The organism is Parageobacillus sp. G301 (assembly GCF_030268025.1).
GTDB classification, from domain to species: Bacteria; Bacillota; Bacilli; order Bacillales; family Anoxybacillaceae; genus Parageobacillus_B; species Parageobacillus_B toebii.
Window position 1 is genome coordinate 940394 of sequence record NZ_BSDB01000002.1, and the last position, 57671, is coordinate 998064.

Annotated in this window: 59 protein-coding genes and 1 other annotated feature (2 of these 60 running past the window's edge); of the genes, 51 read left to right on the forward strand and 8 right to left on the reverse strand. The window is 43.1% G+C overall.

Annotated elements, in window-relative coordinates; genetic code table 11:
* Both QSJ37_RS13480 and QSJ37_RS13485 read left to right on the forward strand, forming a co-directional pair.
* On the forward strand, positions 1–626 hold the final stretch of the coding sequence (locus QSJ37_RS13480) for a bifunctional folylpolyglutamate synthase/dihydrofolate synthase (protein WP_285756139.1). It extends 667 nt beyond the left edge of the window; the window shows 626 of its 1293 coding nt (coding positions 668–1293); the start codon falls outside the window, past its left edge; its stop codon occupies positions 624–626.
* 83 nt (positions 627–709) lie between these two features.
* Entirely contained in the window at positions 710–3535 is a 2826-nt protein-coding gene (locus tag QSJ37_RS13485; RefSeq protein WP_285755603.1) for a VWA domain-containing protein, read from the forward strand.
* Positions 3536–3579: 44 nt separating this feature from the next.
* Here QSJ37_RS13485 and QSJ37_RS13490 read toward each other — a convergent pair whose 3' ends face one another.
* Genes QSJ37_RS13490 through QSJ37_RS13500 form a run of 3 tightly spaced genes read right to left on the reverse strand, consistent with a single transcriptional unit; the run spans position 3580 to position 6386 of the window.
* A complete protein-coding gene (locus tag QSJ37_RS13490; RefSeq protein ID WP_285755604.1) occupies positions 3580–5205 on the reverse strand; it encodes a hypothetical protein in 1626 nt (541 codons plus the stop codon).
* A gap of 13 nt (positions 5206–5218) precedes the next feature.
* A complete protein-coding gene (locus QSJ37_RS13495; protein WP_285755605.1) occupies positions 5219–5794 on the reverse strand; it encodes a PilW family protein in 576 nt (191 codons plus the stop codon).
* Positions 5778–6386 (reverse strand): type IV pilus modification PilV family protein, encoded by a 609-nt coding sequence (locus QSJ37_RS13500; RefSeq protein ID WP_285755606.1) that lies wholly within the window; start codon positions 6384–6386, stop codon positions 5778–5780. Before QSJ37_RS13500 ends, QSJ37_RS13495 begins: the two co-directional genes overlap by 17 nt.
* A gap of 116 nt (positions 6387–6502) precedes the next feature.
* Between QSJ37_RS13500 and QSJ37_RS13505 the strand changes: the two genes are divergently transcribed.
* The 29 genes from QSJ37_RS13505 to pheA all read left to right on the forward strand — a co-directional run bounded on the left by QSJ37_RS13505 (position 6503) and on the right by pheA (position 31330).
* Positions 6503–7936 carry a hypothetical protein gene (locus QSJ37_RS13505; RefSeq protein ID WP_285755607.1) on the forward strand — a complete coding sequence of 478 codons (1434 nt, stop codon included), beginning with the start codon at positions 6503–6505 and terminating at the stop codon, positions 7934–7936.
* A 20-nt stretch (positions 7937–7956) separates the two neighbouring features.
* The gene (locus QSJ37_RS13510; protein WP_062753078.1) at positions 7957–8781 is read left to right on the forward strand and encodes a PRC-barrel domain-containing protein; all 825 of its coding nucleotides are present in this window, start codon (positions 7957–7959) and stop codon (positions 8779–8781) included.
* Between the two features lie 20 nt (positions 8782–8801).
* Positions 8802–10163, forward strand: a complete 1362-nt coding sequence (locus QSJ37_RS13515) for a VanW family protein (RefSeq protein ID WP_285755609.1) — start codon at positions 8802–8804, stop codon at positions 10161–10163.
* Between the two features lie 8 nt (positions 10164–10171).
* Positions 10172–11839: a GspE/PulE family protein gene (locus tag QSJ37_RS13520; protein ID WP_285755611.1), complete on the forward strand. Its 1668-nt coding sequence runs from the start codon at positions 10172–10174 to the stop codon at positions 11837–11839.
* Positions 11840–11851: 12 nt separating this feature from the next.
* Positions 11852–12895: a type IV pilus twitching motility protein PilT gene (locus QSJ37_RS13525; protein ID WP_062753072.1), complete on the forward strand. Its 1044-nt coding sequence runs from the start codon at positions 11852–11854 to the stop codon at positions 12893–12895.
* Between the two features lies 1 nt (position 12896).
* Positions 12897–14108 carry a type II secretion system F family protein gene (locus QSJ37_RS13530; RefSeq protein WP_285755612.1) on the forward strand — a complete coding sequence of 404 codons (1212 nt, stop codon included), beginning with the start codon at positions 12897–12899 and terminating at the stop codon, positions 14106–14108.
* Positions 14109–14204: 96 nt separating this feature from the next.
* A complete protein-coding gene (locus QSJ37_RS13535; RefSeq protein WP_285755613.1) occupies positions 14205–14687 on the forward strand; it encodes a type II secretion system protein in 483 nt (160 codons plus the stop codon).
* Positions 14688–14691: 4 nt separating this feature from the next.
* A complete protein-coding gene (locus QSJ37_RS13540; RefSeq protein ID WP_285756140.1) occupies positions 14692–15441 on the forward strand; it encodes a prepilin peptidase in 750 nt (249 codons plus the stop codon).
* A gap of 14 nt (positions 15442–15455) precedes the next feature.
* A complete protein-coding gene (gene pilM, locus QSJ37_RS13545) occupies positions 15456–16409 on the forward strand; it encodes a type IV pilus biogenesis protein PilM (RefSeq protein WP_285755614.1) in 954 nt (317 codons plus the stop codon).
* Complete coding sequence (locus tag QSJ37_RS13550) at positions 16399–16995, forward strand: PilN domain-containing protein (RefSeq protein ID WP_285755615.1); 597 nt, start codon at positions 16399–16401, stop codon at positions 16993–16995. The genes pilM and QSJ37_RS13550 overlap by 11 nt, the downstream gene beginning before the upstream one ends.
* Complete coding sequence (gene pilO / locus QSJ37_RS13555; RefSeq protein ID WP_285755616.1) at positions 16992–17714, forward strand: type 4a pilus biogenesis protein PilO; 723 nt, start codon at positions 16992–16994, stop codon at positions 17712–17714. The genes QSJ37_RS13550 and pilO overlap by 4 nt, the downstream gene beginning before the upstream one ends.
* 19 nt (positions 17715–17733) lie before the next feature.
* On the forward strand, positions 17734–18192 hold the full coding sequence (locus QSJ37_RS13560; RefSeq protein WP_285755617.1) for a type II secretion system protein: 459 nt from the start codon (positions 17734–17736) through the stop codon (positions 18190–18192).
* Between the two features lie 108 nt (positions 18193–18300).
* Positions 18301–19239: a stage II sporulation protein B gene (locus QSJ37_RS13565; RefSeq protein WP_285755618.1), complete on the forward strand. Its 939-nt coding sequence runs from the start codon at positions 18301–18303 to the stop codon at positions 19237–19239.
* 118 nt (positions 19240–19357) lie between these two features.
* A complete protein-coding gene (locus tag QSJ37_RS13570; RefSeq protein WP_285755619.1) occupies positions 19358–19918 on the forward strand; it encodes a Maf family protein in 561 nt (186 codons plus the stop codon).
* A 47-nt stretch (positions 19919–19965) separates the two neighbouring features.
* Entirely contained in the window at positions 19966–20646 is a 681-nt protein-coding gene (radC, locus tag QSJ37_RS13575; protein WP_062677145.1) for a RadC family protein, read from the forward strand.
* Positions 20647–20807: 161 nt separating this feature from the next.
* Positions 20808–21827: a rod shape-determining protein gene (locus tag QSJ37_RS13580; protein ID WP_015864656.1), complete on the forward strand. Its 1020-nt coding sequence runs from the start codon at positions 20808–20810 to the stop codon at positions 21825–21827.
* 21 nt (positions 21828–21848) lie between these two features.
* Positions 21849–22715, forward strand: a complete 867-nt coding sequence (gene mreC / locus QSJ37_RS13585) for a rod shape-determining protein MreC (protein ID WP_062677146.1) — start codon at positions 21849–21851, stop codon at positions 22713–22715.
* Positions 22712–23230, forward strand: a complete 519-nt coding sequence (mreD, locus tag QSJ37_RS13590; protein ID WP_015864654.1) for a rod shape-determining protein MreD — start codon at positions 22712–22714, stop codon at positions 23228–23230. Before mreC ends, mreD begins: the two co-directional genes overlap by 4 nt.
* A gap of 13 nt (positions 23231–23243) precedes the next feature.
* Entirely contained in the window at positions 23244–23960 is a 717-nt protein-coding gene (gene minC / locus QSJ37_RS13595) for a septum site-determining protein MinC (protein ID WP_285755620.1), read from the forward strand.
* A 2-nt stretch (positions 23961–23962) separates the two neighbouring features.
* On the forward strand, positions 23963–24766 hold the full coding sequence (minD, locus tag QSJ37_RS13600; RefSeq protein ID WP_171699011.1) for a septum site-determining protein MinD: 804 nt from the start codon (positions 23963–23965) through the stop codon (positions 24764–24766).
* A gap of 101 nt (positions 24767–24867) precedes the next feature.
* Positions 24868–25629 (forward strand): M23 family metallopeptidase, encoded by a 762-nt coding sequence (locus QSJ37_RS13605; RefSeq protein WP_285755622.1) that lies wholly within the window; start codon positions 24868–24870, stop codon positions 25627–25629.
* Positions 25622–26485, forward strand: coding sequence for a M50 family metallopeptidase (locus QSJ37_RS13610; RefSeq protein ID WP_285755623.1), 864 nt, complete (start codon positions 25622–25624; stop codon positions 26483–26485). Before QSJ37_RS13605 ends, QSJ37_RS13610 begins: the two co-directional genes overlap by 8 nt.
* A 174-nt stretch (positions 26486–26659) precedes the next feature.
* Positions 26660–26742, forward strand: a sequence feature (ribosomal protein L21 leader region).
* A 15-nt stretch (positions 26743–26757) separates the two neighbouring features.
* A complete protein-coding gene (rplU, locus tag QSJ37_RS13615) occupies positions 26758–27066 on the forward strand; it encodes a 50S ribosomal protein L21 (protein WP_015864649.1) in 309 nt (102 codons plus the stop codon).
* An 11-nt stretch (positions 27067–27077) separates the two neighbouring features.
* The gene (locus tag QSJ37_RS13620; RefSeq protein ID WP_285755625.1) at positions 27078–27410 is read left to right on the forward strand and encodes a ribosomal-processing cysteine protease Prp; all 333 of its coding nucleotides are present in this window, start codon (positions 27078–27080) and stop codon (positions 27408–27410) included.
* Positions 27411–27425: 15 nt separating this feature from the next.
* The gene (rpmA, locus tag QSJ37_RS13625) at positions 27426–27716 is read left to right on the forward strand and encodes a 50S ribosomal protein L27 (RefSeq protein WP_015864647.1); all 291 of its coding nucleotides are present in this window, start codon (positions 27426–27428) and stop codon (positions 27714–27716) included.
* 192 nt (positions 27717–27908) lie between these two features.
* A complete protein-coding gene (locus QSJ37_RS13630; protein ID WP_285755627.1) occupies positions 27909–28448 on the forward strand; it encodes a sporulation initiation phosphotransferase B in 540 nt (179 codons plus the stop codon).
* Between the two features lie 253 nt (positions 28449–28701).
* Positions 28702–29988 carry a GTPase ObgE gene (gene obgE / locus QSJ37_RS13635; protein ID WP_285755628.1) on the forward strand — a complete coding sequence of 429 codons (1287 nt, stop codon included), beginning with the start codon at positions 28702–28704 and terminating at the stop codon, positions 29986–29988.
* Between the two features lie 29 nt (positions 29989–30017).
* Positions 30018–30461, forward strand: a complete 444-nt coding sequence (locus tag QSJ37_RS13640) for an ACT domain-containing protein (protein ID WP_062677152.1) — start codon at positions 30018–30020, stop codon at positions 30459–30461.
* A gap of 20 nt (positions 30462–30481) precedes the next feature.
* On the forward strand, positions 30482–31330 hold the full coding sequence (pheA, locus tag QSJ37_RS13645; protein WP_285755631.1) for a prephenate dehydratase: 849 nt from the start codon (positions 30482–30484) through the stop codon (positions 31328–31330).
* Positions 31331–31393: 63 nt separating this feature from the next.
* On the opposite strand, the gene QSJ37_RS13650 is transcribed toward pheA, so the two are convergent.
* The 3 genes from QSJ37_RS13650 to QSJ37_RS13660 are packed head-to-tail and all read right to left on the reverse strand — an operon-like array spanning position 31394 to position 33584.
* The gene (locus QSJ37_RS13650) at positions 31394–31855 is read right to left on the reverse strand and encodes an NUDIX hydrolase (RefSeq protein ID WP_285755632.1); all 462 of its coding nucleotides are present in this window, start codon (positions 31853–31855) and stop codon (positions 31394–31396) included.
* A gap of 48 nt (positions 31856–31903) precedes the next feature.
* Positions 31904–32443: a transcription repressor NadR gene (locus QSJ37_RS13655; protein WP_285755633.1), complete on the reverse strand. Its 540-nt coding sequence runs from the start codon at positions 32441–32443 to the stop codon at positions 31904–31906.
* 1 nt (position 32444) lies between these two features.
* Positions 32445–33584 (reverse strand): IscS subfamily cysteine desulfurase, encoded by a 1140-nt coding sequence (locus tag QSJ37_RS13660; protein WP_285755634.1) that lies wholly within the window; start codon positions 33582–33584, stop codon positions 32445–32447.
* 105 nt (positions 33585–33689) lie between these two features.
* On the opposite strand from QSJ37_RS13660, the gene nadB reads away from it, so the two are divergent.
* The 15 genes from nadB to yajC all read left to right on the forward strand — a co-directional run bounded on the left by nadB (position 33690) and on the right by yajC (position 47370).
* Entirely contained in the window at positions 33690–35240 is a 1551-nt protein-coding gene (nadB, locus tag QSJ37_RS13665; RefSeq protein ID WP_285755636.1) for an L-aspartate oxidase, read from the forward strand.
* 28 nt (positions 35241–35268) lie between these two features.
* The gene (gene nadC / locus QSJ37_RS13670) at positions 35269–36120 is read left to right on the forward strand and encodes a carboxylating nicotinate-nucleotide diphosphorylase (RefSeq protein ID WP_015864638.1); all 852 of its coding nucleotides are present in this window, start codon (positions 35269–35271) and stop codon (positions 36118–36120) included.
* A complete protein-coding gene (gene nadA / locus QSJ37_RS13675) occupies positions 36120–37223 on the forward strand; it encodes a quinolinate synthase NadA (protein WP_015864637.1) in 1104 nt (367 codons plus the stop codon). Before nadC ends, nadA begins: the two co-directional genes overlap by 1 nt.
* A 169-nt stretch (positions 37224–37392) precedes the next feature.
* On the forward strand, positions 37393–38748 hold the full coding sequence (safA, locus tag QSJ37_RS13680; RefSeq protein ID WP_285755637.1) for a SafA/ExsA family spore coat assembly protein: 1356 nt from the start codon (positions 37393–37395) through the stop codon (positions 38746–38748).
* Positions 38745–39686, forward strand: coding sequence for a phosphotransferase (locus tag QSJ37_RS13685; RefSeq protein WP_285755638.1), 942 nt, complete (start codon positions 38745–38747; stop codon positions 39684–39686). Before safA ends, QSJ37_RS13685 begins: the two co-directional genes overlap by 4 nt.
* 41 nt (positions 39687–39727) lie before the next feature.
* Positions 39728–40468 (forward strand): NAD(+) synthase, encoded by a 741-nt coding sequence (nadE, locus tag QSJ37_RS13690; protein ID WP_285755639.1) that lies wholly within the window; start codon positions 39728–39730, stop codon positions 40466–40468.
* Positions 40469–40581: 113 nt separating this feature from the next.
* Complete coding sequence (locus QSJ37_RS13695; protein WP_285755640.1) at positions 40582–41310, forward strand: YhcN/YlaJ family sporulation lipoprotein; 729 nt, start codon at positions 40582–40584, stop codon at positions 41308–41310.
* A gap of 188 nt (positions 41311–41498) precedes the next feature.
* The gene (locus tag QSJ37_RS13700) at positions 41499–42242 is read left to right on the forward strand and encodes a YebC/PmpR family DNA-binding transcriptional regulator (RefSeq protein WP_097354790.1); all 744 of its coding nucleotides are present in this window, start codon (positions 41499–41501) and stop codon (positions 42240–42242) included.
* 195 nt (positions 42243–42437) lie between these two features.
* Positions 42438–42923 (forward strand): intercompartmental signaling factor BofC, encoded by a 486-nt coding sequence (locus QSJ37_RS13705; protein ID WP_285755641.1) that lies wholly within the window; start codon positions 42438–42440, stop codon positions 42921–42923.
* A 122-nt stretch (positions 42924–43045) separates the two neighbouring features.
* Positions 43046–43651, forward strand: coding sequence for a Holliday junction branch migration protein RuvA (gene ruvA, locus QSJ37_RS13710; protein ID WP_285755642.1), 606 nt, complete (start codon positions 43046–43048; stop codon positions 43649–43651).
* A 13-nt stretch (positions 43652–43664) separates the two neighbouring features.
* Positions 43665–44666 (forward strand): Holliday junction branch migration DNA helicase RuvB, encoded by a 1002-nt coding sequence (ruvB, locus tag QSJ37_RS13715; RefSeq protein WP_285755644.1) that lies wholly within the window; start codon positions 43665–43667, stop codon positions 44664–44666.
* Complete coding sequence (locus QSJ37_RS13720) at positions 44663–44869, forward strand: DUF2905 domain-containing protein (RefSeq protein ID WP_285755646.1); 207 nt, start codon at positions 44663–44665, stop codon at positions 44867–44869. The genes ruvB and QSJ37_RS13720 overlap by 4 nt, the downstream gene beginning before the upstream one ends.
* Before the next feature lie 21 nt (positions 44870–44890).
* A complete protein-coding gene (queA, locus tag QSJ37_RS13725) occupies positions 44891–45919 on the forward strand; it encodes a tRNA preQ1(34) S-adenosylmethionine ribosyltransferase-isomerase QueA (RefSeq protein ID WP_285755647.1) in 1029 nt (342 codons plus the stop codon).
* Between the two features lie 17 nt (positions 45920–45936).
* The gene (tgt, locus tag QSJ37_RS13730; protein ID WP_285755648.1) at positions 45937–47079 is read left to right on the forward strand and encodes a tRNA guanosine(34) transglycosylase Tgt; all 1143 of its coding nucleotides are present in this window, start codon (positions 45937–45939) and stop codon (positions 47077–47079) included.
* 15 nt (positions 47080–47094) lie between these two features.
* Positions 47095–47370 carry a preprotein translocase subunit YajC gene (gene yajC / locus QSJ37_RS13735; RefSeq protein WP_285755649.1) on the forward strand — a complete coding sequence of 92 codons (276 nt, stop codon included), beginning with the start codon at positions 47095–47097 and terminating at the stop codon, positions 47368–47370.
* A 43-nt stretch (positions 47371–47413) separates the two neighbouring features.
* On the opposite strand, the gene QSJ37_RS13740 is transcribed toward yajC, so the two are convergent.
* Together QSJ37_RS13740 and spoVB are read right to left on the reverse strand one after the other, a co-directional pair.
* Entirely contained in the window at positions 47414–47788 is a 375-nt protein-coding gene (locus tag QSJ37_RS13740; RefSeq protein ID WP_285755650.1) for a TIGR04086 family membrane protein, read from the reverse strand.
* A gap of 70 nt (positions 47789–47858) precedes the next feature.
* A complete protein-coding gene (spoVB, locus tag QSJ37_RS13745) occupies positions 47859–49421 on the reverse strand; it encodes a stage V sporulation protein B (RefSeq protein WP_285755652.1) in 1563 nt (520 codons plus the stop codon).
* Positions 49422–49524: 103 nt separating this feature from the next.
* Here spoVB and QSJ37_RS13750 point away from each other — a divergent pair, with 103 nt between their 5' ends.
* From QSJ37_RS13750 to QSJ37_RS13770, 5 genes are all read left to right on the forward strand, one after another.
* On the forward strand, positions 49525–49821 hold the full coding sequence (locus tag QSJ37_RS13750) for a post-transcriptional regulator (protein ID WP_285755654.1): 297 nt from the start codon (positions 49525–49527) through the stop codon (positions 49819–49821).
* A 194-nt stretch (positions 49822–50015) separates the two neighbouring features.
* A complete protein-coding gene (gene secDF / locus QSJ37_RS13755; RefSeq protein ID WP_062753018.1) occupies positions 50016–52268 on the forward strand; it encodes a protein translocase subunit SecDF in 2253 nt (750 codons plus the stop codon).
* 175 nt (positions 52269–52443) lie between these two features.
* Positions 52444–54801, forward strand: coding sequence for a single-stranded-DNA-specific exonuclease RecJ (gene recJ, locus QSJ37_RS13760; protein ID WP_285755656.1), 2358 nt, complete (start codon positions 52444–52446; stop codon positions 54799–54801).
* On the forward strand, positions 54801–55313 hold the full coding sequence (locus tag QSJ37_RS13765; RefSeq protein WP_015864619.1) for an adenine phosphoribosyltransferase: 513 nt from the start codon (positions 54801–54803) through the stop codon (positions 55311–55313). The genes recJ and QSJ37_RS13765 overlap by 1 nt, the downstream gene beginning before the upstream one ends.
* Before the next feature lie 197 nt (positions 55314–55510).
* Positions 55511–57671, forward strand: the 5' portion of a protein-coding gene (locus tag QSJ37_RS13770) for a RelA/SpoT family protein (protein WP_285755657.1). 38 nt of this gene lie beyond the right edge of the window; the window shows 2161 of its 2199 coding nt (coding positions 1–2161); its start codon is at positions 55511–55513; the stop codon falls past the right edge of the window.

Here is a 57671-nt window from a genome sequence, read left to right on the forward strand (position 1 = left end):
GATTAGAAAAAGACTTTTTTATTGTTCATCATGAGCCAACAGATGATGGCGAACGTTTTTCAATGGAAACGATATTTTCGCAATATCCTGATTTAAAAATTACGATGTTTGGAGAACATCAGGTGCAAAACGCGGCGCTCGCGGTGATGGCAGCGGAGTATTTGCGGATGTTCTATTCGTTTTTGATTGAAAAAGAGCATATTTATGAGGGAATAGAGAAAGCGAAGTGGATCGGACGATTTGAGCGGGTAAGCAATAAGCCGCTGATCATTATTGACGGCGCTCATAACGCGGCAGGTATTCATAGTCTTGTTAATACGGTACGTTCGCACTATCCAAACAAAGATGTTCATGTGTTATTTGCCGCGTTATCCGATAAACCGCTTGATCAAATGATTCCACCGCTTGCCGAAATTGCCAAAACGATAACGTTTACTTCGTTCGATTTTCCGCGCGCAGCGTCGCCTGAGCAGCTTGCAGCCTTGTGCAACCACCCGCACAAAGCAACGACGGACGACTGGAAAGGCTGGATCAAAGAAAAGAAAAAACAAAAACGAAGCGATGCCCTCTTCTTGATTACCGGATCGCTTTACTTTATTGCGGAAGTAAGAAAGTTATTGATGTAAATGAAATTTTTGTATATTCCCGCTTAAAAGTCTTGCTATAATGAAAGTAATAGGACTTTGGTAAGGGATAGGGGGTGAGGAGTGTGGCGGAGAAGAGAAAAATTTGGTGGTTGTTTATTGCACTGTTTTTCAGTTTTTATTTAGGAGATGCCACTAATATCGTGTTTGGGGAAAGTAATGACTCCAATAACGCCACCTTAGATTTTACGATTACCTCTTCGCAACCAGAATATGCGAAACCGCCGAACGGGGATGCGCAAGGGAGATTGGATGTAACTTTAGTCCCAAAAGGCAGGGTGGACAACATTGTTCGCCCGCCAATTGATGTCGTGTTTGTGTTTGACGTGTCAGGGTCGATGACGCCTTTGAAGCTTCAAAGCGCAAAATATGCGCTTCAGTCTGCGGTAGATTATTTCAAAGCGAACGCTAACCCGAATGATCGATTTGCCCTTATTCCGTTTTCCAGCGATGTTCAATACAATAAAGTCGTGCCATTTCCTACCGGAGCATACGACGTCAAGCAGCATTTGGAGCGGATTGCGAACGTGGCTAATGACCTTCGCGCGTATGGCGGAACGAACTATACACAGTCATTGCAACAAGCTCAGTCGTTTTTTAATGACCCAACCCGGAAAAAATATATCATTTTTTTAACAGATGGGATGCCGACGGTTTCGAAGGTGAAAGAGCCGATTACGTATAAAGTTTGTGAAGGATTCATAATCAAAAAATGTAGACAAGTAACAGAAGATTTAGATGTTGAATATGTGCTGTACGCTGATGGAAGAAGCGTAGATCGAACAGTTTATTATCCAAGCGGGAAGGAAACAGAGTCATATTATGGCTCTAAAATTTATAAAGATTTCGAAGAAAAAGTCCGTACTCACGGAGTGAATGTGGCCAAAGCTCTCGGCATGAACAATATAACGCTCTATTCCATCGGCTTCGGTAATAATCAAGAAGTCGACATGGGCTATTTAGAAAAGATGTCATCGACAGCAGGCGGACAGGCGAAGCAAGGAACGCCACAAAACTTAACGGAAATTTTCCAGCAGTTTTCGAAGCTCGCTAATGATCCGGTGTTAAGCGGAACGATAAAAATTCCGCTAACCTCGTTTGGCGGAAACGTGGAAATTGTCGAGACGGATCACGTTTGGCTCGATGATAAGAAAGAAAACGCCTATATCACGCTTTCGATTCCATATAAAGTAGGACAGCCGGCACCACCGCCGATCAATATTCCGATTCCTGTGTTGTTTAAAGCAAAAGGGACATATACGTTTAACGCGGAATTGACGTATCGTGATGTATACGGTGTAGAACAGGCACCGATTACGAAATCGGTCACGGTCGTTGTGAAAGACGAAGTGCCGCCATCGTTTGACGGAACGGTGACGCTAGAAGGAATCACAAGGGACGTAGACGACTTAGTGAAATTCGGCAATGAAGATGATGATTCGAACCGATTCAAGGCACGTTATTCGCTAACTGCCGTTGGCTATGTTGGAAATGCATCTGGAAACATAAGCAACATTAAATTGATTCAGCCGCTTCCGGAAGGAGTTACGGCAACATCGAAAAACGTGACCGTATATACGGAAAATGGCGTTCAGTATGCCGAGATTGCGTTTCCAAATACGGTCATTGACTATAAGCAGCTAAATAACAACGAGATTACCGCTGAAATGACGCTTCAAGCAAATTGGGCGATGGAAGGGGTGCAGCTGCCGCCGGCTGTTGTTTCTTTCCAAGACAGCAAATACGGCGCGCGGACATCGTCATTAAAGGCTTCTTCCAAACGGATTGGAATGAAAGTCCGCTTGCGTGAATTTCCTGATATGTATTATGAAGGAGACAGCCGCGGCCTTATTACGAAATGGCAAGAGTTTGATTCAGCAACCAATTTGCTTGGAACGACGAAACATCCAAACAATTATGGATTGCTTATGCTTCCAGTAAAGGCGCTGCAATTTCAGGAAGGCGATGATTCTATTCTTCTTGTCACGTACAATAATGATAAGACGGTAGCACTATATTTAAAACCGCGCGTAACAATTATAGCTGAAGACGGCCAGCCAATCGCAAGCGGCGCGACTGTTACCAAGCCGGTAACCGTTAAAGTAACAGGACGCGTCGCAGGAGAAGGAGTCACGTATGAATATAAAGTTGAAAATCCAAAGCAAGATAGCGCTTGGAAGCCGCTCGATTCACCATATGAAATTCCGGTCACTTGGGATGGAACGTCGACCATATCCATTAAAGCGTCAGGAGGATTGACAAAAGGAGACGGCATTACCACTGTATCGCTTACGTATATTAAGCTCATTCGCCAATTAACATTGGGAAACTATAAACAAACGATGGAAATCGGCGAAACGCAGACAATTCCGGTAACGATCGAGCCAAGCGACGCGACAAACAAAACATTGGAGTGGATTTCAAGCAATCCGGATGTGGCTGCTGTCGATCAAGGTAAGGTAGTCGCTATTCGACCGGGAACGGTAGAGATTACGGTGAGGGCGATGGATGGAAGCAATGTTTCGGCGACGGCGACAATTACGGTGATCGATCCATTTGTTCCATTAGAAGCGATTCGTTTCCAACAGGAAGTTTTATATATGACGGTAGGAGAAGAGCTTGACATCGAATCGCAATTAACCTTTATTCCAAGCAATGCGACAGATAAACGCCTTGACTCTGTACAATCGTCCGCTCCGGAATATGTCGAAGTGCGCCCGCAGCAAGGGAAATGGTATATCGTAGCCAAAGATGTCGGATATTCAACGATTACCGCGATTGCCAAAGCGAAAACGAAGGATGGACAGGAAATTAAAGATTCAATCACGGTGATTGTCCAAGAGAAATCGTCTTCAGGAAGCGATGGAGAAAGCGGAAAGAATAGATGGTAAAATTAAAAGGATGCCTAAACATTCGCTTTAGGCATCCTTTCTTTTTACTTTACGATTAATTTGTCAACAATAAGAGACAGCTTTTTTACAAACGGCAATCCTTCCCCACGATTGATAAATACCGATTTATCATGGCGGATGACAAAGCGGGACTCCTCTTTTTGATCGAGTGACGGAGGAGGTGTAAAAGAGATAGAGCCGCCTTGTTTTACCGCCGCGCCGCGATAAGCGTTGATCACAAGTCCGGAAACGTCCGAATCGGGCGCGAATTCAAGCTCGTTGCCCCGTGCAAACAAGCCGCCTTGAATATTGATATACGATCCGACCGCATAGAGCACAGCGTTGCTGTCGGTATAAAAGTATCCTTTTAAGTTCGGCTGGCCAAAAGAAAAGTTGTTTTCAAACTCATTGATTCGCGCGATTTCCAACCGCCCTTTGGAAAGGAGTACGACTTCTTTGTCATCCCAGCCGGCTATGTTAGCGTTGTAAATCAACGTGCGCCCAGGGACGTTCGGCGAATCAAGCCGCCCAAAGACGTAAATCGTCGAATCAAGCTCAATATCCCCGCTGATTGTCAAATTGCCGAGCACGATGATATTTCCCCGAACTTTTGTTGGCGTGTTGACGCTGTTTCCCAAAAATAAATCACCATTGACAATCAGCCATTTGTCTTGTAAATCAAGCTCTCCCTGTTCAAGGAAAAATAGCGAAGAATCTTCTGATTGAAGAATAATAGATTGATTCGTTGAATCGATATTTTCTTGTAATGACGAAACACTGTCAAAGACAGCAAAGCGGTCCTGCAGCTTATGGAAAAGTTGGCTTATGCTTTTATCAATATAAGTTTCATATTCTTGGCTGAATGTTTCTATTCCCGCCGCGTTTAACAACTTATCTTTTACGGTCCATTCGAAATCAACATCAATAAATTCCTCTCGTTCTTTTTGAATGGAAGGGGATTGGGATTGAAAGTGCACGTTATTAGAATAGTTTGCCATCATGCGCTGAAAATAGTTGTCCGCAATGTTGTAACAAGTACGTGCCCCGTCTTCATGGTCGCAGGAATAATAACTTCCATTGACAAACAATACACTCGTTTTGCTTGTTGTTGGAAATGACGTTTGTTCCATATATTTTTTGGAGTTATCAATGTAATTTGCTACATTTGTAACGTAGGCATTTCCTCCAGCATAGATATTCCCATCAATATACGCCCCGCCGTTTAAAATAACGTCTTTTGTCGATCCGATCGCATATTTTAGAAAGCTAGGGGTATTTGTCAAAATCACCCGTCTTTCCACCGTTTTGCTGCTGTGGGATTTCGAAATAAGATAAACACGGGTAAATAATTTTTCACGATTGATATTATAATCGCCTGTCACATCTTTAACTTCCACGCTGTAGCGCTGTTGCAAGGTAGGAATTAATGTACCTAACTGCATATCTAATTTTCCGGGCGTAGATAACTCAAAATCATCTATCCTTACTTTCATTTCCGCGATCGTTTCTTCAATCGCTTGCGTTGCTTCATGAAACGATTCCACATCTTCCACGCGCACTTCCGTAAATCGCGCTTGGTAAATTGCAACAGATAAAATCGTTAAGCCAAGAATGAAAAAAATAGTGATAATCAGAAGCGTGACTACCAAACTATATCCTTTTTCGTTCATGTGCCCACTTCCTTTAAAAGCCGAATTCGGTCTTTAATGTAAATGGTTTGATATACAGCAAGTCATCCGGATCATCATGGTCGCGGTCTTGGACGGCAAGCTTAATGGTAACGACGCCGCTGCGGCAAATCTTTTCTTCTTGTTTGGCGCAGGTGTAGGAAAACCCGGATTCTTCCGCAACAATTTTTAAACGATCCGAATGCAGCCGTTCGCCATCGATGGCAATCGAACCATCCTGCAAGGCAACGGTAAGCGTTTCAGGAGTTGGTTCTGGTTCTTCTTTAACAAAGCCGAGATAAGGATCGATATCTTTTCGTTTATCGTTTACAAATATGATTTGTGCATTTGTCGTTTGGCCTTGATCCATCTCGATCCCGTCCGGCGCAAACGCGTAAAGTTTATTCATAATGGTAGCGACAATATAATCGGCTTCGCTGCGCAGTTGATTTTCGATATGGATTCGTTTGTACGCGTTAAGTCCGCTGAAGAACACTCCATAGATGGAAGCGAGTATAAGCGAGGAGATTGTAATTGCCGCCAACAGTTCCACAAGCGATAATCCTTTCGTGTTATTAACGTATCGTTTCATTGGCAATCACACCTTCTAGCCATTCCGAATCATCGACACGATCTCCCCAGCGGACAATCACATAAATTTTCAGCAAATAGTCTTGTAATTTTGGATCTGGATTTTTTATCCTCTCTTCGCTAATTTGTTTTTTTAAAGATGCCGGAAATTCTTCCGGAGGAGATTTTTGCAATTTGTCCCACACTTCACTGTCATTATAAGGAATGAGGAACACATGGATGCGTGTTTCATCATACGTAACGTTATTGATGGTCGGCCGAAGAATCGCCTCACAAACTTGTTTGTCGCCAAACAGCGGCAAATTGCAATGGGAAGCATCCATTTGGGCAAACGGTTTGTCCGTATTATGTATTTCGTTGTCAACGTATTGTTTTAATGCTGTAAAATCAAGACGCTCCATATACGCCAATACGCCGCGGGCAATGTTGATGGCGACCGTTTTTCCTTGGTTGTAGGTTGTATATTTCATGGCGTTCGTAAAAAAGGAAAACATTCCTATTGCAACAGCGGACAAAATGGTGATGGACAATAGCACTTCAATTAAGGTAAACCCTTTTGAATGATGGATCACAAAAAATTTCTTTTGCTCCATTTGACATGCCCTTCTTTCAAAATATGTAACTTTATTATACAATATGTTAGAGTCGATATTGCGTTATTTTTAGGAAAATTGTCTTATATAATGGTGCGGGGAAACGGGGTGAAACATTGAAGCACGTTATATTTACCATCATTGCTTTTATCCTTGCCATTCCGATTTTACTTATTCTTCCTGTTGGATTAAGTTGGAGTGGGAAAATCGTAGCACTAATCATTGCTTTGTTGCTTTCACTTCTTGCCTTAGTAGCAAAGTCCTTCTTTCCGATGTGGAAGCTTGCTCTATTATTAGGGTTGCTTATGGCTGCGGTGACATATTTGCTTCATCGCCAATTTGCACATGTTTTTTATGCAGCAAACAAAATGGACGAGGATGAATTCGAAGACCAAGATGAACTTAGCGAAAATACGGACGTGTTGCATGATGAAGAAGCAGTGCGAGTCAATGAAGAAATAGTGCCGCAAAATGTTTCACAAAAAAGCACGGAAGTAGAGCAAGATGAAATCATTACGGTCGATGAGCTTCCATTAGAGATCGCTGCCGATATAGAGCAAATCGAACAAATCGAAACAACGGCAAAACAGGAATTTCCATGGGAAAATGAAAAGAACCCTGAACAAAGCGAAATGGTGGAAATAAGCGAGCTGCCGCCTACTGTGGCCACAGATGAAAAGCAGGACGAGGATATGTCCGAAAGTGATCTCCCATGGGAGACAGTGGAAAATGACAATATAAATGAGACGGACAATTTCAATGAATGGCCGTTGGAAATGGAAATAAATATCGAACGAAATACGGATATGCCGTTTGATGAGTTGCCTCCTACCATAACGCCAGAAATGGAAGAAAATTTGGTTGTTGTGTCCGATGGCACACAAGTGATGGCAGCGCGCGATGGCGAAGAGAATCGATTACATATTTCACCAGAAGATTGGAGCATGCTGACGCAGCCTTCAGCAATGGAAGAGAATGAACAGGCGGCAGAAATAGAACCGGATAGTTTCGAATGGGACGATATTCTTTCCGAGAAAACGGAATCAAAGGAAGCTATTTCTTCACAGGCAAAACAATCATTCTCTTTGGAAAACGAAAAGATGCTGCAGGAAAAATTAGATGGAAAAGCACAAGAGGCGCAAATAGCGGGATGGAATGACAATGAACGGCCACAAGAGAATGAGAGTGATTTGGGCGCTAAAGAGCAAGCCATTTCTACCAAGGAAAACGATGCTAGTCTATTGGAAAGTCTCATTGCTACTAGGCCGGTTCAGTCCGAAATTTTGCAAACCATAGTTACTGAGCTTCAGTTAAACCGCAAGCATATAGATCCATTAGAATATGAACAACGTATTATTCAATGTTTGCAAACCCCGTTACCCGATTATGACTATTACGTGTTTGCGTGTTTGTTAATGGAACATTATTTATTAGAGAAACAATACGGTAAACTTGCATCGTTGCTTGCCGAGCTGAAAGAAAAATTTCGCTCCTATCCAATCATACAAGAGGAAATTCAATTTCTTACACATACATTACAGAAATTATAAAGAACAGGTGTGGTGAAAATATGAAAAATAGTGCACAAATCATCAGTCTTCCAATTATTAGTATTTCTGATGGCACGCAAATAGGAACCGTAAAAACGTTAGTCATTAATCCAGAGAAAGGATCCGTTGATTTTCTCACGGTTGAACAAGAAGATGTTCAGTTAAGCTTAAAAGCGATCCCGTTTAAAAAAGTGGTCGGTATCGGCGAATTTGCCGTAACGGTGGAAAGCTCTCACGATATTATTGATTTATCGGAAATTCCGATTGCCAATCAGCTTGTCAATAAACAAATTCGCATCAAAAACACGAAAGCGATGACGAGAAAAGGACAGCTGCTAGGTGAGGTAACCGAATTTTTTGTCGATGAAGAAACGGGAGAAATTATTGGCATTGAATTGCACGTCGGTGACCGTCAGGCAGTGTTATCATCGGAATTTATATTAACATATGGAAAAGATATTTTAGTTGTCCATGACAATGCGCCATCTTCTTTGCTTGATGAGGCACATTTGCTCGTTTCTGCAAAAGATCAAAAAGACGAGGAAATGGCGGAAAATGTTTCGCGAAATGAACAAACATCGACTGAATTGGCCCATGATGTGCATGATTGGCATGCCAATATCGAAACAATGGTGGAAGAAGCGGAAAACAGAGAAGCGCTTCAAGCGCTACGCGAAAAGCAAGTGGAGCTTTTGAAGGGCAAACGTGTGACAAAAGATATTTTTGATAAAAACGGGAATAAATTCATTGAAGCTGGTACCATTTTGACAGAAGAACATATTCAAAAAGCACAGGAAGAAGGACCAAGCGTGATCGTCGATATATCGATGAACGTCGAGGCATAAGCAAAAGGGGGAGGTAGGCGGTGAGACAGGTTGTTGCGGTAAAATTGTTTTTCGTTATTGCGATTTGTACGATTTATTTGATCAGCTTTTCGCAAATTGGCGCTTTAGCCTACGAAACGTTTTTTAAAGAGACAGACCGCCTGCCCGCAGGAACGATGGTTGGGCCTATTTCTGTAGCGAATAAAACAAAACTAGAAGCGCTGCAAGCAATCGAAAAAAGAGTGAATGAATGGAAGGCGAATGCAACGATTCCTGTGGCGTATCAAGAAAAAAAAGGAGAGATTCCTGCATCATTGTTTACGTTCCAAATCGAACAAAGCGAAAGGCAAATGGTTGCGGGACGGCCGTCCCCACTTCTTGTTCAATTCGACGTGCAGGCATTTTCCAAAACAATAAAAAAATTGCTTCCCCCTTCGCTCGCATCTTCTATTAATCTCGAAAAATTACAAAATGATGTAACGAATATCGCAGCCAGTTTACAGATACCGTCCCAGCCGGTTGATCTTGCAGCATATGTTTCCCGTTCCAATGAAACGATGCAGCCGGTTAGCGCGGCAACACTGAAATTTTGGAAAAGACCAGCACCATTGCTAGAATGGATTTCTGCCAATCCGACCATTGAAATTAAAGGAAAAAGCATTTTTTCGCTTGCTGAATATGTCAAGGAGACGAGCGGGTCGCTTTCTTCCGAAGAGATGAGCATGATTGCTTCAGCGATTTATCAAACGATTTTGCCGACGAATTTTACGGTATTGGAGCGGCATACAAGCCGCGAACTTCCGGATGGAATAACGATTGGCTATGAAGCAAAAGTAGACGGCGGCAATCGTGATTTGCAGTTTTATAATCCGAATACCACTGCTTATACGCTAAAGTTCCGGGTAGAAAAAAACCGTTTGCATGTCACGCTTTTCGGACTGCCATTTGCCTATAAGTATGTGGTGAAAGTTGGAGATATCGAATATTTCAAACCGAGGACGGTTGTTCAATATAGCCCTCTCCTTCGTCCTGGGGAACGTCAATTAAAGCAAAGTGGAAAAAGAGGAATGCTTGTCAAAGTGAAAAGGGAAACGTATGATGAAAACCATCTTGTACATGTGGAAACGATTGCCGAGGACTTTTATCCGCCATCGTACAACATTGAACTTCGTGGATTAGAACTTGGGGACAGCAATTCTGATGCAAATGAAACTCCATCTTCATCAGAACAGTCAACAGAGGATGAAAAACAAACAGATAATGAAAGTAAAAATGATGTGCAACCGAAAGAAAAGCAAAACGAAAATAACGGTCAATCTGAAGAAAAGCAATCCGAAAAAGAAACACCTTCCACAACGAATGACTCTAGCGGCCAGCAAAAAGACCATGATCACGAAAAGTAGGGATGAAGATGAAGAAAAAACAGGAGCGGAAACGTTTAGGAGATTTGTTAGTGGAAGCTGGTTTAATTACGGAGGCGCAGCTGGAGGAAGCGTTAAAAGAAAAAGCTCCCGGTCAAAAGCTGGGCGATGCGCTCTTACAACGTGGGTATATTACGGAACAGCAATTAATTGAAGTGCTTGAATTTCAGTTAGGCATCCCGCATGTCAGTTTATATCGCTATCCGATCGATCCAAAGTTGACAAACCTTATTCCAAAAGAATTTGCCAAGCGGCATATGGTGATGCCTTTAAAAATTGAGGGAGAACGCTTGCTTGTGGCAATGGCTGATCCGATGGACTTTTTTGTCATTGATGATTTGCGCCTTTCGACAGGGTTCCATATTGAAACGGCGATTGCCTCGAAAGATGATATTTTGCGCGCCATTAATAAGTATTACGACATTGATGAATCGGTAGAAGATTTTTTGCAAATGGCTCCCGCAACGGAAACGGTCGAAGAGGAACGAATAACAGAAGACGATTCGCCGATTGTCCGGCTTGTTAACCAAATTTTGCAGCTGGCTGTTGAGCAGCGGGCAAGCGATATTCATATTGATCCACAGGAAACGAAAGTGCTTGTCCGTTATCGCATCGACGGTATATTGCGGACAGACCGCGCGCTTCCAAAACATATGCAAAGCATGCTGACAGCTAGAATTAAAATTTTAGCGAATATGGATATTACCGAACATCGCATTCCGCAAGATGGACGGATTAAGATGAATATCGATTTTCATCCGGTGGATTTGCGCGTTTCCACATTGCCGACGGTTTACGGTGAAAAAATTGTGATGCGCGTCCTTGATTTAGGGGCGGCATTAAATGATATTCATAAGCTCGGATTTAATCAATTGAATTTACAGCGGTTTATTGAACTGATTGAGAGACCAACCGGAATTGTGCTGATCACTGGCCCGACTGGGGCGGGGAAATCATCGACGCTATATGCGGCGCTAAACCATTTAAACAGCGAAGAAGTAAATATTATTACGATCGAAGACCCGGTCGAATATCAAATTGAAGGCGTCAATCAAATTCAAGTCAATCCAAATGTCGGATTGACGTTTGCGCAAGGATTGCGCTCCATTTTGCGGCAAGATCCAAACATTATTATGGTCGGAGAAATTCGCGACCGCGAAACGGCAGAAGTTGCGATTCGCGCGTCATTAACTGGTCATTTGGTGTTAAGCACCCTTCATACAAACGACGCGCTAAGCACGATCACGCGCTTGATTGATATGGGAATTGAGCCGTTTCTTGTGGCCGCCTCTTTAGCCGGCGTTGTTTCTCAGCGGCTCGTTCGCCGCGTCTGCCGCGATTGTCAAGAAGAGCAGGAACCGACAAAGAGGGAAATCGAAATTTTTGCCAGCCGCGGCATGAAAATCGATAAGCTCGTTCGCGGACGCGGCTGTCCAACCTGCAATATGACAGGTTATAAAGGACGAATCGCCATTCATGAACTGCTTGTGATGACCGATGAAATGCGCCGCGTGATTTTAAATAAAGAGCCATTTTCGAAATTGCGCGAGCTTGCCATTAAAAACCGAATGATTTTTTTGATTGATGACGGATTATTAAAAGTAAAACAAGGACTAACGACGCTAGAAGAAGTATTGAAAGTGGCGATTTTAAGTTAAAGGTGAGAAAAAATGAAGCAAAGATTGGACGCTCTTTTACGTGCCGCGTTTGAACTAAAAGCTTCTGATGTTCATTTAACGGTCGGGGTGCCGCCGATTTTTCGCATCAATGGCGAATTAAAAAGGTATGGCCAAGACATTTTGCGGCCGGAAGATACGGAAGGAATGGCAAAAGCGATCATTCCGTCTAGCCTATGGCCGCAATTTCAAGAAAAAGGAGAATTGGATTTTTCGTACGGGATTCCAGGCGTTTCCCGCTTCCGCATCAATACGTATAAACAGCGGTCATGTGTGTCGCTCGCTATCCGCATTATACCGACAAAAATTCCAACAATTGATGAACTGCGTCTTCCTGAAGTATTAAAACAGATTGCACAAAAACCGCACGGGCTTGTGTTAGTAACAGGTCCGACGGGAAGCGGAAAATCAACGACGCTTGCGGCGATGATCGACTATATGAACAAAACGATGCGGAAACATATTATTACGCTTGAGGATCCTATCGAATATTTGCACAAGCATGGTAGCTGCATTATTGACCAGCGTGAAGTCGGCTTTGACACGAACAATTTTGCCAACGGTTTGCGCGCGGCGCTTCGTCAAGATCCCGATGTTATTTTAGTCGGGGAAATGCGCGATTTGGAAACGATTCATACCGCCATTACGGCGGCGGAAACGGGGCATCTTGTTCTTGGCACATTACATACATCGAGCGCGCCGGCGACAATCGATCGGATTATTGACGTGTTTCCGCCCGCCCAACAATCGCAAATTCGCATTCAGCTCGCGTCCGTTCTTGTCGCGATTATTTCTCAGCGTCTTTTTCCAACACCGCAAAAAACAGGACGGGTCGCTGCCACGGAAATTTTAATTAATAACACGGCAGTCGCCAATTTAATTCGCAATGAAAAAGTCCATCAAATCATTAACGTTATGCAAACAAGCCGCTCCCTTGGCATGCATACGCTGGCGATGAGTATTAAAGAGTTAATGCAAGCCGGGCTGATCCTTCGCGATGCGGCTGAACCTTATCTTGTACAGGAGCGTGGCGGCTAATATGCCTCAGTTTAAATATGAAGGCCGAAATATAAAGGGGAGAAAGCAAACAGGTACGATTGTCAGCGCGTCAAAGCGGGACGCGATCCTAAAATTGCGTCAAAAGGGGATTAAAGTCATCGAAATTGCCGAAGTGCCGCAAACGTTGTTAAACAAAGAAATTACATTTGGAAAAGCGGTAAAGCTGCAAGATTTCGTCATTTATTTGCGCCAGTTTGCGACATTGCTAAAAGCGGGAGTATCGGTCGTGGACTCCACGCGCATTTTAGCGAGCCAAACAGAAAGCAAGGCATTGAAAAATGCGCTGATGGAAGTGGAAGAATCGCTTCGTGCCGGGAACCCGCTCTCTGCTGCCGCGGCGAAGCATCCGCGTATATTTCCGTCGATGTTTGTCAACATGGTAAAAGCGGGAGAAGCGGGCGGAAATATGGATGAAACGTTAGAGAGGCTTGCCGATCACTTTGAAAAGATCCACCGCACAAGACAAAAAATAGTCTCAGCGCTTGCCTATCCAATAGCGGTAGCCATTATTGCCGTTGCGGTCGTCATCTTTTTATTAGTTACTGTTGTCCCGACATTTGTCGCCATGTTTGCTGACTTTCATGCCGAACTGCCGACGATCACCAAGTTCGTGTTGCGCGCGAGCGAAGTGATGCAAACGTATTGGTGGCTCGTTGTCATTGTGTTCATAGCGATATATGTTTTGTTTTTATTCATGAAAAAACAAAAGAAAACAAAATATTACCTTGACTATGCCGCAATGCGCATCCCTATTTTTGGAAAGCTCGTGCAAAAGGCGGCATTAGCGCGCATGACGCGGACGTTAAGTTCGCTGTTTTCCAGCTCTGTTCCGATTTTGCAAGCATTGTCGATTGTAGAAAACGTCGTCGAAAATGAAGTCATTGCCAAAGTAATGAGGCAGGCGCGCGATTCGCTTGAACGAGGACAATCGCTTGCCGAACCGATGAAAAAGCATTGGGCGTTTCCGCCGCTTGTGACGCAAATGATTACGATCGGCGAAGAAACGGGATCACTCGATGCGATGCTTTCCAAAGTCGCCGACTTTTACGAAGCAGAAGTGGACGCGGGAGTCGATCGGCTGAAGTCGCTGATCGAACCAATCATGATCGTGCTTTTAGCAGGAGTCGTCGGGACGATTGTCACATCGATTATCGTGCCGATGTACGATATTTTTAACCATATTCAACAATAAATTACAAGGAATATATTCTCATAGATTCATCAATCGTGGTAAAATAATTAGGAAAAAAGTGTGATAAACACAAAAAATAGGGAGAGGGGTATTACAATGATAAAACGATTAGTGAAAAACGAACGAGGACTCACGTTGATTGAATTGCTTGCCGTTATCGTCATTTTAGGGATTATTGTAGCGATTGCCATCCCGGCAATTGGCGCCATTATCGACAATTCGAAAAAAGATGCGCATATCGCAAACGCCAAACAAATGGCAAGCGCGGCGAGACTGGCATTATCTTCTGGAGCATTTGATACGACAAAAACTTCATTTACAATGCAAGAATTATATGAAGCTGGATATCTAGAAAAAATCCCAAAATCACCAGGAAATAAAACAACAGCATACGATACCAGTGAAAGTATAGTAACCATTGATAAACAAAAACTTACTAATGATGGTGATGGAAGTGATAAGGGAGGAGAAAGTGTAACTTATAAGGTAACGCTAGTCGGTAATGATTCAGGAAAATTTAAATATATCAATAATAAAGATGTTGATAGCTTAACAAGAAAAGATGTAAAACTTGAATAGCAATATGCACGCTATCATAGTATTTTTATACTCCCTCCTCCTCGGCTCGTTTTTTAACGTTGTTGGTCTTCGCGTGCCGGTGGGAGAGTCGATTGTGTTTCCTCGTTCGCATTGCCCGCGCTGCAAGCGGCAGCTTACGGCGCGGGAACTTATTCCTGTTGTGTCATACGTGTGGCAAGGCGGAAAGTGCCGGGGATGCGGGGAGCGAATTTCTTTGCTTTATCCGTTTGTTGAGCTGTCGACAGCGATTCTTTTTACGATTTCGCCGCTTTTGGTGGGATGGTCAAAAGAATTGATCGTATGCTGGACGCTCATTTCGTTATTGATGATTATCTTGGTTTCCGATATTCGCTATATGATTATTCCCGATAAAGTGCTGCTTGTATTTGCGGCGATATTTCTTTTAGAGCGGCTGTGGATTCCGTTCATACCATGGCGGGATGCGCTTGTTGGCGCGGCGGCTGGCTTTTTGCTGCTTTTCCTCATTGCCGTCATCAGCAAAGGCGGCATGGGCGGCGGCGATATTAAATTGTTTGCGCTGCTTGGATTTGTGCTTGGATGGAAAACGGTGTTGCTTGCGTTCTTTTTTTCCACGTTTTATGGAACCGTAATTGGGCTTATTGGCATGGCGCTTGGCAAAGTCCGGCGCCGGGAGCCGATGCCGTTCGGTCCGGCGATCGTTCTTGGGTCATTAACGGCCTATTTTTTTGGACAAGACATCGTCGAATGGTATAAGCAAATGATTTTCTTTTGATATGAGGGGAAAACATGAATATGTTTACGCTGTTTCAGCCAAGGCATAAAGTTGCGAATCTAGTAATAAAAGACCATGTCATTCGATATGTAGAGACAAAGCCAAACGACCCATTATCCGTTCATAAATGGGGAGAGCACCATCTTCCAAAAGGAATTATTCATGACGGAAAAATCATAGATCGCGAGACATTAGAAATGATTTTAGAAGAATGTGTTGATGAATGGAAATTAAAAAAACGCCGCGTTCGTTTCATTGTGCCAGATCCCTTCGTTATTATTCGTCGAATTCCGCTTCCTGCTGATTTGGAAGAAGATGAAATTCGCAGTTATTTGTTTATGGAATTAGGAACAACGATTCCCTTGCCGTTTGATAATCCGGTGTTTGACTACGTTGTTTTGGAAAAGACGCAGGAAGCGACCGCTGTTTTATTATTCGCTGCTCCAGAAGATTCGGTGTTAAGTTATGCGCAGCTTTTAGAAGATGTAAAACTTCGCCCGATAGCTGCTGATGTTTCTCCACTATGCGCATATCGTCTTTTTTATATAGCCGATCAAGTGAAGAAAGACGATCATATTTTGCTTATTCAATTTGATCAATCTTCTGTCAATGTTAGCGCATTTGATGAACATAAACCTGTTTTTATGCGCCATCTTTTGCTGGAGCAGTATGAAGAAATAAATATGGAGAAAGATCAACAGCTCGTTGATCCGTTTGAAGATATATATAAAGAAATGGAACGGATGATGAGTTTCTATTCCTTTTCCATCCATCAAGGAAAACAGCAAATTACCCGTGTATTTCTAATGGGGGATCATCCGCGTTTGTCCCATATTTATCAAGCGCTGCAAGAACGGCTGGACGTTCCTGTAGAACAGCTTTCGGCTGCGATGGCAAGTACGGTGGATGCGCGCTATCATCTCGCATGGGGACTTGGATTAAAAGAGGGAAATGACGATGATCGTTGAGATAAATTTACTGCCAAAAAAAGAACCGAAAAATGTTGTCTTTCTTTTTATCACAGTGATCATAACTGCGATTGTCGTGATTGCCGCGGCTGTTTTTTATGTTCTTATCGACAGAGCGGAGACGCAAATCGACTCACTAGAAAAAGAGCTGAAACAGACGCAGGCGCTTCAAGCGATCGAACAGCAAAAGCTTGCGGATATGCAATCTGTAAAAGAAATAGAAGAATTAGATAAAACAGTGCAATGGGCGAAAGATTACCCGCTTAAAATGGTGCCTCTTTTGCGCAACATGACGAAATTGCTCCCAGAACGCGGATTTATCATGAACTTTTCCTATGCTGAGGATGGAACGGTAACGGTTTCGGTGCAATTTGATACAAGCGAGCAAGCGGCCTATTATTTAAAACGACTGTCGGACGCAAAATTTATTGCCGATGTGCAACTGAAAAGTCTTACTGCGGTGAATGCAAACGAAAAAAGCGATGAACAAGGGACAACCGAAGAACAAGTAGTACCGCGCTATCTTGCGCAATATGAAATGCATATTCGCAAACAAGCGCTAGAAGAAAAGGAGAAACAATCATGACCGTACGTTTCTCAAAACGACAGCTTTTCGTTTTTGTTCTTTTGCTTATTGTTCTTGGCGCCGCGTTTTCAGGCCTTTATTTTTATATGCTTTATCCGCGTTACCAACAAATTGAAGAGTTAAACAATACGGTGGCAAGTGAGAAAAAAATATTGGCTGCTACAAGAGCAGAGATTGCCAAACAAAAGTCCAGTTTGCCGGAAAGTGTCGTGGAGCTTCAAAAAAAGATACCGGTCAAGCCGCTTACAGAACAGCTATTACTTGATCTGGAAAAAGCGGAAGTAGTTTCGGACAGCACGATTTCTAGCATGACTTTTAATGAAGAGGAAAATGCAACAGGAGAGCAGCAAAAAACGGATGCATCATCAAAGACAGAACTATCTTCTTCTAGGCTGTCGGACGGATTAAAAAAAGTGACGGTGCAATTGACGGTGCAATCCCCGTCATACTATCAGCTTGAACGTTTTTTACAGACGCTTGAAAATCTTAACCGCATTGTGTCGATTGAATCGCTGTCTTTTACTGGAAATCCGGAATTGACATCGGTCGATACAGAAGTGAATCCGTTAACCTATTCGGTAACGGTCAGCGCATTTTATTATCCGAAATTAGCAAAATTGCAAAATATGCTGCCGCAAATAGACGTTCCCCCTCCGAGCAAAAAGCGGAATCCACTAACAGAAATCATTCCTGAGGGGCAACCGTCATCGCAGCAGTAATGGATGGCGGAGTGGTCATATGTTGCTGCGTTCAAAACGTGGAATGACACTAATCGAACTGTTGGCTGTGATTGTCATTTTGGGAATTGTATCTTCTATTGTTGTTATTGCTGTGCTTCATATCATTGAAAAGTCAAAAGAGAGAGCGTTTGTTTCTGATGCCTATACACTTTACGAAGCGGCACGGCTTTATGTCGGGGCAGAAAAAGTGGAATTTTTGCCATCGCGCTCTTCCGTAATAACATACAAGCAGCTTGTTGAAGAAGGAATGCTTCACCCGATTCAAGACCCGTTTACCGGAAACGTGCTGCCATTGGAAACGAATCCATCTTATATACTCGTAAAAAAAGACGAAGATGGATCGCTCCATTATTCTATTTGTTTAAAAGGAGAAACGAAACAGCTGTGCACTTATTCGGAGCAATCGCCGGAAGTTCCTGTCGAAGCATTGTCTGTTCAGCAAATACGTGACCGATAATAGCAAAATTTGCCGAAATTATCCGAGAACAAGACGACAAATGTCTTGTTCTTTTTTTCTTTGTTTATGATAAGATAGGCGAGAAAAAAGAATAAGGATGGTGACATAATGGACAAGCATGGGCAAGAAATTACGGTGAAAATTAACGGAAAAGAGCAGCCGTTTACTACGGATAAGCCGAAACATATAGAGAGTGTTTTGGAAAAAGAAAAGGAGGCGGAGTCAGGGGCATTTGTTTCTTTCCAACCACAAAAGAAAAAGAAACGTAAACAGCGCTCACCAATTACTGGCGCGTTCAACGCACAGGTCAAATCTGCTATTTTTTCAATCGTGATGGCGATCATTGTTGGAACAAGTTTTGGATTCATCGTATTAAATGTGATTCCAAAGCAAAAAACTCATTCACCGCAGACGATGGAAACGGCGCTGCCGATTCCGATAGAGTCCAAAACTTCGACAAATCCAGCCACGAAATCTGTTAATGAGACTGCTATTTCTCCATTTACGGTCAGCGTGATTCAAGCAGGAGTATTTACGGATCGAGAAGCGGCGGCTGCCTATGCCAAACAACTCCAATCTTCCTCCATTCCTGTTGTAGCTGTTGGAGAAAAACCAGTTGCTTTGTTTATTGGTGTTGCAAATGATAAGCAACAATTGCAAGCGGTAAATGAATTGTATAAACAGAAGGCACAAAGTACATACGTAAAATCGCTATCGTTTGTAAATAACAGCGACCAGCGCAAGCCAGTAATAAAAGCAGGCGAAACGTTATACGCGCAAATGGCTGCTATTTCCGCTATTTTGTTAGGAAAAGGAGATGTAAACACAGATGATTGGAAAAAGCTAGAGAATGATTATCAACAATTTATATCCCAAACGGTTCCTAACGATGATCATATAAAGCAATACGTTTCTCACATGAAAAAAGCATATTATTCATTAACAGTTTATAAAACAAGTAAACGAGAGGCGATGCTGCAGAAAACGCAACAAGAATTGTTAAAAGCGTTAAAATCGTATATTGCCATTTTCCCATTGCGAAGCTAGCGGGCTTCTTTTTTTTTTTTCGCGTTTTTTCGACTTTGAGAAATTGTGTTGAATCGCAAAATTTGGTACGATACATGTGTATCTTCCGATTTGAAACGAATGCAAAAGGGTGATATGGATGAAACAGTTGATTTTAGCTTCAAGTTCCCCTCGTCGAAAACAGCTGCTTGAATTAGCTAACCTCCGCTTTCAAATCCTCGCTAGCCACATTGATGAACAAATTCATGAAGCCAAGTCCCCGGAACAAGCCGTACAGTTGCTTGCCTATCGTAAAGCAAAAGCTGTTGCCGATCACTATCCTCATTCGTACGTCATCGGGGCGGATACGGTCGTCGCTTATCAAGATAACATTTTAGGAAAGCCGAAAACAGAAGAAGAAGCAGCGGCCATGCTGCGCATGTTGTCAGGCAATGAACACGATGTACTAACAGGAGTAGCCATTCTTTCCCCAAACGGTCAATCATTGTTTGTGGAAAAGACAAAGGTGTTTTTTTGGGATTTAACAGAAGAAGAAATTTTTGATTACATTGCAACGGGGGAACCGATGGACAAAGCGGGAGCGTACGGTATTCAGGGACGCGCTGCTTTATTTGTCAAACGTATTGAGGGAGATTATTTTAACGTTGTCGGGCTGCCGTTGTCACGGACAGTGCGTGAGCTGAAGCGCCTTGGTTGGTAACTTTTTTCGGTTGATAAAAAGAAAAAAAGGAGTGAATATAAAATACGATGACGTTTATGATTCGCGATGTGCCAAAGGATGCCCGCCCGCGTGAACGGCTTCTTTCTTCTGGTCCGGAAAGTTTAGCTGATCACGAGCTGCTTGCCATTTTGCTTCGGACAGGAACAAAGGAAGAATCGGTATTGCAGCTTGCTCATCGCTTGCTTAAGCATTTTGAAGGACTTCGGCTGTTAAAAGATGCTACGATTGAAGAAATAACAAGCATTAAAGGAATTGGGACAACGAAGGCGGTTCAAATTTTGGCGGCAATCGAGCTCGGCAGACGAATTAGCCGACTTAGTTACAATGAGAGATATGTGATTCGTTCCCCAGAAGATGGAGCGAAATATGTCATGGAAGATATGCGTTTTTTGTCCCAAGAACATTTTGTCGCTATTTATTTAAATACAAAAAATCAAGTGATTCATCGAAAAACAATATTTATTGGCAGTTTAAACGCCTCTATCGTTCATCCGCGTGAAGTGTTTAAAGAAGCGATTAAGCGATCTGCTGCCTCGATTATTTGTGTGCATAATCATCCCTCCGGCGATCCAACTCCAAGTCGAGAAGATATTGATGTGACGAAACGCCTTGCCGAATGCGGTCGGATTATTGGGATTGAATTGTTAGACCACCTCATTATTGGTGATCAAAAATTCGTTAGTCTGAAAGAAAAAGGATATGTGTAGTAGTTCTCATTTTTTGTCGAATAAGTTATAATAACAACTATGAGTTTTTATCATGTTTTGGGCGGTGTCGTACAAAACATTGAAACAAAAACATGAGTAAATTCGACAAATTTAGCGGATTGTTATAAAAGCATTTCGTTTCAGAAAGGAAGATATAGAGTATGTTTGGATTTGGGACAAGAGACCTTGGCATCGATTTAGGAACAGCAAATACGCTCGTGTATGTAAAAGGAAAAGGAATTGTTGTTAGAGAACCATCTGTTGTTGCGTTGCAAAAAGATACGAAACAAATTGTCGCTGTCGGTAATGAAGCGAAAAATATGATTGGTCGGACTCCTGGAAATGTCGTTGCACTTCGTCCGATGAAAGACGGGGTGATCGCCGACTATGAGACAACGGCGACGATGATGAAATATTACATTAAACAAGCGACAAATAAAGGATTTTTTGCAGGGAAACCGTACGTGATGGTATGTGTACCGTATGGGATTACCGCTGTAGAAGAGCGCGCTGTCATCGATGCGACGCGTCAGGCGGGAGCTCGTGATGCCTATACGATTGAAGAGCCGTTTGCTGCAGCGATCGGTGCAAACCTTCCAGTATGGGAACCGACGGGAAGCATGGTCGTTGACATCGGCGGTGGTACGACAGAAGTTGCGGTTATTTCTCTCGGCGGCATCGTCACGAGCCAATCGATTCGCATCGCTGGTGACGAGATGGATGAGGCAATTATTCACTATATCCGCAAAACGTATAATTTAATGATTGGCGAACGGACAGCGGAGGCGATTAAAGTCGAAATCGGCTCGGCAGGGGATGCAGAAGGAATTGGAAAAATGGAAATCCGTGGCCGTGACTTATTGACAGGACTTCCGAAGACCATTGAAATTAGCGCAGAGGAAATTGCAGAAGCATTGCACGATACGGTTTATGCGATTGTTGATTCCGTAAAAAATACGTTAGAAAAGACACCGCCGGAATTAGCTGCCGATATTATGGACCGCGGCATCGTGCTTACAGGCGGAGGCGCATTATTGCGCAATCTCGATAAAGTCATCAGCAAAGAAACGGATATGCCTGTTATTGTTGCTGAAAATCCGCTTGATTGTGTAGCAATTGGAACAGGAAAAGCGTTAGATCATATCGATTTATTTAAAAACAAAGCGAGAAGCCATCGCTGACGGTAAGAGGGTGTCAACATCATGCCACAGTTCTTTTTAAACAAACGGCTCATTTTATTGCTTGTCAGTATTATTATCCTCGTGGCATTGATTGGTTTTTCCTTAAAAGATCGCAATGAACTGACATGGTCTGAGCAGTTTTTAAAAGATACAACCGGTTTTGTCCAGCTAATTTTCCATAAGCCCGCACAACTCGTTGCGGGCTTCTTTGAGAATGTGAATGATATAAGGAATACATATAAAGAAAACAAGCTGTTAAAAGAACGCCTCGAGGAATATGTATCCTTAGAAGCGCAAGTGCAAACATTGAAAAAAGAAAATGAAAGACTTCGTGCTCTTTTAAATAAAAAAGAAAGCTTGCGTGATTTTGTTCCAATTCAGGCGACTGTTATTGGAAGAAACCCAGACCGTTGGCAAGAAACGGTCATCGTCAATAAAGGCCAGCAGCATGGTGTAAAGAAAGATATGGCGGTGATTACACCAGAAGGGCTAGTAGGAAAAGTGCAGCATGCCGCCCAATTTACTTCCACGATTCAATTGTTGAGTGCATCGGATCAAAAAAATCGAATTTCTGCATATGTACAAGGAAAGGAAAATGTCTTTGGATTAATCGAAGGATATGATGAAAAACGAAGAGCGTTGTTGTTAAAAGAAATTCCTTTTGATGCAAAAATCAAGAAAAAACAAAAAGTGTTAACATCCGGCCTTGGCGGAATTTTCCCAAAAGGCCTTGTCATTGGCGAAGTGATGGAAGTAGTGCCAGATCAATACGGGTTGACAAAAATGGTTTACGTGAAACCAGCAGCTAATTTTTATGACATTGATGACGTGATTATTGTAAAAAGAAAAATTGATGAGACATTTGAGGAGAGGGAGGAAGCAAAATGAAAAAATGGGCGCTTCCTTTCCTTGCCGTTTTATGTTTTGTTAGTGAAAGCATTTTTGTTGATTTGTGGCCAAAGAACGAGCTGTATATGCATTATTTTTTTGTACCGCGCTTTTTTCTTGTTTTTCTTGTTTTTACCACTATTTATATAGGAAAAACGCGTGCGATGGTTTACGGGTTTATTTTTGGCGTGCTTTATGATTGTGTATATACGGAATTGCTTGGGGTTTATGCATTTGCATTTACTTTAATCGCTTACATAGTATCGAAAGCGATTAAAGTGTTTTATCAACATTGGTTAATCGCTTGTTTTCTTAGTCTTCTTTCTATCACCATTCTTGAATTATATGTATATGGAATTCAACTGCTCATTGGAAGAACCGATATGCCTTTTGAAGCATTTTGTTCTGAAAGATTATGGCCAACGTTGTTGTTAAATGCCGTGTTTCTTATTTTACTTTCATACCCATTGAAACAATGGTTAGTAAAAATCAAACGTTTTGAGCGGGAAGAGTAAAAAAGGAAAATGAATGTTTTTTGTAGAATTATTCGTTGAGGTGAACGTTGTGACGAAACCAAAACAATATATAACGATTAAAGGGACGAAAGATGGACTAACGTTGCATCTCGATGACACGTGTTCCTATGACGATCTATTAAAAGAACTGGAAGAAAAACTAACGGTAAGCGAAAAGGCAGAATCGGACGGTCCGCTCGTTTCTGTTCATCTCAAAGTTGGAAATCGTTATTTAACTCCGGAACAAGAAGAAGAATTGCGCACATTAATTCGTCGCAAAAAAAATTTGGTCGTCGAATCGATTGAAAGCAATGTGATAACAAAGAAAGAAGCGCTAGAGTGGAAGCGGAAAACGGAAATTGTGTCAGTTTCAAAAATTGTTCGCTCGGGTCAAGTGTTGCACGTAGAAGGAGATCTTTTATTAATTGGCGATGTAAATCCAGGAGGAACCGTTATTGCTGGCGGAAATATTTTTATTCTCGGAGCATTGCGGGGAATTGCTCATGCCGGATATTACGGAAATAAAGAAGCGGTCATTGCCGCATCCATTATGAAACCAACACAGCTGCGAATCAGCGATGTGATGAATCGGGCTCCCGATTACAAAGCGGATGAGCGGAATGAAATGGAATGCGCATATATCGATGATCATAATCAAATTGTTGTGGATCGCTTGCAGCTTCTTATGCATTTGAGGCCGAACTTGACGCGGTTAGAAGGGAGAGTGTAACAGTGGGAGAAGCTATCGTCATTACATCAGGCAAGGGTGGCGTCGGAAAAACGACAACAACTGCAAACGTTGGAACAGCGCTGGCCATACTTGGAAAGCGAGTTTGTCTTGTGGATACAGATATCGGGTTGCGTAACCTCGATGTTGTAATGGGGTTAGAAAACCGCATTATTTATGACCTGGTTGACGTTGTGGAAGGCCGTTGCACCGTGCAAAAAGCGCTAGTAAAAGATAAACGATTTGATGATCATCTCTATTTATTGCCTGCCGCGCAAACAAGCGATAAATCCGCGGTCGCTCCAGAGCAGATGAAACAGTTGGTGGATGAGTTAAAGCAAGACTATGATTATGTGTTAATCGATTGCCCAGCAGGTATTGAGCGAGGTTATAGAAATGCCGTGGCGGGGGCGGATGAAGCAATTGTTGTAACAACGCCGGAAGTATCGGCAGTGCGTGATGCTGACCGGATTATTGGTTTACTAGAAAACGAGGAACATATAAAGCCACCAAGGCTTATCATTAACCGCATTCGCAGCCATATGGTAAAAAACGGAGACATGCTTGATGTCGACGAAATCGTCATGCACTTATCCATTGATTTATTAGGAATTATCGCCGATGATGAAAACGTCATCAAAGCTTCCAATAAAGGGGAGCCAATCGTTCTTGATCCGAACAGCAAAGCATCGATTGCGTATCGTAATATTGCGCGAAGAATTCTCGGAGAGTCCATCCCGCTGCAGCCGCTGGAAGATGAGCAAAAGGGAATTTTCTCGAAAATTAAAAAATTATTTGGCGTACGTTAATCCCTGCTGATCAAATAGCAGGGATTTTTTTATTTATCATATCTTCCAAGGTTGTCTAATAAACTAGTACAAACTATGTTTGGAAGGGATGGTGAGGAATAATGAATCGACGTGCTCAAGAAATTCGTAAGCGAATTGAAAAACGGAGAAAAGAAAGGCAGCATTTTGGGACATCACATCAGGAATTGTGGGCGATCACAGATGAAGAACGGTACGGTCAGCCAGTAGTGACGTATGATCGCTATCCATTTGATGAAGAGAAACATCCAATCTTTAACAAAGAAACGTTTATTTTGAAAATGTTTCTTTCCGCCTGTCTTGTTTTAGTAACAGCCATTTTATTTAAAAATCCATCTGATTCGTTAGAACCAGCCCGTCAGTTTGTGAAAAATACGATGGAGAAAGAATTTCAATTTGCTGCCGTTTCAAAATGGTATGAAAAGCAGTTTGGCGAGCCGCTTGCGCTAATTCCTACAGAAAAACAAACAAAAACAATGCCAAAACAATATGCCGTTCCTGCATCAGGACGAGTTCTGGAAAGTTTTAAGAAAAACGGTCAAGGGGTTATGGTAGAGACAGCTAGCAATGCGAAAGTGGAAGCGGTGAATGAAGGAATCGTTATATTTGCTGGCACCAAGGAGAAGCTTGGGAAAACCGTAATCATTCAACATGCAGATGGAAGCGAGTCATGGTATGGCAACTTAGGTACGATTGCCGTAAAACTGTACGATTTTGTAGAAACGGGCAAGGAAGTCGGAACAGCGATGACGAACAGCCATGATCAAACAAAGGCGGTATTTTATTTTGCCATTAAACAAGGAGATCATTTTATTGATCCGATTCAGGTGATTTCCTTTGAGTAAGTATGTCGCATTGTTTACAAAAGTTCATATACATCCGCTATTATGGCTGTTTGGCGGTATTGCGGTGATCACCGCGCATTTTAAGCAATTGTTTCTTTTATTTCTTATCGTGTTGATTCATGAGCTTGGACACGCTGTTGCTGCTGCTTTTTTTTCATGGCGCATCAAACAAATTTTATTGCTTCCGTTTGGGGGGGTAGCCGAAGTAGAGGAACACGGAAATCGTCCGTTTCATGAAGAACTTATTGTAACGCTAGCTGGACCAGTGCAACACCTTTGGCTGATGGGTATTGCGTTTTTTTTATGGAAAGCAGGTTTTATGACGGACGAAGGATGGAGTTTATTTGCTCATTACAATGTCGCGCTTCTTTTTATTAATCTATTGCCTATTTGGCCGTTGGATGGGGGAAAGCTGCTATTCCTTGCATTGACCCGCTACTTTCCTTTTAGTGAGGCGCATAAAAAAATGATCATTCTGTCATTTGTAGCACTTATGTTGTTTTTCAGCAGTATTCTATTGTTGCAGCCGCAGCAATTTGATTTGTGGATCATGATGATATTTCTCTTTATTTCGTTATGGAAAGAGTGGAGACATCGCCATTATGTGATGATGCGGTTTTTACTCGAGCGCTATTACGGAAAACGAGGAAGCTATGAGAAATTACGGACTATTCATGTTTCTGAGGAAGAGACGATCATTCAAGTGCTGCAAAACTTTTACCGTGGCCAGAAACATTCTATTGTTGTTACAAAGAGCAATCATGAGCGAGTAACATTGGATGAAAACGAGTTGCTCCATGTATTTTTCTCTGAAAAACAAGCAAACGAGAAACTGGGAAATCTTGTTTATATATGAATGAATCTGATGAACTTCTCCCACCTCCATTCCATTTAGAGGTGGGAGACTTCTTGGGAAAAATGTTAAATGTATTGACAGTTCTAGTTGTATTATGATACTATTTCTCATGTTGTAGACAATTTTGTACCGTTCGCGAAAACGGACAAAAGACGGTGCAACGCATTTTTAGCACCCGTACTACAACCGCTCAGCGCGGGTTTATAAAGCGTTCGGCATCCCGAACCGCCTTGTCGCTGGCGAGTCTGAGTCTATATAGGGAGGTGCAATTCATGTACGCAATTATCGAAACTGGCGGTAAACAAATCAAAGTAGAAGAAGGACAAGAAATCTACATCGAAAAAATCGATGCCCAAGAAGGCGAAACGGTAACGTTTGACAAAGTATTATTCGTAGGCGGCGAAACAGTAAAAATCGGCAACCCTACAGTAGAAGGGGCAACGGTAACGGCGAAAGTACAAAAACACGGCCGTCAAAAGAAAATTATCGTTTTCAAATATAAGGCGAAAAAGAACTATCGTCGCAAACAAGGCCACCGTCAGCCTTACACAAAAGTAGTAATTGAAAAAATTAATGCATAAAGGCATTTGGGATGATTAAAGTAGAAATTGAGCGCACAATGGAAGGCAAAATTCGCGCATTTACGATAAAAGGACATGCGAATTTTGCAAACCATGGACAAGATATCGTTTGTGCTGGAGTATCTGCAGTGTCGTTTGGCGCGGTCAATTCAATCATCGCGTTAACGAACGTTCAACCGCATATTACGCAAGGAGAAAATGGCGGCTATCTCCGCTGTGAGCTTCCTGTTATTGAAAATGAAGCAACGGCAGAGAAAGTTCAGCTCCTCCTTGAAGCGATGCTCGTTTCTTTACAAACGATAGAACGTGATTACGGAGAATATATTCGCGTTATTCAACGATAGCGGGAGGTGACATAGATGCTAAGACTAGATCTCCAATTTTTCGCATCGAAAAAAGGGGTAGGTTCGACAAAAAACGGACGTGACTCCATCGCGAAACGCCTTGGCGCAAAACGCGCTGACGGCCAATTCGTCACTGGCGGTTCGATTCTTTACCGTCAACGCGGTACGAAAATCCATCCAGGATTGAACGTTGGCCGCGGCGGCGATGATACGCTTTATGCGAAAATTGACGGCATCGTTCGTTTCGAACGTCTCGGCCGTGACCGCAAAAGAGTAAGCGTATATCCTGTTAGCAAAGAAGCATAAGCAAATGGGAAGGAAACTCTAACCTTGTCTTGGTTAGAGTTTTCTTTTTGTTTTTTCAGAAAAGCGTGAAAAAGCATTCACGTTTCTCGTAGAAAAATGCTATAGTAAAGATAAATGGACGATCGATCAAGTTGCGTGATTGATAAATAGAACGCTACGGATGGAAAAATAGTGGAGGATAGTGGAACACGAATGGAAAAGCAATGGAGAATAGTGGATGTATTGCGTCATTCCCGCCACGACTGGCTGAATAAAATTCAGCTTATTAAAGGGAATTTGACGCTAAATAAAATAGAGCGAGTTTACGAAATTATTGATGAAATTATTGGCGAGATGCAGCAGGAAACGAAGCTTACCAATTTAAAAGCGGTACAATTTGCGGAATGGATGATGACTTATAATTGGCAAACACGGCTTATTTCATTAGAATATGAAGTGCTTGGGGATGAATGTGATTTATCCTCTTATGACGAAGATTTAACAACATGGAGCAGCAATTTTTTAAATTTAATGGAACAACAAGCGGATGCGCATGACGAAAATCATATGAGCATTTCCATTGAAGTGTTAAGCGAGGAAGTAAAGTTGTTTTTTGATTACAACGGGACGATAAAAGATAAGGATATCATCGTTCAATGGCTTCATGAGCATCGACAGCAAGCGGCGATCCATCTCGAATCTTTTGATATACATAATAATGAAATGACCGTACTTATAAAAATTATCCTTTGACGGCATTCGTGATGGAACGGGTGGCCGCGGTTTACTGAACAGATATGTTGATGAACAATAAAAGCTACTTATTTTTATTAGTGGATGGATGCAACGTTTTTACTGAGGGCATCAAGCGTTTGCTTGCCGACATTGTGCACTATCTTACATGAACAGAAACGACCGTGTTCTTATGTAAGACACTATTTATTTCTGGTTTTTGTGCAAAATAATAAACAGTCATGGCATCAAGAATAGATCGGAGGAAAACAAGATGTTTGTCGACCAAGTGAAAATTTACGTAAAAGGCGGCGACGGCGGCAACGGAATGGTTGCGTTTCGCCGTGAAAAATATGTTCCAAAAGGCGGACCTGCCGGCGGTGATGGCGGAAAAGGCGGAGACGTTGTCTTCGTCGTTGACGAAGGATTAAGGACGCTCATGGATTTTCGTTATCAGCGTCATTTTAAGGCGCCAAGAGGCGGAAATGGCATGTCGAAAAATCAGCACGGAAAAAACGGTGAAGATTTGATCGTCAAAGTACCGCCGGGGACGGTTGTCATCGATGCGGACACCAATCAAGTATTAGCGGATTTAACGGAAAACGGTCAACGATTTGTCGTCGCAAAAGGCGGACGCGGCGGACGAGGAAATACACGTTTTGCCACGCCGGCAAACCCTGCTCCGGAAATCGCGGAAAACGGGGAGCCGGGAGAAGAACGCAATGTCATTCTCGAATTAAAACTGCTCGCTGATGTCGGCTTAGTCGGTTTTCCTAGCGTTGGAAAATCGACGCTTCTGTCCGTCGTTTCTGCGGCGAAGCCAAAAATTGCCGAATATCATTTCACTACGCTCGTTCCTAATTTAGGCGTGGTCGAAACGGATGATGGCAGAAGCTTTGTCATGGCCGATTTGCCTGGGCTGATTGAAGGCGCCCATCAAGGCGTCGGATTAGGCCATCAATTTTTGCGCCATATCGAACGGACGCGCGTCATCGTCCATGTCATTGATATGGCGGCGACGGAAGGGCGGGATCCGTACGAAGATTATTTAGTGATCAACGAGGAGTTAAAACAATACAATTTGCGGTTAACGGAACGCCCGCAAATTATCGCTGCCAATAAAATGGATATGCCGAATGCCGAAGAAAACTTGCAAAAGTTTAGAGAAAAAATTGGGGACGATGTGCCGATCTTTCCGATTTCCGCGGTGACTAAACAAGGGGTGCGCGAACTGCTATTTGCAATCGCCGACCTTTTAGAAACGACGCCGGAATTCCCGCTTCACGAAGTGGAAGAGCCAGCGGTTCAGCGCGTCGTCTACAAGTATGAAAAAGAGGAGCCGCCATTTACGATTACAAGAGGCAGTGATGGAGCGTTTATTCTATCTGGAGAAAAGGTCGAAAAGTTATTTAAAATGACTGATTTTTCAAGAGAGGAATCCGTTCGCCGTTTCGCCCGACAGTTGCGGGCAATGGGGGTCGATGATGCGCTGCGTGAGCGCGGTGCGAAAGATGGAGACATTGTAAGGCTTTTGGATTATGAATTTGAATTTGTTGATTAATGTTTAAAGGGGCAGGGGAGGGAGGCACGATGGATAAAAAATTTTACTTAGTTCGTGAAGACGTATTGCCAGAAGCGATGCGAAAAGTGCTTTTAGCAAAAGAATTGCTAGAGCGAAAAAAAGTTGATTCTGTCGCGGAAGCAGTGCGGTTAGTGGATGTCAGCCGGAGCATATTTTATAAGTATCGTGACGCGGTATTTCCGTTTCAAGCGGTAGTGAAAGAAAGTATTGTTACATTATTTTTTCATTTAGAAGACCGCTCCGGCACCCTTTCCCAACTGCTTAGCGTTGTTGCGGCAGCAGGTTGCAACGTGCTGACGATTCATCAGACGATTCCGCTCCAAGGTCGTGCGAATGTTACTCTATCTATTAGCACAAACGAGATGAAAGAAGATATTGAGGAGCTGCTTGCGAAATTGCGGCGGCTTGAATTTGTCGAAAAAGTTGAAATTGTTGGCTCGGGAGCGTATTAAAGTAAGGGAGAGGCAATAAAATGAAAATTGGCTATTTAGGACCAAAAGCAACATTTACCGATTTAGCGGTAACAACGATGTTTCCTCGCGCGGAAAAAATTCCATACCATACCATTCCAGAATGCATTGATGCGGTAAGCAATGAAGAGATTGATGCTGGGGTAGTACCGCTTGAAAATGCGTTAGAAGGCTCGGTTAATTTAACGCTCGATTATTTAATTCATGAACAATTGCTTCCAATCGTTGGGGAAATTATCGCACCCATTCAGCAGCATTTAATGGTCCACCCATACCATGCGCATCATTGGACGGAAGTGAAAGAAATTTATTCCCACTCGCATGCGATTGCGCAATGTCACAAATTTTTGCACGCTAATTTAAAAAAAGCAAAGCACGTATATATGACATCGACAAGTGCGGCTGCGAAATTCGTCAGCGAACGCCCGCACCTTCCGATTGCGGCGATTGCCAACCGGCTGGCGGCCGAAGAATATGGGCTTACGATCGTGCAAGAAAACATTCACGATTATGATTATAATCATACCCGTTTTATTATCGTCCGCAAGCAAAACGAACCGCTGAAAATCGATTCGCCGCTGTATGCTGGGGATAAAACGACATTGATGGTGATGCTTCCGAAAGATCAGCCCGGCGCCCTCCATCAGGTGCTTTCCGCGTTTGCGTGGCGCAAATTAAACTTGACGAAAATTGAATCCCGCCCTGCGAAAACGGGATTAGGAAACTACTTTTTTATCATCGATATTGATCAAAAGATGGATGAAGTGTTAATTCCAGGTGCGATCGCTGAGCTTGAAGCGCTCGATTGCATCGTGCAAGTATTAGGGAGTTATCCGTATTATATTATATAAACCTCTCTCCCTATATTTTCGCTTAGCGGAGGAGGCTGCGATAAAAAATAAGCCATCCCTAACCTATAGTGGCGGGGATGGCTTTATATGTTTCTCTATGACGCGGCAATGGCTTTGGATCATTTGTTCTGGAAGCTCGTTAATTGGAAAAAACCTCACATCTAATGATTCCTCAGGATTTGCGCGGATTTCTCCGGAAAATTCATTCGTTTCATAAACGATTGTAACGGCATAAAATTCATCTCCATTAGGAACTTTCACGTACGTGCCTGGTCCGGAAAGGACATCGAGGAGTCGACAACTTCCGATGGTGAGTCCTGTTTCTTCCCATACTTCCCGTCTTGCTGTTTCCTCAGCCGATTCCCCAAGCTCCATTAATCCACCTGGGAGCCCCCAATATCCTTTAGGTTGTCTGCGCTTTTGCAGCAATACTTCGTTTTTTTCATTTTTGATGATCGCCAGTGCGCCAACTAAAATGACGGGGCGATGGCCGATAAGGGCGCGCAGTTCTTCAATGTAACCCATACCATTCTTCCTTTCAGTTGTTTCGAAATTATTGTAAGGGGTGAATTTCTACGACTCAATGAGAAACCCGGCTTTTTGGAGAGCATGACAGGCAGCGTCGAGCTTGGCAATCGAATCCGCTTCAATCGTATGAAGGTGGGTGCCATCTGTCAGCTGCAGCAAATAAGATGATTTCGTTTCTTCAATTTTTTGAATGAATTGATCGACTTCCAGCCGATTGCTGACCATCACGGAAGCGGTTAAATCCCCATATACGGGATGCTCGATTTTCACATCTTTGACAGTGACGCCGTGGTCAACGAGAATATATAATTCTTCTTTTGTTTGTTCAGGCGTATGAAAGCACGCGATGGTGCGCGTATATGTTTGTGCCGGAATGTTTGGCGGCAAGTATAAATATCCTTGGCTCGTGGCGATAATCGGTTCATTGCGCGCTTTTAATAGTGAAATATCTTGCACGATTACTTGGCGGCTGACGTTTGTTTTTGCGGCGAGCTCGGCGCCAGTGATCGGCCTTTTGCTTTCTTTTAGCCACTGCAAAATGAGCGTGCGCCGTTGTTCCCCGAGAATTTTTTTCTCTTCTTTCAATTCATTCAAACTCCTTTCTTTGCTGACTGATTCGCTCAAGGGAAGACACAAGTTGGTCAATGTCTTTTTCCGTCGTCCATTTCCCGAATGAAACACGTATAAACTGTTTTGCTTCCTCTACAGATTTTCCAACTGCCAACATCGTCCGCGAAGGAGCTTGTTTTCCAATTTGACACGCACTTCCAGTGGAAATGGCGATGTTATCACGGTTACATTCCAGCATGACATATTGGCCTTCGATTCCATGAACAGAAAGACCGATAATATTTGGCAGGCGAACGTCAGGATGTCCCTCTGCCGTGACAGGCAAGCCTTTTTCACGAATAAGCGCCAGCAAGTAACGGCGAAGTTGTTCGAAGCGTGTATGTTCGGAATCCATATTCTCGAAAATGTGCTGTGCCGCGGTGATAAAAGAAGCGATTCCAGGCACATTGACTGTCCCTGGACGAAATCCATCTTCATGGGTGGCGTTAGGAAAACATGGCTGCCAATGGATGCGTGGGTCAATATATACCGCACCGACCCCTTTTGGTCCGTAAATTTTATGGGCAGAAATCGAAAGGCTGTCGATAAACATCTTTTTCACATCAATTCGTATTTTACCAAAAGTTTGGACACAATCGCTATGAAAGATTACCCCATGACGCCGAAGCAGCCGTCCAATTTCGGCAATTGGCTGTATTGTTCCGATTTCTGAATTAGCGTGTTGAATGGAGGCGAGAATCGTTTTTGGTGTAATCGCCCGTTGTAAATCACTGATATCAATTTGTCCAAAGCGGTTAACCGGTAAATAAGTGACCTCAAATCCTTCTTTTTCTAATTGTTGGAATAGATGATAAAGAGAAGCATGTTCAATCTCGGTTGTTATGAGATGATTTCCGCGGTGGCGATGCGCGTTAATAAGCGAACGAATAGCAAGAATATTGGATTCTGTTCCCCCGCTTGTAAAATAAATACCCCGTTCCTCGCCGCCAATAAGCGTGGCAAGTTCTTTTCGGCAAATAGTTAACAGTCGTTCGGCATTGCTTCCGATATCGTGTAAACTGCTTGCATTTCCAAAGTAAGCGTCAGCTGCTTCTACATAGGCATTTAGCGCTTCTTTGCTCATCGGTGTTGTAGCGGCATAGTCAAGATAAATCATCAAAATCATTCCTTTTGTTCACAAAATGTTAACAAAACTCTTGTCATTAGTTTAAATATATGTAAATATAGGTGTCAAGACAGTATGAAATTAGGAGGCAATTTTATGCCAGAAAATGGAGTTATTATCATCGGAAGCGGCATTGCGGCGTTAACCACTGCCTATTATTTGCATGAACATAAAAATGTGACGATTTTCACAAAAACAAAAAAAGAAGAAAGCAATTCATGGCTGGCACAAGGTGGTGTCGCTGCGTCCGTTTCACAGGAGGATGATTGGCGTTGTCATTTTGATGATACGATGACTGCTGGCTGTCATCATAATGACGAAAAGGCGGTTGAACTGCTCGTTCGTGAGGGGCCAAAACGAATTCGCGAATTAATAAATGCAGGATTATCATTCGATGTCAATCAGGATGGCAGTCTACATCTTGGACAGGAAGGGGCGCATAGTAAACGGCGGATTTTGCATGCAGGAGGAGACCAAACAGGGAGAACCATCGTCTCGTTTTTGTTAGAAAAGTTAATGGGACGCGTGACGATCGTGGAGGGCGAGTATGTCATCGAACTGCTTGTTGAAAATGGCCGCTGCGTCGGAATTAAGACGAAAAATCAATTAGGAGAGATTTCGTGCTATTATGCAAGCGCTGTCGTGCTCGCAGCGGGAGGATGCGCGGGGATGTATGCTTTTTCTTCGAATGCTTCAACGGTTACAGGGGATGGGATTGCATTAGCTTATCGCGCCGGCGCGGTTATTGCCGACGTCGAATTTATCCAATTCCATCCAACGATGTTGTTTGTCGATGGGAAAGCGGTTGGCTTAATTTCAGAAGCAGTACGTGGCGAAGGTGCGGTGTTAGTGACAGAAGACGGGCGGAGAATGATGGAACATGTCCATCCACTAAAAGACTTGGCTCCCCGCGATATTGTAGCCCGTGCTATTCATGACGAAATGAGCAAGGGACATCGTGTCTATTTAGATATTTCAGCGATTCCGAGTTACCGCGAACGATTTCCGACGATGGCAAATCTATGCGCGGAACATGGTATTGATATGGAAACAGGCAGGCTTCCGATTGTGCCAGGCGCTCATTTTTTGATGGGCGGTGTTTTGGTTAATGATTGCGGACAGACTTCCATACAAGAGTTATATGCCGTCGGAGAGGTGGCATGTACAGGTGTTCACGGGGCAAATCGGTTGGCGAGCAATTCGCTGCTGGAGGGAATTGTGTTCGGAGCGCGCGCTGCAAAGGCGATCCGAAGAGAAACAGCGCCGCCGACACCATTACGTAAAAAAACAAATAATATACACAGTATCAAAAGGGGCGTGAACGATTTACCAGAAATACCAACCATTCAAACCATCATGTCAATATATGCGGGCATCGTTCGTCATGAACAAGGCCTGCAACGTGCAAAACAGTGGTTTGAACAATTTCCGTTGTCTGACTTTGTGAATGGTTCGCTTGATGATTTTTCCATCGAGGAAATTACGGTTATTCATATGCTGTTAACCGGCTGGCTTATAACAACATCGGCGCTAGAGCGTACAGAAAGCCGGGGCGGGCATTATCGCACCGATTATCCGTTTGAGAGAGAACAATGGAGACAACGGCGTATTCGGCGGACAAAAAAAGAGCTGACCGTAACGGTATAACAATTTGCTGGAAGAGCGGAGGGACACGATGAATACACTCAAATTGCAACAGCTATTGCAGCAATTTTTCATTGAAGATATTGGTGAACACGATATTACGAGCGAAATGATTTTTCCAGAGAATGAATGGGCAACAGGAACGTTTACGGCGAAGGAAGATGGGGTGTTAGCGGGGACAGATATTATTACGATAGGATATCGTCTATTGCATCCAGGCATCGATGTAACGCTTTATAAACGTGATGGCGAACAAGTAAAAAAAGAGGAGACGATTGCCGTTGTATCTGGGCCGGTTATTCCGCTATTGACAGGGGAGCGCGTTATATTAAATTTGCTGCAGCGAATGAGCGGCATCGCTACGTTAACACATCAAGCGGTAATGATACTAAACAGCAGTCATACGCGCATTTGTGACACGCGAAAAACAACGCCGGGCTTACGGATGTTAGAAAAGTACGCCGTTGTATGCGGAGGAGGCTATAATCATCGTTTTGGTTTGTACGACGGTGTCATGATTAAAGATAATCATATCGCTTTTTGCGGTTCGATTACGAAAGCGGTACGGGCGGTGCGCGCAAAGCTTGGTCATATGGTCAAAATCGAAGTGGAAACGGAAACGAAAGAGCAAGTGTTAGAAGCGGTGGAGGCGGGGGCTGATGTCATTATGTTTGATAATCGTACTCCAGAGGAAGTGCGCGAGTTTGTCTCGCTAGTGCCAAAGCCGATTGTCACCGAGGCGTCTGGCGGGATTACATTAGAAAACCTCGCTGCGTACGGAACAACTGGCGTAGATTATATTTCGCTCGGTATGTTGACACATTCTGCTAAAGCGCTAGATATTAGTTTTCATTTGCAAGGATGGAATAGGGGGAGAAAATAATGAACGTGCTAGAAGTAATGAAGCGGCTTGACGATATGCCGGAAAGTTATAAAACGATGAGCATGGAAGAGATGGAAGTACGTGTTCGGGCAATAAAAGAGCGATTTGGAAAAAGATTGTTTATCCCGGGACATCATTATCAAAAAGACGAAGTGATTCAATTTGCCGATGCGACAGGCGATTCGCTGCAGCTTGCGCAAGTAGCGGCGCAAAATAGTGAAGCGGAATACATTGTATTTTGTGGTGTACATTTTATGGCAGAAACGGCAGACATTTTAACGGGTGACCATCAAAAAGTCATTTTGCCGGATATGCGGGCCGGATGCTCGATGGCTGATATGGCGGACATTACACAAGTGGAGCGAGCGTGGCCGATATTGCAAGAGCTGTTTGGTGACACGATTTTGCCGTTAACATACGTGAATTCAACGGCGGCGATTAAAGCGTTCGTTGGACGCCGCGGCGGCGCGACCGTTACTTCCTCGAACGCGAAAAAGATGGTCGAATGGGCGTTTACGCAAAAAGAGAGAATTTTCTTTTTGCCAGATCAGCATTTAGGCAGAAATACAGCCTATGAGCTTGGAATTTCGTTAGACGAGATGGCGGTATGGGATCCGCATACGGATCGTTTAGAATACAAAGGCGATATAAAGAAAGTAAAAGTGATTCTTTGGAAAGGACATTGTTCCGTTCACGAAAACTTTACTGTCCGTCATATTGAATATATTCGTCGGACAAAGCCGGATATGAACATTATCGTTCATCCGGAGTGCAGCTGGGATGTTGTACAGCAAGCCGACTATGCTGGTTCCACGAAATACATTATTGAAACGATCCGAAACGCTCCTTCCGGAAGCAAATGGGCGATTGGCACGGAAATGAATTTGGTGAACCGCCTGATGCACGAACATCCAGATAAAGAAATTATTTCGCTAAATCCGTATATGTGCCCATGTCTCACGATGAACCGCATTGACTTGCCACATTTACTATGGGCGCTTGAATCGCTTGAAAGAGGGGAAATTGTTAACCAAATTACCGTTCCCCCGCTAATTGCAAAAGATGCGGCGCAGGCGCTTGCGCGGATGCTGGCGCTGGCGTAAAGGAAAAAGTGAACTAATCATCCTGTCAGACAGTGATATTCCGCTGGGCAGGATGATTTTTTTATCATAAAACAACGGCTTTTATCATAAATTGTGTTGAAGGATGATGGTGACAACAAGCGGAAGCTGAGATACAACGTTAATAGTTTCGGGTTAGGAGGGGAACGGAGTGAAAATCCATATTGTCCAAAAGGGCGATACGCTTTGGAAAATTGCGCAAAAGTATGGGGTCGATTTTGAGCAGCTAAAGAAAATGAACGGTCATTTGAGCAATCCAGATATGATTATGCCAGGAATGAAAATTAAAGTACCGACTGCGGGGGTTCCGGTAAAAAAAGAAGCGCCGAAAAAAGAAACAAAAATAAATATGTCTCCAAAAAAGGAAACGAAAATAAATGTGGCTCCAAAAAAAGAAATGGAAAATATGGAACACCCGTATGCCAATACAAAACCATTTGTGTCTGTGAACATTGAGGCGGAGTTTTCGGAGCCTATAAAAGAAGAAAAGGTAAACAAGGCTCCCGAGGCAGTGGTGAACGAAGCGCCGAAAGCACCGATCAAGGAAGCACCGAAAGCACCGATCAAGGAAGCGCCAAAAACACCGATCGAGGAAGCACCGAAAGCGCCGATCAAGGAAGCGCCAAAGGCACCGATCAAGGAAGCGCCAAAAGCGCCGGTGAACGAAGGGCCGAAATCAGATAATGCCGCACTAGGTTCTAAGGAAAAGCAGTTCAACATTCCACCGTTATCGCATACGATTCCACCAGTAACGCCAAACGTAAATATTAACTTTTCTAATGCGATTTCTAATGTTCCGCCGATTCCGCCAAAACCAGAAAATATTTTACCAGGAATCATGAAACAAGAATTAGAAAGCCCGGCTGAGGCGGTAGAAGAAAAAGAATTAGCAGCGGATGATGATACACCACCAGAACTTCCAAAAGCTCCATATGTTCCGATGATGCAGCAGCCATATGCGATGGGAGGAGCGCCTGTTGCCCCAATGCCACCACAGCCGTGTGGCCCGGTAACTCCTATTTTACCAGGTGCAGGGCATTATTTTCCACCTATGCCAACCATGCCAGTTAACTATCCAACATATCTACAACCATCAACATACGGGGATGCGGAAAGTGGTTATCATCCATTTCCTGGTATTGAAGAAAGCGGCAGCGAATCAGGTGAAGTGCCACTAATGCCAGGGCATACATCACCAACAGTAAATCCGGCATCGGCAAATATGCCACCATTTCCTTCATATTCACCTGCTTCTTCTTATCCGATTATGCCATGTGCACCGATTTTACCAGTAATGCAAGGATATGGATGGCATCCAGCGTTTTATCCATACATGCCGCCGGCGTCGTACGGCTACTATCCGCCAGCTGCACCTGCTCCTTATCCATATCCGGTGGCGGGACCGGCATATCCATTCACACAAGCACCAACCACTTCAGCGTTTCCTCGTACGGAAGAACAATTATTTACAGAACCGCATGACGAGGAGAGTAACGATTATTGGTGAACAATAAGCAAAAAAGAGACGATGTAGCAGGTCGTCTCTTTTTTCTTCTGCGAAACGAATACGGCTTACGTGTGAAAAATATAAAAACAGTCAAACATAACGTATGGGTAGTTACAGCATGCGAAGGATATTGGGTGATCAAACGGTATCGAACCCTTTTCGAAGCGATGAGACAAGCGCTATTTATGCAATCGTTAAGAAAGGCGGGTTTTGTTCATGTTCCTGCCATATATACCACTTTGGGGAAAAATGGTGTATTTTTCTTTGAAGGCGTCTTTTGGACGATGCAAACATATATTTCTGATGCAGAAAGATTATCATTCGCTCGTCAACAAGATATCGCCGATGGACTGGAATTGTTACAAACATATCATTCCATCGCCAGGCTGTTAATAAAAATTCCGTTGTTTCAAACGATTGTTCCGTACTACCATTTATATGGCATGTGGCAGCGCCGCTATTATGATTTTTATGCCCATTTATCATTAATTGAACGAATAATGGATAAAGAAGATATCGCTTGGACGATTCGACATGCGGAATATTGCCTCTCCACATTTGCAAGCTATATGCCGTCGTTAGCAGCGGAGCCTGTTACGATTATTCACGGCGATGTCGCTTCCCATAATTTTTTGCGGACAAAAGAAGGAATGATCTATTTAATCGACTATGATACGGTTGCCATTGCTTCGCCAGGCATCGATTATTTGCAGTATGCGAGCCGTATTTTGCCACATTTGCAATGGTCTTTTTCACAGTTATATCAATTTCCTGTCTTTTCATTTTGGCTTACAAAACCATGGTTTTTGCATGCTCTTTTATTTCCGGCAGATATTATGCGTGAATGGCGCTTTGCGTTACAACATAACAAGCCTCTTTCGATTGCGCGGAAAGAACGTAATCAGTTTGTCCGTAAAATTATCGATATGATAAAATAAAACATATATAGGATTTTTCGTGAAAGGAAGTCGAAAAACAAATGGAAGAAAAAATTGAAAAACTTATTCAATGGCTGCGCGACCAAGTAGCGAATGCCGGATTGAACGGAGCGATTGTTGGAATTAGCGGCGGCATTGACTCAGCAGTTGTCGCTCACTTAATTAAACGTGCGTTTCCGAAAAACTCGCTCGGATTGATTATGCCATGTAAAAGCAATCCGAAAGATATGGAAGATGCATTAAAAGTGGTGGAAAGCTGCGGCATTAAACACTTGATCATTGATTTAACCGAAACGCATAACCTGTTATTTGGAGAAGTGGAAAAACAACTGAAAGAAAAAGGAGAATGGAATGAAGAAACAGCGCGTTTAGGTGATGCGAACACAAGAGCGCGCCTTCGCATGACAACATTATACGCGGTTGCCAATAATTATGGATATATGGTAGTCGGCACCGATAATGCAGCGGAATGGTATACGGGGTACTTTACCAAATATGGGGACGGCGGAGTCGATTTAGTGCCGCTCGTTCATTTTACGAAAGGAGAAGTGCGGGAGATGGCGCGCATTCTTGGCGTTCCAAACGAAATTATTACAAAAGCGCCAAGCGCAGGATTATGGGAAGGGCAAACAGATGAAAATGAAATGGGGACAACCTACGAGATGATTGATAAATATTTAAAAGGAGAAGAAATTCCGGAAAAAGACCGGCAAATTATTGAGCGTTTGCACAAGCGTTCACAACATAAACGCCAGTTGGCCATTGCACCGCCAAAATTCTAATTCTACCGTTAACTGACACCGATAAAACCCCCTTTTCTTCGCCAAGCTAATAATAAGGCCGGAATATGTTTTTTGGCCTGGTGCGAGCGAAGGAAAACAAGGGGGTTTTTCGATTGAAAAACGCAATGAAAATCATCGGGGCTATTTCTGTCTTAAGCATGATGACTGCATGCGCCAATTACGCCGACAACGATGATAGACGCTACAATGATGCAGCGCGTCCGATCGGGTATTATTCCACGGAGCGTTATGCTGATGACTTCCGTTACGGACAATATGGAACAAATGCGACTAATTATGATAACAGCTATATATTAAGCCGTCGCGGACCAGCGGCCGATTTTTTCGATACAGACAATAACCGTGCACGTATTCCGGGAATTACCCGTTTTGATACGGATACGCCTGCGCTTCCGCTCGATGCTGATTTCAGTGATGCGGACCGCAACTACCATGGGCATTTAAATTCGATGGAAAGTAAAACAACTCCTTCTTACTATAGGAAGTATGACGGACGATTGGCGGAAACGATCTCCCGCCGCGCCGCTGCGGTAAGAGGAGTAAACGATGCCCGGACGCTTGTTTACCGTGATCATGTGCTTGTTGCGATTTCGACCAATTCCAAATACGCAGATCACGTGAAGCGTCTTGTTGCCCAAGCGGTTGCACCGCATACGAAAGGCAAACATGTGCGCATCGTTTCCAATCCTAGCATGTACAACCGCGTCCGTACGATCGACAACGACATCCGCCGCGGCCGGCCAATGGAAGAAATCGAACGTGATTTAAAAACGATTTTTATTGATGGAAAAATTAACGAACGTCCTGCAAATACACGTTAATGTGAAAAAGTGGGGACACCTAAAAAGGTGTTCCCATTTTTGTGGAACATAGCCGAGAAGGCTTCTTCTTCAACGAAGAAAATCGGCTGTGTAGGAGAAGAATCCGCCTATTTTTGTTATATGACATTTTCCTGTTTTTTTGGTATAGTAATATCGGAAATTTCGTTGCGATGAGAGGAGAAATTTCGATGGCTGGACATTCGAAGTGGAAGAACATTCAACGCCGTAAAAATGCGCAAGATGCAAAGCGCGGCAAATTGTTTATGAAATTGGCGAAAGAAATTTATGTAGCGGCTAAAACGGGCGGAGGCGATCCAGCATCCAATCCAGCCTTGCGCCTTGTTATTGAAAAAGCAAAGGCTGCGAACATGCCAAACGAAAATATTGAGCGTGCAATAAAAAAGGCGACAGGAACACAAGAACATACGAATTACGAAGAAGTTCGCTATGAAGGATACGGACCTGGCGGCGTTGCCGTGATGGTCGTCTGCTTAACCGATAATAAAAACCGTACCGCTTCGAACGTGCGGGTAGCCTTTTCAAAAAATGGCGGCAATTTAGGGGAAACCGGCTGCGTTTCTTATTTGTTTGACCGAAAAGGACTTCTTGTCATTGCCCGCGAAGGACTTGACATCGATGAAGATGACATGCTTCTTCAAGCGATTGAAGCGGGAGCGGAAGAAATGGAAACAACCGAAGATTCGTTTGAAATTTATACAACACCGGAAGCATTTGAAGAAGTAAAAGAACAATTAGAGAAAAACGGCTTTACGTTTGCTAGCGCTGAAATTACAATGATTCCACAAACATATACCACGCTTGCTGGCGATGATCTAAAGAAAATGCTAAAACTGATCGATACCCTTGAAGATGACGACGACGTCCAAGAAGTGTACCACAATTTGGACGAATCGGTGTTGGAAGAGCAATAATTGAAATAATGCCCTATGCTGGCTGCATAGGGCATTATTTTTTGGCGTTTGTCGCAATAATAACAACGGAAAAGAAGAAAAAGAAAATTGCTTTGATAAGAAACGCGGAATCGGTGCAAAGGATAAAACTTCTCACATTGGTGAAAATAGAAATAAGCATATTGTTTATTTTACCTGGAAAGAGAGGAAAAGGAGATGCGAATTCTTGCCACTTTCTTCATTACGATCGCTTCCTATGCACTGTTCATACAGGTTGCTTTTGCTGCGCCATCTTCCGTAAAAATGACGATTATTTTAGAGCAGCAATATTTAGACGGAGAAGTGAGCCAAGAAACAAAAGAAGAAACCGTTGTTTCCATGAAAGATATATGGAAAAAATATAAAGACTGGCAGCTTGTGAATATGGATGATCAAACAATAGTATTTCGCAAAACAGTGAATGATATTTCCCCATTATTAAAGGCGAACGGTTATTTTGGAATTACCGAAGATGGAACATTATCTATTTTTGAAGGCAAACCTGCTCATTCTACACGGGTTATTCAATCATTTTTTCAAATTGATGTAAAAAAACTCGAAAGCCGCCAGCATCAGCAACTGAAAAAAGGAATTCGCGTCGTCTCCAAGTCACAGTATAAAGATATTATCGAAACATATCGTCATTTTGCTTTAATACGTTAGAAAGGCTTATCGCTAGGGTAAGTCTTTTTTATTTTCTAAATAGGAATATACATTCGCTTTTTGTTATAATGTAATGGTATGGTACAATGGAAGGCAGGAAAGAAAAGGAGAGGAGTACAGCGTTGATTGAATTTGTCCGCGGATACGTTGATTATGTTTGCCCTGAATATATTGTGATCGACAACAACGGCATTGGGTATCAAATCTTTACACCCAATCCGTTTTCGTTTCAAGAAAGCCGTGATACAATCGTAACAGTTTATACATACCAATATGTTCGTGAAGATGTGCTTGCTTTGTACGGATTTCGTACCCGTGAGGAACGAACGTTGTTTGCGAAACTATTGCAAGTTTCAGGAATTGGCCCCAAAGGCGGATTAGCGATTTTAGCAGCGGGACGGCCCGAGCAGCTTGTCGAAGCAATTGAACAAGAAAATGAAGCGTTTTTATGCAAGTTTCCGGGGGTCGGAAAAAAAACAGCGCGGCAAATGATTCTCGATTTAAAAGGGAAGCTTACTACTTTTACTGCTAGAATATATCCAGATTTGTTTGATTCCCAGGAAGAAGCGGCACAACCTCATTTATCTGCTCTCGAGGAGGCGATCGAAGCGTTAAAAGCGCTTGGTTACGCAGAACGGGAAATTCAAAAGGTAGTACCGTCGTTAATGAAAGAAAACTTATCGACAGATCAATATGTGAAACGAGCGCTTCAGCAATTGTTAAAATAGGGAGGGGAGAGAAATGGAAGAACGCCTTGTTTCCGGTGATGCCCACCGTGAAGACGTTTCGCTGGAATATAGTCTCCGCCCGAAGTTTTTGCATGAATATATTGGACAAGATAAAGTGAAAGACAATTTAAAAGTATTTATTGAAGCGGCAAAAATGCGGGAAGAAACTCTTGATCATGTGCTGTTGTACGGACCTCCCGGGTTAGGAAAGACAACGTTAGCAGCGATTATTGCGAATGAAATGGGGGTTCATCTTCGCACGACTTCCGGGCCGGCGATTGAGCGCCCAGGAGACTTAGCGGCAATTTTAACTTCTTTGGAGCCGGGCGATGTGTTGTTCATTGATGAAATTCATCGTCTGCACCGTTCTGTCGAAGAAGTGCTGTATCCGGCAATGGAAGATTATTGTTTAGATATCGTCATTGGAAAAGGACAAACTGCCCGGTCGATCCGCATTGATTTACCTCCGTTTACGCTTGTCGGTGCTACGACAAGAGCCGGTGCTTTATCTGCTCCGCTTCGTGACCGTTTTGGAGTGATTAGCCGATTAGAGTATTATACACCTGAACATCTTACGCAAATTGTGATGCGAACAGCAGAGATTTTGCACGTGGACATTAAGGCAGAAGCCGCGTTGGAAATCGCTCGGCGCTCGCGAGGCACACCGCGCATCGCGAATCGTCTTTTGCGACGCGTTCGTGATTTTGCTCAAGTGCGGGGAGACGGAACGATCACATTTTCGTTGGCGAAAGAGGCGCTAGAGCTATTGCAAGTCGATCGATTAGGTCTTGATCATATCGATCATAAATTAATGAAAGCGATTATGGAAAAGTTTGCTGGTGGGCCGGTTGGCATTGATACGATTGCCGCAACGATCGGCGAAGAGGTGCAGACCATTGAAGATGTATATGAACCATATTTATTGCAAATTGGCTTTTTACAGCGCACCCCGCGCGGCCGTATCGTTACCCCTATTGCTTACGAACATTTTGGAATGGAGGTTCCAAAACAATGAATAGCCTGCCTAAGCTTATCATGACGATTGGAGTTGTTCTCATTATTGTCGGTTTTCTCATGCAGTTTATTAAACTAGGCCGGCTTCCGGGAGATATTATTATTCGGAAAGGGAATACAACTTTTTATTTTCCGGTTGTTACGTCTATTTTGATAAGCATCGTGTTGTCGCTCATTTTTTATGTGCTTGGGCGATTTCGTTAAAAGAAAGGAAAGATGAGAAGAATGAAAATAGATTTGTTTGACTTTGAGCTGCCAGAAGAGTTAATTGCACAAACACCGCTATTAAACCGTGACGCATCACGGTTAATGGTGCTCGATAAAAAAACCGGCGAAATTCGCCATGAAACCTTTCGAAACATTTTATCGTATTTGCGCGAAGGGGATTGTCTCGTTCTTAACGATACACGTGTGATGCCGGCGCGGCTTTATGGGGAAAAAGAAAATACTGGCGCCAATATCGAGGTGCTGTTATTAAAACAATTGGAAGGAGACCGATGGGAAACATTGGTCAAACCAGCAAAACGAGTAAAAGTTGGCACGGAAATTACTTTCGGCGATGGACGGCTGAAAGCGACATGTGTCGATACGCTTGAGCATGGGGGGCGTATCTTGGAATTTTCTTATCAAGGCATCTTTTATGAAGTGCTTGAACAGCTTGGGGAAATGCCGCTTCCACCGTATATTAAAGAAAAATTGGATGACCCGGAGCGTTATCAGACTGTATATGCCCGTGAAGTGGGTTCAGCGGCGGCGCCGACAGCCGGCCTTCACTTTACGGAACAGCTTCTTGACGATATACGCGCCAAAGGAGTGCATATCGCATTTATTACTCTCCACGTTGGGCTTGGTACGTTCCGTCCAGTCAACGTTGAAAACATTGAAGAACATGATATGCATGCCGAATTTTATCAGATGACAGAAAAAACAGCGCGATTGTTAAACGAAGTGAGACAGCAAGGAGGACGCATTATTGCTGTCGGTACGACGTCTACACGCACGTTAGAGACGATTGCGTCAAAACATAACGGCGCATTTGTGGCGGAAAGCGGTTGGACGGATATTTTCATTTATCCAGGCTATGAATTTAAGGCAATCGATGGATTAGTAACAAACTTTCATTTGCCGAAATCAACGCTTATTATGCTTGTCAGCGCTCTTGCCGGCCGCGAAAATATTTTACGGGCATACAATGCGGCGGTGAAAGAGCGGTATCGATTCTTTAGTTTTGGCGATGCAATGTTGATTATTTAAGAAAGGAGATCGTTGGGTTGACATCACCAATTCGTTTCGAACTCATTAAAACATGTAAACAAACGGGGGCGCGGCTTGGGATTCTTCATACGCCGCACGGTTCGTTTGAAACACCGATGTTTATGCCGGTTGGGACGCTGGCAACCGTGAAAACATTATCGCCGGAAGAATTAAAAGAAATGGGCGCCGGCATTATTTTGAGCAATACGTATCATCTCTGGCTGCGGCCAGGGCACGAAATTGTAAAAGAAGCCGGAGGCCTTCATTCGTTTATGAACTGGGACCGCGGTATTTTAACGGATTCCGGCGGTTTTCAAGTGTTTAGTTTAAGCGAATTTCGGAGAATTGAGGAAGAAGGGGTATACTTCCGAAATCATTTAAATGGAGATAAACTATTTTTATCTCCGGAAAAGGCGATCGAAATACAAAATGCGCTTGGTTCAGACATTATGATGGCGTTCGATGAATGTCCCCCATATCCGGCAACATATGAATATATGAAACAGTCCGTGGAACGAACAAGCCGCTGGGCGGAGCGTTGTTTAAAAGCGCACAAGCGCCCGAATGAGCAAGGATTATTCGGTATTGTGCAGGGCGGAGAATTTGAAGATCTTCGCAGACAAAGCGCACAAGACTTAGTGTCGCTGGATTTTCCGGGATATGCTGTCGGCGGCTTATCCGTCGGTGAGCCGAAAGAAGTGATGAATCGTGTGCTCGAGTTTACGACACCGCTCTTGCCGGCGAATAAACCGCGTTACTTGATGGGAGTCGGTTCTCCGGATTCGCTCATCGACGGGGCGATTCGCGGCATTGATATGTTTGACTGCGTGCTTCCGACACGTATTGGCCGCAATGGAACAGTAATGACGAGCCAGGGGCGTGTCGTCATTAAAAATGCACAGTACGCCCGCGATTTTTCACCGCTTGATCCTAATTGCGACTGCTATACGTGCCGCAATTATACACGCGCATATATTCGCCATCTCATCAAATGTGATGAAACATTTGGAATTCGTTTAACTTCTTACCATAATGTCTATTTTTTGATAAAATTAATGGAGCAAGTAAGACAAGCGATTCGCGAAGACCGCCTTGGGGATTTTCGCGAGGAATTTTTCGAGCAATATGGCTTTAATAAACCAAATGCGAAAAACTTTTAGAAAGAGGGGAAATGGATGACAGCGACAATTGTAAATTTACTTCCAATTATTTTGTTTTTTGTCATTTTTTATTTCTTGCTGCTTCGGCCGCAGCAAAAGCGGCAGCGTGCGATTCAGCAAATGCAGGCTAATTTAAAAAAAGGGGATAAAATCATCACCATTGGCGGACTGCATGGGATCATCGATTCGGTCGATGAAGATAAAGTTGTCATTCGCGCAGGCGACGGCACGCGTCTTACATATGACCGCTCGGCGGTGCGCGAAGTGGTGACGGAAAAAGAGAATAAGTAAACGAAGACGGCTACCTTTACTTGGGAAAGGTAGCCGTCTTCGTTTAATTGCGTGATGCGGCTAGGTTTACACCGACAATGCCGCCAAGCGCCGCTGCGACAAAAAAGATTAGATGATATAACCATTGTTCAATAGTGAATGATTTTTCCAATCCCAAAAATTGAAATACTAATACGATGAATGTAAATAATAAACTTGTTCCCCCGCCAATTAGCCAGCCTCTTTCTTTTCCTTTTCCACCAGCTACAACCCCGCCAATGAACATGGAAAGAAGCGACCCGGCAAAAATAATCCATGTTAACGAAGGTTCTTGTATGTCTGTCCATTTCAGTATGAGAGATAAAAAGAAGCTAATGAGAGCCGCCAATAAGAAAATAGTTACAACCCCATAAACAATGGCTGTTCCCCATTTTGTCATCTCATTCCCCCCTGTCGCCCGATAAATAAGTTTCACCAAAATATATTCCTATTCGGACATGTTTAGAAGTTTATTTACGATTTTTTTTCGCAAAAAAAGCACCAATTGCCGGAATATGTGCAAGCTCTTCTCGTTTGACCAATTGAAAAATAATCAGCAGAAGCAAGTAAACGATGGTGGTAACGGTAATAGAAGCCAACGTTCGTATAGGCAGTGGGAACATGAAGAAAGAATGGTGAAATGATATATACCCACTAATACCTGCTATAGTGATGGATAAACAAGCCTTGACATATTCGAGTGGGTAAATAGAGTAAGATACTACTTTTATGATCGTTGCAAAATGAAGCAACGTGACTAACACAGTGTTGATCGCAACGGCCAATGCTGCTCCCATAATTCCTAAGCTCGGTTGGGTTGCTAAGGCGAAAATACAGACAATTTTTACGGCTGCGCCAATTAAGCTATTTGTCATCGCTGCTTTCGCTAAATCAAGAGCCTGCAATACTGCCTGCAGCGGACCTTGAAAGTAATAAAATAGAAAAAATGGTGCCATCACTTTGACAAAAATAGTCGCTTCACTTGTACCGTACATCAGTTGCATGAGCGGTTCTGCAAATACATATAAGACAACGACAGAGAGCCCGCCTGTGACGAGAGAAAGACGCATTGCTTGCTGAATGCGATGTTCAACCAATAATGTTTGTTTTTGTGCCATTGCTTCACTGATTGCTGGAACAAGAGAGGTGGATAGTGAATACGTAATAAAAGACGGCAGCATTAATAATGGAAGAGCATAGCCAGTCAGCTGACCATATTGTTTTGTAGCTAGCGTTGTTGCGACTCCGGCCATTGCCAAGCTGTTTGCAACGACAATCGGCTCCAAAAACCACGAAAGAGAGCCAATTAAACGGCTTCCTGTCGTTGGCAAAGCGATGCGCATTAAACTTGCAAACGTTTCTTTTCCTGCCTTGACATATTGAATAAACTTTGTTCGTAGTTTAATGGATTTTTTTAATTTAAACATGTAAAGCAAATATAATAATGACATGAATTCACCAATAACAGATGAAAACATCGCACCTGCAGCAGCATATTCAATGCCATACGGCAATAATGCTTTTGTACAATAGGCAATCAAACTAATGCGAACGATTTGTTCTAAAAGCTGTGAATATGCGTACGGCTTCATTTGCTGTTTTCCTTGGAAATAACCGCGTAACACAGAAGAAACCGCTATGATTGGGACGACAGGAGCAATAGCGATTAACGGATAATAAGTGCGTGGGTCAGTAAATAATGTTCGTGATAAAAATGGTGCAAGCAGTATCATAGTAGGGAAGAAGATAACGCTAAGTATACTTGTAATCGTTAAAGAGACAACAAGAATTTTTTTCACTTTTTGTCGATCGCCAACCGCTTCGGCTTCTGCAACTAGTTTCGAAATGGCGACAGGGAGCCCCATTTGCGTGATCGTAATGGCTAACACAAGCGTTGGCATCGCCATCATGTACAATCCAACGCCTTCCTCGCCAATAACGCGGGCGACGACAATGCGGTTGACAAATCCAAGTGCTCTTGTAATCAAACCAGCAACGATTAAAATCATCGTTCCTTGTAGAAATTTAGACATCTCGTCTCCCTACCTTCTCAAATGTCATGATCTTTTATACAATTAACTATATGCAATACATATAAACAAGCATGACAAGTTTTCAGAGGGAGAAGGCGAGAGAATGGAAAAGGAAAAACAAAAAGAACTGCGAGAACAGCTGATGCCCGCATTGCAATGCAAGTATGATGAATTTCGCCTGCTTGGTTATAAACAGGTGACGATGGATCAAATATGGGGTTGTCTAGTTCAAAAGAAATGGAAAAATTTTAAAGAAGAAAGAAAGTTATTTGAGCTTGCCAACGATATTTTATCGCTACAAATCGGCGAGTACATGTCATTTATTACGATGCAATCATATAAAGAACAGCGCTCTTCTGGAAATGATGATTTAGAAGCAGTGTTAAATGAATTATTATAGTGATGTAGAAAATTGACAGTTTCCGTTAACTGTTTCATAATTGGATTATTGAGAAAAAACAAGCGCTCGCAAGCATTGTTTTTCGGTGTAAGAGAAGTTTTCTTTTTTTCAAAATTAATCTAGTAAGTAATTCTAGCTGAGTGGCAATCACGAAAAGTAAGTGGTAAGACGAGTTGAAGGAGGACTTTTTTATTATGGTAAAACGCAGTCGCATTGTCGCGTTTTTCCTGTTGCTTTTGCTTTTTGCAGGAGTGATGGGGCCGACGATTCAAGGAATTTTACATAACATTAAATTAGGTCTTGATTTGCAAGGCGGCTTTGAAGTGCTGTATGAAGTAAAGCCAGCGAAAAAGGGAGATAAAATTGACAAAGAAACATTAAAAAGCACGGTGAGCGCGCTAAACAAACGGATTAACGTGCTCGGTGTGAGCGAGCCAAACATTCAAATAGAAGGAAAAAATCGGATTCGCGTGCAGCTTGCGGGGATAAAAGATCAAAATCAAGCGCGCGAGATTTTATCGACGCAGGCAAAATTAACGTTTCGCGACGTGCATGATAACGTGTTAATGGATGGAAGCGATCTTGTTCAAGGCGGAGCAAAGCTGTCCTTTGACGAAAACGGGAAACCGAGTGTTGCCATTAAATTAAAAGATGCGGATAAATTTAAACAAGTGACAGAAAAAGTATATAAAATGGGACCGCCAAATAACTTATTGGTCATTTGGCTGGATTTTAAAGAAGGAGAAGATTCCTACGCGAAAGAAGCGGGAAAAGCAGATCCAAAATTTATTTCCGCGGCAGCGGTAAACCAAGTATTTGCCCAAACAGATGTCTCCATCGTAGGCAATTTCACCGTTAAGGAGGCACAGCAATTAGCTGACCTGCTTAATGCTGGCGCGCTTCCAGTCGAGTTAAAAGAAATTTACTCGACATCGGTCGGGGCGCAGTTTGGCCAAAATGCCCTGCAAAAAACAATTTTTGCCGGCATTGTAGGGGTTGCCGCGATTTTCCTCTTTATGATTTTGTTTTATCGTTTGCCAGGGGTTATCGCTGTCATTACATTAACTGTTTATATTTACCTTATTTTGCTTATCTTTGATTGGATGAACGGCGTATTGACATTGCCGGGAATTGCCGCCCTTGTTTTAGGTGTCGGGATGGCGGTTGATGCCAATATTATTACGTATGAGCGGATTAAAGAGGAAATTAAGCTAGGCAAGTCGGTTATGTCGGCATTCCGTTCTGGGAATAGAGGATCGTTGGCGACAATTGTGGATGCGAACATTACGACGATTATTGCCGGTATTGTTCTCTTTATTTACGGGACAAGCTCAGTAAAAGGGTTCGCAACGATGCTGATCATCAGCATTTTAGCAAGCTTCATCACCGCGGTGTACGGCACGCGCCTGTTGCTTGGCCTGCTTGTCCATAGCCGCTGGCTGAACAATAAGCCAGGCTATTTCGGTGTAAAAAAATCGGAAATCTTAAATATCGCCGAAACAACGGATCATACGGAAGTACCGACAAAATTTGATCGTTTGGACTTCGTAAAACATAGTAAAAAGTTTTTCATTTTTTCTGGTTTGCTAACGGTGATCGGGATTATTGCCTTATTAACGCTGAAGCTTAATCTTGGCATCGATTTTACGAGCGGCACGCGCATAGAAGTAATGAGTGATAAACCAATTAATGTTCAGCAGTTAAAAGAAGAGTTTCAAAAGCTTGACTTAAAACCGGAGGACATCGTATTATCAGGCGAGCATAATAATATCGGTGTTGCTCGTTTGATCGGCGTGTTAAGCAAAAAAGAAATTGCGGAGCTAAAAGCACATTTTAAACAGCAATATGGTTCAGAGCCGAACGTCAGCACGGTATCTCCGGTTATTGGAAAAGAATTGGCGCGTAACGCATTGATCGCTGTGCTCATTTCGTCCATTGGGATTATTATTTATGTGACGATTCGTTTTGAAATATATATGGCGCTTGCCGCGATCGTGGCGCTTCTTCACGATGCGTTTGTCATCGTCACCTTTTTCAGCTTGACTCGTTTAGAAGTTGACTTAACGTTCATTGCTGCGGTGTTAACGATTATCGGTTATTCGATTAACGATACGATCGTTACTTTTGACCGCGTCCGTGATTTACTGAAAAAACGCAAAGTGAAAACGGTGGATGATTTAAAACATATCGTCAACAGAGCATTGCAACAAACGCTTACTCGTTCCATTAACACGGTGTTAACGGTCATCTTTACCGTTGTTGCTCTCTTGATCTTCGGCAGTGAAGCGATTCTCAACTTTAATATCGCCCTTTTCGTTGGTTTAATATGCGGGGTTTACTCTTCTTTATTCATCGCCGCGCAATTATGGATTGTTTGGAAAGGCAACCAATTGAAAAAAGGAAAGACGAAAAAACGTTCAGAAAAAGAATTGGAACCACAAGTATAACGAAAAGCGGAAGGCAAAAAATGCCCCATGTTTTTATGGGGCATTTTTGTTTTATGTCTTATATTATCGATTGGACGAATAAATGGTTAGCCCGCGTATCATTCAAAAAAACCAATAACTTCATTGCTCACCCTTTTTTCCTTTTTGTATAATAGGAAGAGTTGAGGTGGGATACATGTTAATAGCAAAAACACGTTGGGATGTGAAACGTCCTGACGAAAATATCGTAACGCATTTAGTAGAACAGTCGCATATGGATCCGTTGATTGCGAAGCTTCTTGTTCATCGTGGAGTTCGTACGGTAGAAGAGGCGAACGCGTTTTTATATCCGCTGAAACAACCGTTTCATGATCCGTTTTTGCTAGATGGGATGGAACGGGCAATTGAGCGGATTCAACGGGCGATACAACATGGAGAGCATATTTTGGTATATGGTGATTATGATGCCGACGGCGTAAGCAGCACGACGGTAATGGTTAGTGCTCTGAAGGAAGCTGGCGCCATTGTGGATTTTTACATTCCCAATCGATTTACCGAAGGATACGGTCCGAATGAGAATGCATTTCGTTGGGCAAAGGAGCAAGGATTTTCTCTGATTATCACGGTCGATAACGGCATTGCTGCAGTGAAGGAAGTGGCGCTTGCCAATGAGCTTGGTATGGATGTCATTATTACAGATCATCATGAAGTGGGACCGGCGTTGCCGGAAGCATATGAAATTATTCATCCGAAAAAGCCCGGCAGTACATACCCGTTTCGTGAATTAGCGGGCGTCGGAGTAGCATTTAAAGTTGCCCACGCATTGCTTGGGGATGTGCCGCGTCATTTTTTAGATGTCGTAGCAATTGGAACGATCGCTGATCTCGTTTCTCTTACCGGAGAAAATCGGCTGTTGGTTGCGCAAGGGCTTGAACAGTTGCGAAATACGAAACGTATTGGATTGCGTGCATTGTGTAAACAATGTGGAATAGAAGCAAAAGAAATTAACGAACAGACGGTTGGGTTTGTTATTGCGCCGCGGATGAATGCAGTTGGCCGGTTGGGAGAAGCAACCCCTGCTGTCAGATTGTTAATGACGGAGAAAGAAGAGGAAGCACAAAGACTTGCGAAAGAAATGGATGATTTAAATCGGGAGCGGCAGCAGCTTGTCGCGAAAATAGCGGAGGAAGCGGCACAAATAGTAAATGAACAATTTCCGCCATCCGAAAATAAAGTGCTTGTGATCGCAAAAGAAGGATGGAATCCAGGGGTCATTGGCATTGTTGCTTCCCGATTGGTTGAACAATTTTACCGTCCGACGATTGTTTTGAGCATTGATTCCGAGAAAGGAATTGCAAAAGGTTCGGCGCGAAGCATTCATGGGTTTGATATGTTTTCAAGCTTATCGACATGTCGCGATATTTTGCCACATTTTGGCGGGCATCCAATGGCGGCGGGAATGACATTATCGGTTGATCATATTGATGAATTGCGTCAGCGTCTCAACGCACTTGCCGATGATATGTTGACAGCCGATGATTTTACCCCAATTACACCGATTGATGCAGTTTGTTCCGTATCTGATTTAACGCTTTCGGTAGCCGAACAGCTTGAAAAGTTTGCTCCGTTTGGTGTAGATAACGCAAAGCCTCTTTTTTTAATGGAAAATGTATCAGTGGAAACGATCCGACGCATCGGGGCTGACCAGTCGCATTTAAAGGCTGTTTTCTCCCAAAATGGCGCTGCGATTGATAGCGTCGGGTTCGGCTTTGGTTATTTGTGCGATGAAATCGCTCCAGATGCGAAAGTGTCCGTGGTTGGCGAGTTAATGGTGAATGAGTGGAACAATCTTCGCAAACCGCAGCTAATGATTTGCGATGTTGCGGTGCATGAATGTCAATTGTTTGATATTCGCGGTATGCGCGATGTACGGCCACTGATTGCGTCTCTTCCGAAAGATAAGCGGATGTTGATTATGTTTCGGGAAGGTACGGCAGATGCATTAGGGCTTGAAGCATATAAAGAAGAGATTTACTACACGGCCTCAGTGGAAGAAGCGTCGCGGCTTTGTTTAGATAACCGGTACGTTGTGCTGTTAGATATGCCAACGTCTTTGGAAATCATAAAAATGTTGTTACGTTCTAGTTTACCTGCGCGCATTTATGCGTTATTCTATCAAAGGGAGACTCATTTTTTTCGCACGTTGCCAACGCGTGATCATTTTAAATGGTTTTATGCGTTTTTGAGAAAAAAAGGTGTGTTTAACTTGGCTAAGTATGGTGGCGAGTTAGCACGTGCGCGTGGATGGACAGAAGAAACTGTCCGGTTTATGGCAAAAGTATTTCTCGAGCTGGAATTTATTACGCAACAGGATGGAGTTGTATCGCTTGTTCCTCAACCGGCTAAACGCGATTTAAGCGAATCGCCGACTTATCGCTTTAAACAAGCTCAGTTTGAGCTTGAAAATCTATTTTTGTATTCAACATATGAACAATTAAAGCGTTGTCTTTTCGAAATGAAAGGTTCGCAAACATACGAGGAGGCAAATGTGTAATGGACTTGAAACAATATGTTACAATTGTTCCAGATTTCCCTAAACCTGGGATTATGTTTAAAGATATTACCACATTGATGGATAAAGGCGAAGTATATAAATATGCGACAGATCAAATTGTGGAGTACGCGCGCGAAAAGAAAATTGATATTGTTGTTGGACCTGAAGCGCGAGGATTTATTATTGGCTGTCCTGTTGCGTATGCACTTGGTGTAGGATTTGCTCCGGTGCGCAAGGAAGGAAAGCTTCCGCGCGAAGTAGTTCGTGTGGAATACGGATTAGAATATGGAAAAGATGTATTGACGATGCATAAAGATGCGATTAAACCGGGACAACGCGTGTTAATTACAGATGATTTATTGGCGACAGGCGGAACGATTCGCGCTACGATTCAACTTGTCGAACAGCTAGGCGGTGTGGTAGCTGGCATTGCTTTTTTAATAGAGCTTACCGAGCTTGAGGGACGCAAAAAATTAGAAGGTTATGATATTTTAGCACTTATGCAATTCTAACCATCGACATAGCTGTCATATTTCGTTACAATAAATAAAAAGGGCACTCTAGTGAGTGCTCTTTCTTATTAGTTTCTAATGGTGGTAATTGTTAGCATGAAGCAGCAAGCGTTGCATAACTCTTTACATTATAAAAAATTTTCATGATAATAGTAATCAATACATGATTTTATTATACGTAAAGGTGATTTGATCCTATGGCCAACGAACAGGTATTAACAGCGGAACAAGTCTTTGAGCAGGCAAGTTGCTATTTGTCTGAAAGAGATGTCGAATTTATTAAGAAGGCGTATGAATTTGCTAACCACGCTCATCGCGATCAATATCGCAAATCGGGAGAACCATACATTATTCATCCGATTCAAGTTGCCGGCATTTTAGTAGATTTAAAAATGGATCCTGCCACGATCGCAGCTGGATTTTTGCATGACGTTGTCGAAGATACGGAGGCAACGAAGGAAGATTTGGAACGGGAATTCGGCAGCGAAGTGGCGATGCTCGTAGATGGCGTGACAAAGTTAGGAAAAATTAAATATAAATCCCAAGAAGAACAGCAAGCGGAAAACCACCGGAAAATGTTTTTGGCAATGGCGCAAGACATTCGTGTCATTCTCATTAAATTAGCGGATCGCCTCCATAATATGCGGACACTGAAGCATTTGCCGATCGAAAAACAGCGGAGAATTGCAAATGAAACGTTAGAGATTTTTGCGCCATTGGCACACCGCCTTGGAATTTCCAAAATTAAGTGGGAACTGGAAGATACCGCCCTTCGCTACTTAAATCCGCAGCAATATTACCGCATCGTGAATTTAATGAAGAAAAAACGGGCCGAACGCGAGCAATATTTGGAAGAAGTCATTCAGGAAGTGCGTGAACGGCTGAACGAAGTTTCTATTCCGTGCGAAATTTCCGGAAGACCGAAACATATTTATAGCATCTATCGCAAAATGGTCATGCAAAATAAACAGTTTAATGAAATTTACGATCTGCTCGCTGTCCGCATTATTGTTAACAGCATTAAAGACTGCTATGCCGTATTGGGCATCATTCATACATGTTGGAAGCCGATGCCGGGGCGTTTCAAAGATTATATTGCGATGCCAAAACCGAATATGTATCAATCGCTTCACACAACGGTGATTGGTCCAAAAGGAGAACCGCTAGAGGTACAAATTCGCACGTTTGAGATGCATCAAATCGCTGAGTTCGGAATTGCTGCGCACTGGGCATATAAAGAAGGAAAGACGATTAAACCAAATTCGTTTGAAGAAAAATTATCATGGTTCCGTGAAATTTTAGAATGGCAAAACGATGCGAGCAACGCCGAAGAATTTATGGAATCGCTGAAGATGGATTTATTCTCCGATATGGTGTTTGTGTTTACGCCAAAAGGAGATGTCATCGAATTGCCGGCCGGTTCGGTGCCGATTGATTTCGCCTATCGCATCCATTCGGAAATTGGCAATAAAACGATCGGCGCCAAGGTCAACGGCAAAATGGTGCCGCTCGATTACAAGCTGCAGACAGGCGACATTGTCGAGATTCTGACTTCGAAGCACTCGTACGGGCCAAGTCAAGATTGGCTGAAGCTGGCGCAAACGTCCCATGCGAAAAATAAAATCCGTCAGTTTTTCAAAAAGCAAAGACGGGAAGAAAATATTGAAAAAGGAAGAGAGCTTGTCGAAAAAGAAGTCCGCAGCCTCGGATTTGATGTCAAAGAAATTTTAACGGCGGAAAACGTCAAGCGCGTTGCCGAGAAATTCAATTTTTCCAACGAAGAGGATATGTACGCCGCGGTCGGTTATCATGGGATTACCGCGGCGCAAATTGCTCACCGTTTAACAGATAAATGGCGAAAGCAGCGTGATTTGGAAGAACAACAGAAAAAATTTACAGAGACAATATCAGAAACGAAAATACCAACTGCAAAGAAACGCGATTACGGCATTCGCGTGCAAGGAATGGACAACTTGCTTATTCGTTTGTCGCGTTGCTGTAATCCAGTTCCTGGGGATGAAATCATCGGCTTTATTACAAGAGGACGCGGAATCTCGGTTCATCGTGCTGATTGTCCAAATGTGCAGACAGAAGAGGCATTAGACCGCTTAATTTCGGTGGAATGGGAAAGTGATGCACAATCAAATCGCGAATATAACGTGGAGATTGAAATTACTGGTTTTGACCGCCGTGGGTTGTTAAACGAAGTGCTACAAGCGGTAAATGAAACGAAAACGGACATTTCGGCTGTTTCAGGAAGATCTGATCACCGCAATAAAATCGCAACTATTCATATGACGATTGCCATTCGCAATATTAGCCATTTACAAAAAGTGGTCGATCGAATTAAACAAATAC

Excerpts from the sequence above, each read along its gene's own strand:
- minC (WP_285755620.1), top strand. The coding sequence starts at position 23,244 with ATGTTTTTTGTAGAATTATTCGTTGAGGTGAACGTTGTGACGAAACCA.
- QSJ37_RS13565 (WP_285755618.1), top strand. The coding sequence starts at position 18,301 with ATGGACAAGCATGGGCAAGAAATTACGGTGAAAATTAACGGAAAAGAG.
- rpmA (WP_015864647.1), top strand. The coding sequence starts at position 27,426 with ATGCTAAGACTAGATCTCCAATTTTTCGCATCGAAAAAAGGGGTAGGT.
- QSJ37_RS13740 (WP_285755650.1), bottom strand. The coding sequence starts at position 47,788 with ATGACAAAATGGGGAACAGCCATTGTTTATGGGGTTGTAACTATTTTC.
- QSJ37_RS13605 (WP_285755622.1), top strand. The coding sequence starts at position 24,868 with ATGAATCGACGTGCTCAAGAAATTCGTAAGCGAATTGAAAAACGGAGA.
- pilO (WP_285755616.1), top strand. The coding sequence starts at position 16,992 with ATGACCGTACGTTTCTCAAAACGACAGCTTTTCGTTTTTGTTCTTTTG.
- spoVB (WP_285755652.1), bottom strand. The coding sequence starts at position 49,421 with ATGTCTAAATTTCTACAAGGAACGATGATTTTAATCGTTGCTGGTTTG.
- QSJ37_RS13750 (WP_285755654.1), top strand. The coding sequence starts at position 49,525 with ATGGAAAAGGAAAAACAAAAAGAACTGCGAGAACAGCTGATGCCCGCA.
- QSJ37_RS13490 (WP_285755604.1), bottom strand. The coding sequence starts at position 5,205 with ATGAACGAAAAAGGATATAGTTTGGTAGTCACGCTTCTGATTATCACT.
- QSJ37_RS13495 (WP_285755605.1), bottom strand. The coding sequence starts at position 5,794 with ATGAAACGATACGTTAATAACACGAAAGGATTATCGCTTGTGGAACTG.
- QSJ37_RS13580 (WP_015864656.1), top strand. The coding sequence starts at position 20,808 with ATGTTTGGATTTGGGACAAGAGACCTTGGCATCGATTTAGGAACAGCA.
- QSJ37_RS13560 (WP_285755617.1), top strand. The coding sequence starts at position 17,734 with ATGTTGCTGCGTTCAAAACGTGGAATGACACTAATCGAACTGTTGGCT.
- mreC (WP_062677146.1), top strand. The coding sequence starts at position 21,849 with ATGCCACAGTTCTTTTTAAACAAACGGCTCATTTTATTGCTTGTCAGT.
- pilM (WP_285755614.1), top strand. The coding sequence starts at position 15,456 with ATGAATATGTTTACGCTGTTTCAGCCAAGGCATAAAGTTGCGAATCTA.
- recJ (WP_285755656.1), top strand. The coding sequence starts at position 52,444 with ATGTTAATAGCAAAAACACGTTGGGATGTGAAACGTCCTGACGAAAAT.
- QSJ37_RS13520 (WP_285755611.1), top strand. The coding sequence starts at position 10,172 with ATGAAGAAAAAACAGGAGCGGAAACGTTTAGGAGATTTGTTAGTGGAA.
- QSJ37_RS13765 (WP_015864619.1), top strand. The coding sequence starts at position 54,801 with ATGGACTTGAAACAATATGTTACAATTGTTCCAGATTTCCCTAAACCT.
- pheA (WP_285755631.1), top strand. The coding sequence starts at position 30,482 with ATGAAAATTGGCTATTTAGGACCAAAAGCAACATTTACCGATTTAGCG.
- QSJ37_RS13500 (WP_285755606.1), bottom strand. The coding sequence starts at position 6,386 with ATGGAGCAAAAGAAATTTTTTGTGATCCATCATTCAAAAGGGTTTACC.
- rplU (WP_015864649.1), top strand. The coding sequence starts at position 26,758 with ATGTACGCAATTATCGAAACTGGCGGTAAACAAATCAAAGTAGAAGAA.
- QSJ37_RS13525 (WP_062753072.1), top strand. The coding sequence starts at position 11,852 with ATGAAGCAAAGATTGGACGCTCTTTTACGTGCCGCGTTTGAACTAAAA.
- QSJ37_RS13630 (WP_285755627.1), top strand. The coding sequence starts at position 27,909 with ATGGAAAAGCAATGGAGAATAGTGGATGTATTGCGTCATTCCCGCCAC.
- QSJ37_RS13535 (WP_285755613.1), top strand. The coding sequence starts at position 14,205 with ATGATAAAACGATTAGTGAAAAACGAACGAGGACTCACGTTGATTGAA.
- nadC (WP_015864638.1), top strand. The coding sequence starts at position 35,269 with ATGAATACACTCAAATTGCAACAGCTATTGCAGCAATTTTTCATTGAA.
- nadB (WP_285755636.1), top strand. The coding sequence starts at position 33,690 with ATGCCAGAAAATGGAGTTATTATCATCGGAAGCGGCATTGCGGCGTTA.
- obgE (WP_285755628.1), top strand. The coding sequence starts at position 28,702 with ATGTTTGTCGACCAAGTGAAAATTTACGTAAAAGGCGGCGACGGCGGC.
- QSJ37_RS13720 (WP_285755646.1), top strand. The coding sequence starts at position 44,663 with ATGAATAGCCTGCCTAAGCTTATCATGACGATTGGAGTTGTTCTCATT.
- mreD (WP_015864654.1), top strand. The coding sequence starts at position 22,712 with ATGAAAAAATGGGCGCTTCCTTTCCTTGCCGTTTTATGTTTTGTTAGT.
- QSJ37_RS13700 (WP_097354790.1), top strand. The coding sequence starts at position 41,499 with ATGGCTGGACATTCGAAGTGGAAGAACATTCAACGCCGTAAAAATGCG.
- QSJ37_RS13510 (WP_062753078.1), top strand. The coding sequence starts at position 7,957 with ATGAAAAATAGTGCACAAATCATCAGTCTTCCAATTATTAGTATTTCT.
- queA (WP_285755647.1), top strand. The coding sequence starts at position 44,891 with ATGAAAATAGATTTGTTTGACTTTGAGCTGCCAGAAGAGTTAATTGCA.
- QSJ37_RS13530 (WP_285755612.1), top strand. The coding sequence starts at position 12,897 with ATGCCTCAGTTTAAATATGAAGGCCGAAATATAAAGGGGAGAAAGCAA.
- nadA (WP_015864637.1), top strand. The coding sequence starts at position 36,120 with ATGAACGTGCTAGAAGTAATGAAGCGGCTTGACGATATGCCGGAAAGT.
- QSJ37_RS13540 (WP_285756140.1), top strand. The coding sequence starts at position 14,692 with ATGCACGCTATCATAGTATTTTTATACTCCCTCCTCCTCGGCTCGTTT.
- QSJ37_RS13620 (WP_285755625.1), top strand. The coding sequence starts at position 27,078 with ATGATTAAAGTAGAAATTGAGCGCACAATGGAAGGCAAAATTCGCGCA.
- radC (WP_062677145.1), top strand. The coding sequence starts at position 19,966 with ATGACGTTTATGATTCGCGATGTGCCAAAGGATGCCCGCCCGCGTGAA.
- QSJ37_RS13660 (WP_285755634.1), bottom strand. The coding sequence starts at position 33,584 with ATGATTTATCTTGACTATGCCGCTACAACACCGATGAGCAAAGAAGCG.
- QSJ37_RS13640 (WP_062677152.1), top strand. The coding sequence starts at position 30,018 with ATGGATAAAAAATTTTACTTAGTTCGTGAAGACGTATTGCCAGAAGCG.
- QSJ37_RS13705 (WP_285755641.1), top strand. The coding sequence starts at position 42,438 with ATGCGAATTCTTGCCACTTTCTTCATTACGATCGCTTCCTATGCACTG.
- QSJ37_RS13550 (WP_285755615.1), top strand. The coding sequence starts at position 16,399 with ATGATCGTTGAGATAAATTTACTGCCAAAAAAAGAACCGAAAAATGTT.
- yajC (WP_285755649.1), top strand. The coding sequence starts at position 47,095 with ATGACAGCGACAATTGTAAATTTACTTCCAATTATTTTGTTTTTTGTC.
- secDF (WP_062753018.1), top strand. The coding sequence starts at position 50,016 with ATGGTAAAACGCAGTCGCATTGTCGCGTTTTTCCTGTTGCTTTTGCTT.
- QSJ37_RS13570 (WP_285755619.1), top strand. The coding sequence starts at position 19,358 with ATGAAACAGTTGATTTTAGCTTCAAGTTCCCCTCGTCGAAAACAGCTG.
- nadE (WP_285755639.1), top strand. The coding sequence starts at position 39,728 with ATGGAAGAAAAAATTGAAAAACTTATTCAATGGCTGCGCGACCAAGTA.
- ruvB (WP_285755644.1), top strand. The coding sequence starts at position 43,665 with ATGGAAGAACGCCTTGTTTCCGGTGATGCCCACCGTGAAGACGTTTCG.
- QSJ37_RS13650 (WP_285755632.1), bottom strand. The coding sequence starts at position 31,855 with ATGGGTTACATTGAAGAACTGCGCGCCCTTATCGGCCATCGCCCCGTC.